Source organism: Micromonospora sp. SD19, from assembly GCF_054462275.1.
Genome location: NZ_JBTLMN010000002.1, coordinates 401,232 through 458,069, shown reverse-complemented (window position 1 = coordinate 458,069; position 56,838 = coordinate 401,232). Strand labels below are relative to the sequence as shown.

General features: G+C 73.7%; 52 protein-coding genes and 1 riboswitch (2 of these 53 running past the window's edge). Of the genes, 29 read left to right on the top strand and 23 right to left on the bottom strand.

Annotation, left to right across the window (positions count from 1 at the left end; all coding sequences use genetic code 11):
• Positions 1–174 carry the 3' portion of an FtsX-like permease family protein gene (locus ACX27O_RS09260; protein WP_357635012.1) on the top strand. 1,983 nt of this gene lie to the left of the window's left edge, so only the last 174 of its 2,157 coding nucleotides appear in the window; its start codon lies off the left edge, out of view; it ends in the stop codon at positions 172–174.
• A gap of 3 nt (positions 175–177) precedes the next feature.
• Here the strand turns inward: ACX27O_RS09260 and cobA are convergent, their stop codons facing one another.
• The 13 genes from cobA to ACX27O_RS09195 form a co-directional block, all read right to left on the bottom strand.
• Positions 178–1,860: a uroporphyrinogen-III C-methyltransferase gene (gene cobA / locus ACX27O_RS09255; RefSeq protein ID WP_458939263.1), complete on the bottom strand. Its 1,683-nt coding sequence runs from the start codon at positions 1,858–1,860 to the stop codon at positions 178–180.
• A complete protein-coding gene (locus tag ACX27O_RS09250; protein ID WP_458939262.1) occupies positions 1,857–2,453 on the bottom strand; it encodes a precorrin-8X methylmutase in 597 nt (198 codons plus the stop codon). Before ACX27O_RS09250 ends, cobA begins: the two co-directional genes overlap by 4 nt.
• On the bottom strand, positions 2,450–2,641 hold the full coding sequence (locus ACX27O_RS09245; protein ID WP_036410455.1) for a DUF362 domain-containing protein: 192 nt from the start codon (positions 2,639–2,641) through the stop codon (positions 2,450–2,452). The genes ACX27O_RS09250 and ACX27O_RS09245 overlap by 4 nt, the downstream gene beginning before the upstream one ends.
• A complete protein-coding gene (gene cobJ / locus ACX27O_RS09240) occupies positions 2,629–4,356 on the bottom strand; it encodes a precorrin-3B C(17)-methyltransferase (RefSeq protein ID WP_458939261.1) in 1,728 nt (575 codons plus the stop codon). The genes ACX27O_RS09245 and cobJ overlap by 13 nt, the downstream gene beginning before the upstream one ends.
• Positions 4,353–5,621 (bottom strand): precorrin-6y C5,15-methyltransferase (decarboxylating) subunit CbiE, encoded by a 1,269-nt coding sequence (gene cbiE, locus ACX27O_RS09235; RefSeq protein WP_458939464.1) that lies wholly within the window; start codon positions 5,619–5,621, stop codon positions 4,353–4,355. The genes cobJ and cbiE overlap by 4 nt, the downstream gene beginning before the upstream one ends.
• 32 nt (positions 5,622–5,653) lie before the next feature.
• The gene (locus tag ACX27O_RS09230) at positions 5,654–6,805 is read right to left on the bottom strand and encodes a cobalt-precorrin-5B (C(1))-methyltransferase (protein WP_458939260.1); all 1,152 of its coding nucleotides are present in this window, start codon (positions 6,803–6,805) and stop codon (positions 5,654–5,656) included.
• Entirely contained in the window at positions 6,802–7,635 is an 834-nt protein-coding gene (cobM, locus tag ACX27O_RS09225) for a precorrin-4 C(11)-methyltransferase (RefSeq protein ID WP_458939259.1), read from the bottom strand. The genes ACX27O_RS09230 and cobM overlap by 4 nt, the downstream gene beginning before the upstream one ends.
• On the bottom strand, positions 7,632–8,405 hold the full coding sequence (gene cobI, locus ACX27O_RS09220) for a precorrin-2 C(20)-methyltransferase (protein WP_458939258.1): 774 nt from the start codon (positions 8,403–8,405) through the stop codon (positions 7,632–7,634). Before cobI ends, cobM begins: the two co-directional genes overlap by 4 nt.
• The gene (locus ACX27O_RS09215) at positions 8,402–9,757 is read right to left on the bottom strand and encodes a cobyrinate a,c-diamide synthase (protein WP_210866092.1); all 1,356 of its coding nucleotides are present in this window, start codon (positions 9,755–9,757) and stop codon (positions 8,402–8,404) included. Before ACX27O_RS09215 ends, cobI begins: the two co-directional genes overlap by 4 nt.
• Positions 9,751–10,362 carry a cob(I)yrinic acid a,c-diamide adenosyltransferase gene (gene cobO / locus ACX27O_RS09210; RefSeq protein ID WP_030327536.1) on the bottom strand — a complete coding sequence of 204 codons (612 nt, stop codon included), beginning with the start codon at positions 10,360–10,362 and terminating at the stop codon, positions 9,751–9,753. Before cobO ends, ACX27O_RS09215 begins: the two co-directional genes overlap by 7 nt.
• 75 nt (positions 10,363–10,437) lie before the next feature.
• Entirely contained in the window at positions 10,438–12,723 is a 2,286-nt protein-coding gene (locus ACX27O_RS09205; protein WP_458939257.1) for a VWA domain-containing protein, read from the bottom strand.
• Positions 12,720–16,388: a cobaltochelatase subunit CobN gene (gene cobN, locus ACX27O_RS09200; protein ID WP_458939256.1), complete on the bottom strand. Its 3,669-nt coding sequence runs from the start codon at positions 16,386–16,388 to the stop codon at positions 12,720–12,722. Before cobN ends, ACX27O_RS09205 begins: the two co-directional genes overlap by 4 nt.
• Before the next feature lie 290 nt (positions 16,389–16,678).
• A riboswitch (cobalamin riboswitch) is annotated at positions 16,679–16,855 on the bottom strand.
• 352 nt (positions 16,856–17,207) lie between these two features.
• Entirely contained in the window at positions 17,208–17,543 is a 336-nt protein-coding gene (locus ACX27O_RS09195; RefSeq protein WP_358126091.1) for a hypothetical protein, read from the bottom strand.
• A gap of 135 nt (positions 17,544–17,678) precedes the next feature.
• Between ACX27O_RS09195 and ACX27O_RS09190 the strand changes: the two genes are divergently transcribed.
• The 5 genes from ACX27O_RS09190 to ileS all read left to right on the top strand — a co-directional run bounded on the left by ACX27O_RS09190 (position 17,679) and on the right by ileS (position 23,734).
• Positions 17,679–18,251, top strand: a complete 573-nt coding sequence (locus ACX27O_RS09190; protein ID WP_458939255.1) for an RNA polymerase sigma factor — start codon at positions 17,679–17,681, stop codon at positions 18,249–18,251.
• Positions 18,244–18,963, top strand: a complete 720-nt coding sequence (locus ACX27O_RS09185; RefSeq protein ID WP_458939254.1) for a hypothetical protein — start codon at positions 18,244–18,246, stop codon at positions 18,961–18,963. Before ACX27O_RS09190 ends, ACX27O_RS09185 begins: the two co-directional genes overlap by 8 nt.
• Before the next feature lie 129 nt (positions 18,964–19,092).
• Positions 19,093–19,614 carry a hypothetical protein gene (locus ACX27O_RS09180; protein ID WP_458939253.1) on the top strand — a complete coding sequence of 174 codons (522 nt, stop codon included), beginning with the start codon at positions 19,093–19,095 and terminating at the stop codon, positions 19,612–19,614.
• A gap of 29 nt (positions 19,615–19,643) precedes the next feature.
• Positions 19,644–20,309, top strand: coding sequence for a hypothetical protein (locus ACX27O_RS09175; protein ID WP_210862319.1), 666 nt, complete (start codon positions 19,644–19,646; stop codon positions 20,307–20,309).
• 254 nt (positions 20,310–20,563) lie between these two features.
• On the top strand, positions 20,564–23,734 hold the full coding sequence (gene ileS / locus ACX27O_RS09170) for an isoleucine--tRNA ligase (RefSeq protein WP_458939252.1): 3,171 nt from the start codon (positions 20,564–20,566) through the stop codon (positions 23,732–23,734).
• Between the two features lie 19 nt (positions 23,735–23,753).
• On the opposite strand, the gene ACX27O_RS09165 is transcribed toward ileS, so the two are convergent.
• Both ACX27O_RS09165 and ACX27O_RS09160 read right to left on the bottom strand, forming a co-directional pair.
• A complete protein-coding gene (locus tag ACX27O_RS09165) occupies positions 23,754–24,650 on the bottom strand; it encodes an aldo/keto reductase (protein ID WP_458939251.1) in 897 nt (298 codons plus the stop codon).
• Between the two features lie 73 nt (positions 24,651–24,723).
• Complete coding sequence (locus tag ACX27O_RS09160) at positions 24,724–25,986, bottom strand: MFS transporter (protein ID WP_081883632.1); 1,263 nt, start codon at positions 25,984–25,986, stop codon at positions 24,724–24,726.
• A gap of 160 nt (positions 25,987–26,146) precedes the next feature.
• Here ACX27O_RS09160 and ACX27O_RS09155 point away from each other — a divergent pair, with 160 nt between their 5' ends.
• Complete coding sequence (locus ACX27O_RS09155; protein WP_030327521.1) at positions 26,147–27,136, top strand: LacI family DNA-binding transcriptional regulator; 990 nt, start codon at positions 26,147–26,149, stop codon at positions 27,134–27,136.
• Positions 27,137–27,214: 78 nt separating this feature from the next.
• Entirely contained in the window at positions 27,215–27,943 is a 729-nt protein-coding gene (locus ACX27O_RS09150) for an alpha/beta hydrolase (RefSeq protein ID WP_036410452.1), read from the top strand.
• Positions 27,944–27,956: 13 nt separating this feature from the next.
• Here ACX27O_RS09150 and ACX27O_RS09145 read toward each other — a convergent pair whose 3' ends face one another.
• Positions 27,957–29,081, bottom strand: a complete 1,125-nt coding sequence (locus ACX27O_RS09145; protein ID WP_357634972.1) for an FUSC family protein — start codon at positions 29,079–29,081, stop codon at positions 27,957–27,959.
• Positions 29,082–29,856: 775 nt separating this feature from the next.
• Positions 29,857–30,486 (bottom strand): TetR/AcrR family transcriptional regulator, encoded by a 630-nt coding sequence (locus ACX27O_RS09140; RefSeq protein WP_030327517.1) that lies wholly within the window; start codon positions 30,484–30,486, stop codon positions 29,857–29,859.
• A gap of 67 nt (positions 30,487–30,553) precedes the next feature.
• Here ACX27O_RS09140 and ACX27O_RS09135 point away from each other — a divergent pair, with 67 nt between their 5' ends.
• The 17 genes from ACX27O_RS09135 to ACX27O_RS09055 all read left to right on the top strand — a co-directional run bounded on the left by ACX27O_RS09135 (position 30,554) and on the right by ACX27O_RS09055 (position 46,416).
• A complete protein-coding gene (locus tag ACX27O_RS09135) occupies positions 30,554–31,717 on the top strand; it encodes an FAD-dependent oxidoreductase (RefSeq protein WP_458939250.1) in 1,164 nt (387 codons plus the stop codon).
• Positions 31,718–31,932: 215 nt separating this feature from the next.
• Positions 31,933–32,715, top strand: a complete 783-nt coding sequence (locus ACX27O_RS09130; protein ID WP_458939249.1) for an LppM family (lipo)protein — start codon at positions 31,933–31,935, stop codon at positions 32,713–32,715.
• Between the two features lie 148 nt (positions 32,716–32,863).
• Positions 32,864–33,199 (top strand): hypothetical protein, encoded by a 336-nt coding sequence (locus tag ACX27O_RS09125; RefSeq protein WP_030327513.1) that lies wholly within the window; start codon positions 32,864–32,866, stop codon positions 33,197–33,199.
• Between the two features lie 13 nt (positions 33,200–33,212).
• Positions 33,213–33,821 carry a glycine zipper family protein gene (locus tag ACX27O_RS09120; RefSeq protein ID WP_210866078.1) on the top strand — a complete coding sequence of 203 codons (609 nt, stop codon included), beginning with the start codon at positions 33,213–33,215 and terminating at the stop codon, positions 33,819–33,821.
• The gene (locus ACX27O_RS09115) at positions 33,818–34,516 is read left to right on the top strand and encodes a carboxypeptidase-like regulatory domain-containing protein (protein ID WP_210860834.1); all 699 of its coding nucleotides are present in this window, start codon (positions 33,818–33,820) and stop codon (positions 34,514–34,516) included. Before ACX27O_RS09120 ends, ACX27O_RS09115 begins: the two co-directional genes overlap by 4 nt.
• Before the next feature lie 23 nt (positions 34,517–34,539).
• Positions 34,540–35,790: a phage tail sheath family protein gene (locus ACX27O_RS09110; RefSeq protein ID WP_358126061.1), complete on the top strand. Its 1,251-nt coding sequence runs from the start codon at positions 34,540–34,542 to the stop codon at positions 35,788–35,790.
• Between the two features lies 1 nt (position 35,791).
• Positions 35,792–36,274, top strand: coding sequence for a phage tail protein (locus ACX27O_RS09105; protein WP_030327509.1), 483 nt, complete (start codon positions 35,792–35,794; stop codon positions 36,272–36,274).
• Positions 36,249–37,793 (top strand): hypothetical protein, encoded by a 1,545-nt coding sequence (locus ACX27O_RS09100; protein WP_458939248.1) that lies wholly within the window; start codon positions 36,249–36,251, stop codon positions 37,791–37,793. The genes ACX27O_RS09105 and ACX27O_RS09100 overlap by 26 nt, the downstream gene beginning before the upstream one ends.
• Positions 37,793–38,698: a CIS tube protein gene (locus tag ACX27O_RS09095; RefSeq protein ID WP_458939247.1), complete on the top strand. Its 906-nt coding sequence runs from the start codon at positions 37,793–37,795 to the stop codon at positions 38,696–38,698. Before ACX27O_RS09100 ends, ACX27O_RS09095 begins: the two co-directional genes overlap by 1 nt.
• The gene (locus tag ACX27O_RS09090) at positions 38,695–40,287 is read left to right on the top strand and encodes a contractile injection system protein, VgrG/Pvc8 family (protein WP_458939246.1); all 1,593 of its coding nucleotides are present in this window, start codon (positions 38,695–38,697) and stop codon (positions 40,285–40,287) included. The genes ACX27O_RS09095 and ACX27O_RS09090 overlap by 4 nt, the downstream gene beginning before the upstream one ends.
• Positions 40,284–40,625 carry a hypothetical protein gene (locus tag ACX27O_RS09085; protein ID WP_247676495.1) on the top strand — a complete coding sequence of 114 codons (342 nt, stop codon included), beginning with the start codon at positions 40,284–40,286 and terminating at the stop codon, positions 40,623–40,625. The genes ACX27O_RS09090 and ACX27O_RS09085 overlap by 4 nt, the downstream gene beginning before the upstream one ends.
• Complete coding sequence (locus ACX27O_RS09080) at positions 40,622–41,056, top strand: GPW/gp25 family protein (protein ID WP_210863368.1); 435 nt, start codon at positions 40,622–40,624, stop codon at positions 41,054–41,056. The genes ACX27O_RS09085 and ACX27O_RS09080 overlap by 4 nt, the downstream gene beginning before the upstream one ends.
• Entirely contained in the window at positions 41,053–43,749 is a 2,697-nt protein-coding gene (locus tag ACX27O_RS09075; RefSeq protein WP_458939245.1) for a putative baseplate assembly protein, read from the top strand. The genes ACX27O_RS09080 and ACX27O_RS09075 overlap by 4 nt, the downstream gene beginning before the upstream one ends.
• Positions 43,730–44,245: a phage tail protein gene (locus ACX27O_RS09070; RefSeq protein ID WP_210862560.1), complete on the top strand. Its 516-nt coding sequence runs from the start codon at positions 43,730–43,732 to the stop codon at positions 44,243–44,245. The genes ACX27O_RS09075 and ACX27O_RS09070 overlap by 20 nt, the downstream gene beginning before the upstream one ends.
• Entirely contained in the window at positions 44,242–45,171 is a 930-nt protein-coding gene (locus tag ACX27O_RS09065; RefSeq protein WP_210862562.1) for a hypothetical protein, read from the top strand. The genes ACX27O_RS09070 and ACX27O_RS09065 overlap by 4 nt, the downstream gene beginning before the upstream one ends.
• Positions 45,168–45,629 (top strand): hypothetical protein, encoded by a 462-nt coding sequence (locus ACX27O_RS09060; protein ID WP_210862564.1) that lies wholly within the window; start codon positions 45,168–45,170, stop codon positions 45,627–45,629. Before ACX27O_RS09065 ends, ACX27O_RS09060 begins: the two co-directional genes overlap by 4 nt.
• Before the next feature lie 25 nt (positions 45,630–45,654).
• Positions 45,655–46,416 (top strand): hypothetical protein, encoded by a 762-nt coding sequence (locus tag ACX27O_RS09055; protein ID WP_030327496.1) that lies wholly within the window; start codon positions 45,655–45,657, stop codon positions 46,414–46,416.
• Here ACX27O_RS09055 and ACX27O_RS09050 read toward each other — a convergent pair.
• The 6 genes from ACX27O_RS09050 to ACX27O_RS09025 are packed head-to-tail and all read right to left on the bottom strand — an operon-like array spanning position 46,408 to position 52,338.
• Entirely contained in the window at positions 46,408–47,256 is an 849-nt protein-coding gene (locus ACX27O_RS09050; protein ID WP_458939244.1) for a DUF6807 domain-containing protein, read from the bottom strand. The genes ACX27O_RS09055 and ACX27O_RS09050 overlap by 9 nt on opposite strands.
• Positions 47,253–47,957 (bottom strand): hypothetical protein, encoded by a 705-nt coding sequence (locus tag ACX27O_RS09045; protein ID WP_357634940.1) that lies wholly within the window; start codon positions 47,955–47,957, stop codon positions 47,253–47,255. Before ACX27O_RS09045 ends, ACX27O_RS09050 begins: the two co-directional genes overlap by 4 nt.
• Positions 47,941–48,828: a carbohydrate ABC transporter permease gene (locus ACX27O_RS09040; protein ID WP_210866132.1), complete on the bottom strand. Its 888-nt coding sequence runs from the start codon at positions 48,826–48,828 to the stop codon at positions 47,941–47,943. Before ACX27O_RS09040 ends, ACX27O_RS09045 begins: the two co-directional genes overlap by 17 nt.
• Positions 48,828–49,811, bottom strand: a complete 984-nt coding sequence (locus tag ACX27O_RS09035; RefSeq protein WP_030327490.1) for a carbohydrate ABC transporter permease — start codon at positions 49,809–49,811, stop codon at positions 48,828–48,830. Before ACX27O_RS09035 ends, ACX27O_RS09040 begins: the two co-directional genes overlap by 1 nt.
• A gap of 30 nt (positions 49,812–49,841) precedes the next feature.
• The gene (locus ACX27O_RS09030) at positions 49,842–51,188 is read right to left on the bottom strand and encodes an ABC transporter substrate-binding protein (RefSeq protein ID WP_458939243.1); all 1,347 of its coding nucleotides are present in this window, start codon (positions 51,186–51,188) and stop codon (positions 49,842–49,844) included.
• A 19-nt stretch (positions 51,189–51,207) separates the two neighbouring features.
• Positions 51,208–52,338, bottom strand: coding sequence for a LacI family DNA-binding transcriptional regulator (locus ACX27O_RS09025; RefSeq protein ID WP_036410513.1), 1,131 nt, complete (start codon positions 52,336–52,338; stop codon positions 51,208–51,210).
• Between the two features lie 235 nt (positions 52,339–52,573).
• Here ACX27O_RS09025 and ACX27O_RS09020 point away from each other — a divergent pair, with 235 nt between their 5' ends.
• The 4 genes in view from ACX27O_RS09020 to ACX27O_RS09005 are tightly spaced (at most 25 nt apart) and all read left to right on the top strand, a layout consistent with a single transcriptional unit that may run on beyond the window.
• Positions 52,574–53,902, top strand: coding sequence for a Gfo/Idh/MocA family protein (locus tag ACX27O_RS09020; protein WP_030327485.1), 1,329 nt, complete (start codon positions 52,574–52,576; stop codon positions 53,900–53,902).
• Positions 53,903–53,927: 25 nt separating this feature from the next.
• A complete protein-coding gene (uxaC, locus tag ACX27O_RS09015) occupies positions 53,928–55,361 on the top strand; it encodes a glucuronate isomerase (RefSeq protein ID WP_458939242.1) in 1,434 nt (477 codons plus the stop codon).
• Complete coding sequence (locus ACX27O_RS09010) at positions 55,358–56,662, top strand: enolase C-terminal domain-like protein (RefSeq protein ID WP_458939241.1); 1,305 nt, start codon at positions 55,358–55,360, stop codon at positions 56,660–56,662. The genes uxaC and ACX27O_RS09010 overlap by 4 nt, the downstream gene beginning before the upstream one ends.
• Positions 56,653–56,838: the 5' portion of a mannitol dehydrogenase family protein gene (locus ACX27O_RS09005; RefSeq protein ID WP_458939240.1), read on the top strand. The gene runs 1,308 nt beyond the window's last position; only the first 186 of its 1,494 coding nucleotides appear in the window; its start codon is at positions 56,653–56,655; its stop codon lies off the right edge, out of view. The genes ACX27O_RS09010 and ACX27O_RS09005 overlap by 10 nt, the downstream gene beginning before the upstream one ends.

Below are 56,838 nucleotides of genomic sequence, written 5' to 3'. Positions count from 1 at the left end.
CTGCTCGCCGCCCACCTGTTCCTGCGGGCGCAGATGGGTTACACGCTCGTCGCGCCGCAGCCGGGCTTCTACGTGATCGTCGTCGTCGGGTTGGCGGCCTGCCTCGCCGTCATCGCCTCCACCCTGCCGCTGCTGGAACGGATCACCGGTCCGGAGACCGCCCGCAGCGAGTGACCGTCAGACCGTGGGCCCGGTGGTCGACAGCGCGACCACCGGGCCGACGACGAAGACGGCGGGCGGACGGATGCCCTCCCGGGCGGCCGACGCACCGATCTCGTCCAGCCGGGCGGACACCGACCGCTGCTCGGGCAGCCCGGCGTCCTGCACCGCGAGCACCGGCGTCTGCGGGGCGCGACCGTGCTCGATCAGCGCCGACGCGATCTTGGCGATGGTGTCGACTGCCATCAGCAACACGACGGTGCCCCGGGTACGGGCCAGCGCCGCCCAGTCGACCAGCGAGTCGGGGTGCCCGGGCGGCAGGTGTCCGGACACGACGGTGACGTCGTGCGCCACGCCCCGGTGGGTGACCGGCACGCCAGCCAGGGCCGGTGCGGCGAGCGCGCTGCTCACTCCGGGGACCACCGTCACCGGCACACCGGCGGCCGTGCAGGCCTGCACCTCCTCGTGGCCGCGCCCGAAGACGTACGGGTCACCACCCTTGAGCCGGACCACCCGGCGGCCAGCCCGGGCGTGCGACACCAGGGCCTCGTTGATCGCCTCCTGGGCCATCGACGGGCCGCGCGGCACCTTGGCGGCGTCGACCACCAGCACGTCGGGGCGCAGCCCGGCGAGCAGTCCCTGCGGGGCCAACCGGTCGACCACCACCACGTCCGCGGCGTCGAGCAGGGCTTGTCCGCGTACCGTGATCAGGTCGTCGGGTCCGGGCCCGCCGCCGACCACCGCCACCGACCCGTGGTCGTGGTGGTGGTCGTACCCATGGTGGTCGTGACCGTGGTGATGGTGGTGGCCGACCGGGTCGTCGGGGTGGTCGTGCGGGCGTTGCGGGCGGCCAACCTTGTCGGCGAAGCCGGGCATCAGCACCCGGTACGCGCAGGTGTCGCAGTTCATCCGGATGTCGCCGCCCAGCGCCTCGGCGTAGCGTTCCCGCACCAGGTCGGCGAGCGCGTCGCAGTCGCCGATCACGTCGGCGACCCGCACGTCCAGGTCGGGGTGGGCGGCGGCGAACTCCGCCGACTGGGCGACGATCCGGTCCGGTAGCACCCCGGCGAACAGGAAGTACGGCGCGACGACGATCCGCCGCGCGCCGAGACGGCGCAGCCGCTCCAGCACGGCCGGCACCGACGGCTGGGCGAGGGAGATGAACCCGGGCTCCACGCCCGCGTAGCCGCGCCCCTCCCAGAGCAGCCGGGCGACCTTGGCGACCTCGGCGTTGGCGTCCGGGTCGGTCGACCCCCGCCCGATCAACGCGACCCACGTGCCGGCCCGGTCGGCACCGGCCTCCGTGCCGGCCCGATCGGCACCGGCCGAGGAGACAGCCGTCAGTGCCGCGTCGATGCGCTGTTCGAGGGCGTCGTGCAGCAGCGGGTGGGGGCCGAGCGGACGGCCGTAGCGGTAGCTGAGCCCCGGGTGACGCTGCTGTTCCCGGGCCATCGCGGCGGGGATGTCGCCCTTGCCGTGGCCGGCGCCGGTGAGCACCAGCGGCAGCGCCACGAGCGCCCGGTGCCCGCGCGCGACCAGCGCGCCGACCGCGTCGGTCAGCGGTGGGCGGGACAGCTCGATGAAGCCGCCCTCGACGTCGCCGAGGTCACCGCGACGACGGACCCGCTCGACGAGAGCGGCGAACTGGTCGACCCCGGCCGCGCTGCGCGTACCGTGCCCGACGATGACCAATCCGGTCATGACTTCTCCTCGACGTAGAGCAGGGCGTTGAGGGCGGCGGCGGCGACCGCCGAGCCGCCCTTCTCGCCCACGTTGGACACGGCGGGCAGGCCGCTGGCCCGCAGCGCCGCCTTCGATTCGGCGGCGCCCACGAAGCCGACCGGCAGGCCGACGACCAGCGCCGGTTCGGCGTGCAGTGTGAGCAGTTCGACGAGCGCGGTGGGCGCGCAGCCGACCACCCAGACCGCGCCGGGCCCGACCCGGTCCAGGGCGATCCGCACGGCCGCCGCCGATCGGGTGATGCCGGCCGAGCGGCCCAGGTCGGCCGCGGCCGGCTCGGCGACCGGGCAGACCAGTTCCAGGCCGGTGCGGGTGATGCCGGCGGCGACCATCGCCACGTCCGTCACCACGGGTACGCCCGCGCGCAGCGCGGCCAGCCCGGACCGCAGGGCGGTCTCGTCGCAGACGAGGTCGTCGACGTAGGCGAGGTCGGCGCTGGCGTGCACCACCCGTTCGGTCACCGCGCGGCTCAGCGGCGGCAGGTGCGACAGGTCGACGCGCTCACGCAGGATGCGGTACGACTCGACCTCGATGGGGTGCACCACCCGGCTCATCGGGCTCCTTCCGACGGCTCGACGACGCGGATCGCGTCGACGGGGCAGATCTCCAGGCACTCCAGGCAGCCGGTGCACCGGTCGGCGCGGACGGTGAGGCCACCGGCGATTGGTGTGATGGCGTGCGTGGGGCAGGTGCGCAGGCAGGCGCCGCAGCCCTGGCAGGCGTCGATGCTCACGAGCGCCACCGGTACCCCCGGGGGGTGACCATCCGGCCGGCGACCAGCCGTGTGTCGCTGTTGCCGACGACCACCACGCTGTACATGTCGACGATCGCCGGGTCGAGCGTGGCCACCGTGGCGAGGTGGACCTGTTCGCCGGGGCGGCTGGCGTTGCGCACCACCCCCACCGGGGTGTCCGGTGGCCGGTGCCCGGCGAGGATGCCGAGCGCCTTGCCGAGCTGCCAGTCGCGGGCCCGGCTGCGCGGGTTGTAGAAGATGGTCACGAAGTCACCCTCGGCGGCGGCGGTCACCCGTCGTTCGATGACGTCCCACGGGGTGTGCAGGTCGGACAGGCTCAGGTAGGCGTGGTCGTGCCCGAGCGGCGCGCCGAGCAGCGTCCCGGCCGCGAGGGCGGCGGTGACGCCGGGCACGCCCACCACGTCGATGCGCTCGTCGGCGTACTCCAGGGCGGGGCTGGCCATCGCGTACACCCCGGCGTCGCCGGAGCCGATCAGCGCGACCGCCCGGCCGGCGGCGGCCTCGGCGACGGCGGCGCGGGCCCGCGCCTCCTCCGCGCCCAGCCCGCTGGCGAGCACCCGGGTGCCGGGGCGCAGCACGTCGCGGACCTGGTCGAGATACTGGTCGAGGCCGACCACCACGGCGGCGCGACGCAGTTCGGTGACCGCGCGGGGGGTGCGCAGGTCGGCGGCGCCGGGCCCGAGGCCGACGACGGCGAGCCGGCCGCGTGGCGCGTGCCGGGCCACCGCCACGGTGGCCATCGCCGTCGCGGTCTTGCTCACCAGCAGCGTCGCGTCGCCGGCCCGGCCATCCGAGCCGAGCAGGGCCGCGGCCTCCGCCACGCTCGGCGTGCCGACCGCGGCCCGGACCACCTCGCTGGGGTGCGGCACGTCGACCGCCGCGAGGCGCGTCGCCGGCCAGGTCACCAGGGGTACGCCGAGCGTGTCGGCGGTGCTGCGGATGCCCGCCTCGTCGGCCTTGATGTCGGCGCTGGCCAGGCAGCGCAGGCTCGCCGGGTCGAGGCCGGCCTCGGCCAGCACCCGGTGCAGCAGCTCCGCCACCTCGGCGGCCGGTACGCCCCGACTCGCGCCCACCCCGGCGACCAGCGACGGCGGCCGCAGCACGGCGGTCCGCCCGTCGGTCGGCACCACCCGGTCGGTGACCAGCAGCCGGTACCCGTCGTCCGGTGTGTCCTCATCGCTGGCGCGCACGTTCGGGGGCAGGGCGGGCAGCGGCCAGTCGGCGTCGGCGACCAGTCGGACCGGTTCACGGTCCAGGATGGCCCGGGACACCGCGGCCACCGCGCCGTGGACCGGCCAGCCGAGGGTGTCCAGCCCGGGCAACCCGACCGCGTCGGTGGCGGTGGTGATCACCGCTCGGGCGTCCAGCAGGGCGGCGACCTGCTCGGCGAGGGCGTTGCCGCCACCGGCGTGCCCGCCCAGCAGTGCCACCGCGTGTCGCGCCGCCTCGTCGACGACCACCACCGCCGGGTCGGTGCGCTTGTCGTCGAGCAGCGGCGCGACGATCCGTACGACCGCCCCGGTGGCCAGGAACGCGACGACCCCGTCACAACCGGCCCAGGCGGCGCGCAGCGCCTCGGCCACGGTGTCCCGCTCGACCAGCCGGGCGTGCGGCCACGCGGCGGCCAGGGTGTCGGCGTGCCGGCGGCCGGCGGCGGTGGCCGCCACCAGGCCGATCCGGGCGGGCGGGTTCTGGTCGGTCACTGGCGCTCCCCGGTGAGGACGACCACCGGGTTGGTGGCCGCGAGACGGATCGACCCGCCGGGCAGGTCGGCGAGGCGGGCGGCGGAGAGCTGGCTGCCCTCGACCGCGTAGCCGGCGGCGCGCAGCAGACCGACTGCCGGCGCGACGCGGTCCAACGCGGCCAGGGTGAGCACGATTCGTGCGGGTCGGCGGGCCAGCACGGCGGTCAGGACGTCGACGCCGCCGCCACCGACGAAGACCGCATCCGGTTCGGGTAGCCCGTCCAGCGCCGCCGGGGCGCGCCCCACGACGATCCGGACGTCGACGGCGTGCATGGCCGCGTTGTCCCGGATCGTCGCGGCGGACGTCGGATCCTGCTCGACGGCGAGCACTGCCGCGCCGAGCAGCGCGCACTCGATGCCGACCGAGCCGCTGCCCGCGCCGACGTCCCAGACGAGGCGGCCCAGTCGGGGGCGCAGCCGGGCGACGACGAGGGCCCGCACCTCCGACTTGGTGATCATGGAGTCGCGGTGGGCGTACCGGCTTTCCGGCAGCGCCCACCCGCCGGCCGGCGCGGCGGCTGGCTGGTTGTCGGAGCGCATCCCAGCGGACGCGACCCGATCCGGGTCGGCGAGGCTGAGTAGGACGTGCGGGTCGGCCCAGGTCTCGGCGGTGGCCTGCTCGGGGGTCACCGCGCGGATCCGTTCGGCGGCGGTGCCCAGGTGCTCGGCGACCAGCAGGCGACGGGACCAGCCGATCAGGCCGGCACCCAGCTCGGTCGCCCCGGCGCCGGGCGCGGTGAGCACCGCGACCAGTGGCAGCGCCCGGCAGGCGTTCACTGCGGTTCGGGGGTCACGCCCGTGCGCGGTGACCACTGCCGCGCCGTCCCAGGGCAGCCCGGCGCGGGCGAACGCGGCGGCCACACTGGACACCGCTGGTACCACCCGCAGCGGCAGGCCGGCCGCGCGCAGCCGCCGGACGATGCCGAACAGGCCGGGGTCGCCGCTGGCCAGCACCACGGCCGGCACCCCGGCGTCGACGGCCACGGCGAGGCGGCGCAGGGCGGGGGCGAGCGGCCCGAGGGTGGCGGTGTCCGCGTCGGCCGGTACGGGCACGGCAGCCAGGTGCCGGGCGGCCCCGACCACCAGCCCGGCAGCGGCCAGCACCGGCGCGAGAGCGGGGTGCGGCGGTGCGCCGGCCGCGTCCAGGCCGACCACGGTCACCGGGGCCACCGGGCCCACCTGGGTCGTCGGGATCACCGGCTTCGCCCGGGTCGTCGGTGGCATCGGTTCCGCCCGGGTCACCGGCTCAGCCCGCGTCATCCGGACCACCGGCCGGACGAGGCGACGACGTGCGCTCCGGCAAAGTCGACCATCGCCACGTCCACTGTGACCGTCGGCCCGGCGAAGCGCCGCAACACCGCCTGGACCCGCTGGCAGAGCAGGTCGCCGGCCGGGGCGAGCAGCCCGGCGGCCTCCCACAGCTCGTACGCGTGCCGCCCGGTGTTCGCCTCGGTCACGGCGGCGACCAGCGACGGGTCACCGCCGGCCTCGGCGGTCACCGCGCCGAGCAGGGAAAGGTCCACCTTGGATCGGGTGTAGTGGGTCATCAGGATGCCGGCGGCCAGTTTGGCGAGCTTGCCGGCCATGCCGACGAAGACCACCCCGGTCATCGCGTCCTCGACGGCGGCGGTGACCGCCGCGCCGGTGAAGTCGCCCACCTCGACGAAGCACACCTCGGGCAGGTCCGGCAGCAGCGCGCGGGCGGCCCGCTCGGTACGCCCACCGGTGCAGAGCACCACTGTGCGCTCGCCCTGGGCGGCCATCACGTGCACTGCCTGCACCACGCTGGCCCGCCACGACGCGGTGGAGAAGGGACGGACGATCCCGGTGGTGCCGAGAATCGAGATCCCGCCGAGGATGCCGAGCCGACGGTTGGTGGTCTTGCGGGCCATGATCTCGCCGCGAGGCACGCTGATCACCACCCGGACGCCGACCTCGCTGAGGTCGACCACCTCGGCCACCGCCTCGCCGATCATCCGGCGGGGGGTGTCGTTGATCGCCGGGCCGCCGACCGCGAGCCCGAGGCCGGGCTTGGTCACCGTGCCGACGCCGGCGCCGGCGGCCAGCCGCAGGCCGGGTACGTCGGTCCAGTTCACTGTGGCGGTCAGCTCGGCGCCGTGGGTGACGTCCGGGTCGTCCCCGGCGTCCTTGACCACCACCGCCTCGGCGCGCACCGGTGGGGTGCCGCTCACCTCGCAGCGTTCGACAGGAAAGCGCACCCGGCGCCCGGCGGGCAGCCCGATCTCCACCTCCTGTTGGGTCTCGCCGGTGACCAGCGCGGTGACCGCCGCCTTGGCCGCCGCCGTCGCGCACGCCCCGGTGGTCCAGCCGGTGCGCAGCGCGGTGGGCCGGACCTTCGCGGTACGCGGCAGGTCCGGCTCGCGCAGCGGCGGCTCGGCGTACGTCATGGTGTGGCTGTCCCCCCGGTGCGGGCGCTGGCCTGACGGCGCAGCTCGGCGCGGGCGGCCGGCTCGGCCCGGCGGAAGGTGTGGAAGTGCCCGGGGTGATAGAGGTGCGAGCGGGTGCCCTCGGCGGCGAGCGCCGGCCCGACCAGGAACAGGGTGTGCTTCCACAGCTTGTGCTGCTTGACGGTCGCCTCCAGGGTGCCGACAGTGCAGCGGACCACCAGCTCGTCGGGCCAGGTCGCCTGGTACGCCACGACGGCCGGGGTGTCCGGCGGGTAGCCGCCGGCCAGCAGCTCGGCCTGCACCTGCCCGGAGCGGGCGGCGGAGAGGAACAGGGCCATGGTGGTGCCGTGCCGGGCGAAGTCGCGGACCCGCTCGCCGGGCGGCATCGGGGTCTTGCCGCCTTCGAGGCGGGTGAGGATCACCGACTGGGCCACCTCGGGCACTGTCAGTTCCCGTCCGACGATCGCCGCGACGGCGGTGAACGAGGACACCCCGGGCACGATCTCGACGGCCAGGCCGAGCGCCCGGCACAGGTCCAGCTGCTCCTGCACGGCGCCCCACAGCGCCGGGTCTCCGGAGTGGATCCGGGCCACCGTCATCCCCTGTTCGGCGGCGCGCCGGTAGAGCGGCAGCACACCCTCGATGGGCAACTGCGACGAGTCGACGATCTCCGCGTCGGGGCGGGCGTGCGCCAGCACGTCGGCGTGCACCAGGCTGGCCGCCCAGATCACGATGTCCGCCTCGGCGATCACCCGGGCGGCCCGCACTGTCAGCAGGTCCGCAGCACCGGGGCCGGCACCGACGAACCACACCTTCGCGTCGCTGGTCACAGCTTTCCTCCTCGGTGCTCACGGCGGGCCGGAACCAGCAGCGTCGACAGGTACGGCAGGTCGTCCCCGGTGTCGTCGACCGGCCCGACGCGTTCACCGGGCAGCCCCAGGCTGCGGCCGAGCACCGCGTCGGCGAGGCGGCCCTGCCGGCGCAGTTCGGCGAGCAGCTCCGGGTGCCGCCGCCAGCCCTTGTAGGCGACCACGGTGCCCGGCCCGGCGAGGGCGTCGGCGAAGAGCGCCAGGCCCGCGGTGGCCGGCAGCAGGGTGAGCGGTTCGCGTCCCTCGCAGAGCGGGGTGCCGCTGCGCGCGGCCAGCTCCTGCATGGCGGTGACACCGGGCACTGTCGCCACCCGCACCGCCGGGCGCAGCGCGCGGACGCTCTGGGCCAGGTACCCGAAGGTGGAGTAGACGTTGGGGTCGCCGATGGTGGCGAACGCCAGCGACCGTGCGCCCGCGTCGATCGCCTCGACGACCACCCGGGCCGCCTCGTCCCACGCCTGCGCCCGGCGCGCGGTCACCCCACCCCGGTCGTCCAGCGCGAACGGCAGCCGACGCAACCGGTCCGCGGCGACGTGCTGCCGCACTGTCGCCTCGGCCCGCCCGGCCTGCGCGCCCGGCGGCGTCGGAGCGGCGGTCGCGCCGGGTTCGGCCCGGTCCGCCATCACGGGTACGAAGACCAGGTCGGCCTCGCCCAGCAGCCGCACCGCCTTGACGGTGAGCAGCTCCGGGTCGCCGGGGCCGACACCGACCCCGGTGAGCGTGGCGGTCATCGGGCCGCCTCGACCAGTCGGCGGGCCGCGCCGGGGTGACCGGCCCAGTGGGTGTGCAGGTAGGACGCGTGCACCCGGCCGGAGACGAAACCGTGCTCGGCGTCGTTCCACCGCCACGCCGGTGCGTCGCCGTGCCCCGGGTCGGTGGTGGTGCGGTGGAACTCGTGGCCGCGTACCTGCGCACCGGCGCGGGCCACCGGGGAGTCGGTGCTCGCCACTGCCTCCCGGTAGCCGAGGGTGAGCCGGTCGGTCATCCGGGCGGTCAGGTCCAGCCGACCGCACATCGGTACGCCGTCCAGGGACCGCCCGAGGTAGAGCAGCCCGGCGCACTCGGCCACGATCGGCCCGTCGAAGTCGGCCAGCTCGGCGCGCAGCGCGGTGTTGTCGGCAAGCGCCTGGGCGTACGCCTCGGGGAAGCCGCCGCCGATCACCACCGCGCGGGTGCCGGTGGGCAGCGCCGGGTCGCGCAACGGGTCGACGGTGACGACGTCCGCGCCGGCCGCGGTGAGCAGTTCGGCGGTCTCCGCGTACGAGAAGGTGAAGGCCGGACCACCGGCGAGCGCGACGCGTGGTCGCTCGACGCCGGCCGCCCCGCCGACGGCGGCGACCGGGTTCCACGCCGGGGTCGTCAACGGTGCGGCGGTGCGGGCCAGGTCGAGCACGGCGTCGACGTCCACCGTGGCCTCGACCAGTTCGGCAAGGGCGGTGACGATGGCGAGCGACTCGGGTGCCCGCTCGGCGACCGGCACCAACCCGAGGTGCCGGGCCGGCGCGGCCACCTCGGCGGCGCGGGTGACCGCCCCGAGCACCGGTACGCCCACCTCGGCGAGGGCGTCGCGCAGCAGTGTCTCGTGCCGGGGTGAGCCGACCCGGTTGAGGATCACCCCGCCGATCCGAACCGCCGGGTCGAACGCGGCCATGCCGAGGGTGAGCGCGGCGGCCGAACGGCCCTGCGCGGTGGTGTCCAGCACCAGCAGCACCGGTGCCTCGATCAGCCGGGCGACGTGCGCGGTGGAGGCGAAGTCACGCCGGCCCACCGCGCCGTCGTGCAGGCCCATGACGCCCTCGACCACGGCGACGTCGGCGGGCGTGGGGACGCTCGCGCCGTGTCGCAGCAGGGGGGTGATCAGGTCGGGCCCGACCAGGAACGGGTCGAGGTTGCGGCCGGCTCGTCCGGCGGCGAGGGCGTGGTAGCCGGGGTCGATGTAGTCGGGGCCGACCTTGTGCGGGCTGACGGCGAGTCCCCGTCGGCGGAGCGCGGCGAGCAGCCCGGTGGCGACCGTCGTCTTGCCGTGGCCACTGGCCGGGGCGGCGACCACCACCCGGGGCAGCGCCCACTGCCCGCTCACCATTCGATGCCCTTCTGGCCCTTCTGGCCGGCGTCCATCGGGTGCTTGACCTTGGTCAGCTCGGCGACCAGGTCGGCGGCGGCCACCAGGCGCGGGTCGGCGTCCCGACCGGTGATCACGACGTGCTGGAAGCCGGGCCGGTCGGCCAGCGTGGCGACCACCTCGTCGACGTCCACCCAGCCCCACGTCATCGGATAGGTGAACTCGTCCAGCACGTACAGCCCGTACCGTTCGGCGGCCAGGTCACGCTGGATCTGCCGCCAGCCCTCCAGGGCGTCGGCGGCGTGGTCGGCGTCGCCGCCGCGCTGGATCCAGGACCAGCCCTCGCCCATCTTGTGCCAGGCCACCGGCGCGCCCTGGCCGGTGCGCTCGTGCACCTCGCCGAGGGTCCGGAAGGCGCTCTCCTCCCCCACCCGCCACTTGGCGCTCTTGACGAACTGGAACACCCCGACCGGCAGGCCGGCCGTCCAGGCCCGCAACGCCAGCCCGAAGGCCGCCGTCGACTTCCCCTTCATCTGCCCGGTGTGGACCATCAACAGCGGCCGGTGCCGCCGCTGCCGGGTCGTCAACCCGTCAGCGGGCACCACGCTCGGTTGTCCCTGCGGCATCAGGCCGTCCCCCATCCCTCGTCCAGGTGTCCCGCGATCTTGCGGTTTCTGTTGCTCATATGCGTGCTTGGTCCGTTATGCCGCGACAGAAAGTGCACGATCGCGGGGGTGGGGGTGGGTCAGGGATTCCAGGGGGGTTCTTGGGGCATTCAGCTGGGTGGCCAGGCGGGTGGCCAGGTGGAGGCGGACCGGGCCGGACTCGCAGTCGACGACCACGCAGGCAGCGTTGGTGGCGGCCAGGACCTGCGCCGCCGCTGCCGCCCGGTCCAGTGGGCGGGTGCCGGCGGTGGCCCGACCATCGGTGACGATGAGGACCAGCGGGCGGCGCTTCGGATCGCGCAGGCGCTCCACCCGCAGCAGGTCGACGGCGGCGAGCAACCCCTCGGCCAGCGGTGTCCGCCCACCGGTGGGCAACTCGGCCAGCCGGGTCGAGGCGGCCAACACCGACGAGGTCGCCGGCAGCAGGGTCCGGGCACCGGCACCCCGGAACGCGATCACCGCGACCTTGTCCCTGCGCTGGTACGCGTCGGTGAGCAGGGCGAGCACCGCGTCCTTCACAGTGGTCATCCGCTGCCGGGCCCCCATCGATCCGCTCGCGTCCACCACGAAGAGCACCAGGTTGCCCTCACGCCCTTCGCGAACCGCCTCCCGCAGGTCGTCGCGGCGCAGTCGCAGCGGACCGGTGAGCCGGCCCCGGGCCGCCTGGTGCGGCGCGGCGGCGCGGATCGTGGCCGGCAGGTGCAGCGCGCCGACCCGGCCCGCCGGCACCCGCGCGCCGGTGGTGCGGCCCCGCCCGGTCCGGGCCCGCGACCGCCGGCCCGGCACCCCGTCACCCAGGCCGGGCGCGGTCAGCGTCCGCGCCCGCAGCCCACCCCGGGGTACGGCCACCGGCTGCGACTCCCCGCCCCGGGTCGGGTCCTCGGCACCGGCCGACGCTCCCCGGCCACCGGGCGTCCCCGCGTTCCGACCGTCGCCGTTCGGGTGCTGCGGCCAGCGGTCGTCGCCCCGGTCACCCGGCTGACGCTGCGGCCAGCCGTCGGTACCGTCCGGGCCGTCGGTGCGCCCGTCCGGGCCCGCGCCGTCACGTGCCGTCGAGTACCCGGCCGACCCGGGTTCGCCCTGCTCGACCCCGTCATCGCCGGCGTCGCCGCCCTGGGCTCCGCCGACAGCCGGGCTACTCCCGTTCGGGCCGCCGTCACCGGCCGGGCCACCGCCGTTGGGGCCACCGCCGTTGGGGCCACCGTCGTCGGGGCTGTCGGGGCCGTCGTCGTCCGGGTCGTCGGGGTGGGCGTCCTGGGCGCGCTGCAACGCCTCGTCGAGGCGCTTCTCGTCCAGGCCGGGGGTGTCGAACGGGTCGCGGCGGCGGCGGTGCGGCAGGGCCAGCCGGGCGGCCACCCGGACGTCGTCGATGGTGACCCGGTCCCGGCCGTGCCAGGCGGCGTGGGCGAGGGCGGTGCGGGCGGTCACGATGTCGGCGCGCATCCCGTCCACGTCGAACGCCGCGCACACCTCGGCGATCTGCCGCAACGCGGCGTCCGGCAGTCGTACCCCGGGAAGTCGGCGGCGGGCGGCGGCCACCTGGGCGGCGACCTGGGCGTCCGCGTCCGCCCACCCGGCGGCGAAGTCGACTGGGTCGGCGTCGGCGGCCAGCCGGCGGCGGACCACCTCGACCCGGATCTCCGGGTCCCGGCTGGCGTTCACCTCCACGGTGAGCCCGAACCGGTCGAGCAACTGCGGGCGCAGCTCGCCCTCCTCCGGGTTCATCGTGCCGACCAGCAGGAACCGGGCCGCGTGGCTGACCGAGACGCCCTCCCGCTCCACGTGGCTGCGGCCCATCGCCGCCGCGTCGAGCAGCAGGTCGACCAGGTGGTCGTGCAGCAGATTGACCTCGTCGACGTAGAGCACCCCCCGGTGCGCGGCGGCGAGCAGACCCGGCTCGAACGCGCGGACCCCCTCGCCGATCGCCTTCTCCAGGTCCAGCGCGCCGACCACCCGGTCCTCGGCGGCGCCCACCGGCAGCTCGACCAGGCGGGCCGGGCGGGTCTCGGCGGCGGCGTCGGCCGGATGCGGGCCGTCCGGGCAGGCCGGGTCGGGCCCGGCCGGGTCACAACCGAACCGGCAACCGGCCACCTGGCGCACCGGGGGCAGCAGCGCGGCGAGGGCCCGCACGGCGGTGGACTTCGCGGTGCCCTTCTCGCCCCGGACCAGGACCCCGCCGATCGCCGGGGAGACCGCGTTGAGCAGCAGGGCCAACCGCATGTCGGCCATACCGAGCACCGCGCTGAAGGGATAAGTCGCCACGGCGCCTCCTTTCGTTCGCGACTGCGAGGCTCGCAAAACCGGCTCACTCCTCGCGCTCACGCCCGGTCCTCCAGGTCGCCCTCGCTGGCCAGGTACGTGTCGCGCAGCCGGTCGAGGGTGCTCGGCTCCGGTGCGGCCCACAGCCCCCGGTCGGCGGCCTCCAACAGCCGCTCGGTGATGCCGCGCAGCGCCCACGGGTTGGACCGCTCCAGGAACTCCCGGGTGGTGTCGTCGAAGAGGTACGCGGCGGCCAGGTGTTCGTACATCCAGTCGTCGACGACACCAGCGGTGGCGTCGTAGCCGAACAGGTAGTCCACTGTGGCCGCCAGCTCGAACGCGCCCTTGTAGCCGTGCCGGCGCATCGCGGCGATCCACTTCGGGTTGACCACCCGGGCCCGGAACACCCGCCGGGTCTCCTCACCCAGCGTGCGGGTGCGCACGTCGTGCGGCATCGCCGAGTCACCCACGTACGCCTGCGGTGACGTGCCGGTGAGGTGGCGGACCATCGCCACCATCCCGCCGTGGTACTGGAAGTAGTCGTCGGAGTCGACGATGTCGTGCTCGCGGGTGTCCTGGTTCTTCACCGCCACCGCGATCCGGGCGAACGAGCGTTCCATGTCGGCGCGCGCCTCCCGCCCGTCCAGGCCCCGGCCGTACGCGTAGCCGCCCCACACCGCGTACACCTCGGCCAGGTCGGCGTCGCTGCGCCACGTCCGGGCGTCGATCAGGGGCAGCAGCCCCGCCCCGTACGCGCCGGGCTTGGAGCCGAAGATCCGGGCGGTGGCCCGCCGCTCGTCGCCGTGCTCGGCGAGGTCGGCGGCGACGTGCGCGCGCAGGTAGTTCTCCTCGTCCGGCTCGTCCAGGGCGGCGACCCGCCGGACGGCGTCGTCGAGCAGCGCCACGACGTGCGGGAACGCGTCGCGGAAGAAACCGGAGATGCGCACCGTGACGTCGACGCGCGGCCGGCCCAGCTCGGCGGTCGGCACCACCTCGATGCCGGTGACCCGCCGGGACCTGTCGTCCCAGACCGGCCGGCAGCCCAGCAACGCGAGCACCTCGGCGATGTCGTCACCCTGGGTCCGCATGGCGCTGGTGCCCCACACTGTCAACCCCACCGACCGGGGGTACCCGCCGGTGTCGGCGAGGTGCCGGGCCAGCAGCGAGTCGGCGAGGGCCACCCCGACGTCCCAGGCGTTGCGGCTGGGGATGGCCTTCGGGTCGACGGAGTAGAAGTTGCGGCCGGTGGGCAGCACGTTGACCAGGCCCCGGGTGGGTGAACCGGACGGGCCGGGCGGCACGAACCTCCCGTCGAGCGCGCCGAGGGTGTGGGTCAGCTCGTCGGTGGTCCGGTCCAGGCGGGGCACCAGCTCGGTGGCGGCGAAGCGCAGCACCGCGGCGGCGTCCGGGATCGGTTGCCCGGTCACCTCCGCCACCACGGCGTCGACGGCGTCCACTGCCCAGCCCTGGGTCTCCATGCCGACGACCAGCCGCCGCGCGAGCGCTTCGATGAGGTCGATCGCGTCGGCGGCGGTGCCGGCCGGCCCGTCCACCACATCGGTGAGCGCCGTGGGCAGCGCCAGTCGCTGTCCCGGCGTCGCGAGCAGTTCCTGCTCGTCGAGCAAGTACGCGACGGCGAGGGCCTGCCGCAGACCGGGCAGTGCGCGGGCGCCGCCCCAGATCTGCGGGGCGCGCAGCACCGCCAGGACCAGGTTGACCCGTGCCTCGCCGGTGGGCGCGTCGGCGAGGATGTGCAGCCCGTCGCGGATCTGCACGTCCTTGACCTCGCAGAGGTACCCGTCGAGGTGCAGCACGAAGTCGTCGAAGTCGTCCGGGTCGGGCATCGCCTCGGCGTGCAGGTCGTGGTGCAGCTCGGCGGCGCGCACCAGGTTCCAGATCTGGGCCCGCACGGTGGGCACCTTGGCCGGGTCGAGGGCCTGCACGGTGGCGTACTCGTCGAGCAGTTGCTCCAGTTTGGCCAGGTCGCCGTAGGTCTCGGCGCGGGCCATCGGAGGGACCAGGTGGTCGACGACCACGGCGTGCGCCCGCCGCTTGGCCTGGGTGCCCTCACCGGGATCGTTGACGATGAACGGGTACACCAGCGGCAGATCGCCGAGGACCGCGTCGGGCGCGCAGTCGGCGGCCAGGCCGAGGCCCTTGCCGGGCAGCCACTCCAGGGTGCCGTGCTTGCCCAGGTGCACCACGGCGTCCGCGCCGAAGCCGCCGTCCGCGACCGGCGCGGTCAACCAGCGGTACGCGGCCAGGTAGTGGTGACTCGGCGGCAGGTCCGGGTCGTGGTAGATGGCGATCGGGTTCTCCCCGAAGCCGCGCGGCGGCTGGATCAGCAGCACCACGTTGCCGAAGCGCAGCCCGGCGAGCACGATGTCGCCGCCCTCGGTGTACAGCTCGCCGGGCGGCTCACCCCAGTGTTCCCTGATCCGCTCCCGCAGCTCGGCCGGGACCTGGTCGAACCAACGCCGGTACGTCGGCCCCGGTATCCGGGCCTCGGCGCCGGCCAACTGCTCCGGGGTGAGCCACTCCACGTCGTGGCCACCGGCGGCGATCAGCGCGTGGATCAGCGCGTCGCCGTCGGCGGGCACCGGGCGCTCGCCCAGGTCGTAGCCAGCGTCCGCGAGCGCGGCGAACAGCCGCACCGCCGACGCCGGGGTGTCCAGGCCCACCGCGTTGCCGACCCGGGAGTGCTTCGTCGGGTACGAGCTGAGCACCACGGCGACGCGCTTGTCGGCGGCCGGCACGTACCGCAGCCGGGCGTGGCGCACCGCGATCCCGGCGACCCGGGCGGCCCGCTCGGGGTCGGCGGCGTAGACCGAGAGCCCGTCGGCGTCGATCTGCTTGAACGAGAACGGCACGGTGACGATCCGGCCGTCGAACTCGGGGATGGCCACCTGCATGGCGGCGTCCAACGGGGACAGCCCGGCGTCGCTGTCGGCCCACTGCGCCCGGGTGCTGGTGAGACAGAGCGCCTGGATGACCGGCACGTCCAGGGCGGCCAGGACGCCGACGTCCCAGGCGTCCTCGTCGCCGCCGCCGGAGGCGTCGGCGGCGACCGCACCGCCAGCCGCGAGCACGGTGACCAGCAGCGCGTCACAGCGGGCGAAGAGCCCGAGCGGGCCGGCGTCGGCGGTCAGCCCGCGCAGGGAGCCGCAGAAGATCGGCAGCGGGTTGCCGCCGGCCGCCCGGACCGCCTCGACCAGCACGTCGATGAAGCCGGTGTTGCCGGCCAACGCGTGTGCCCGGTAGAAGACGATCCCCACTGTGGGCCGGTACGGGTCGGCCAGGTGCGCGCCGTGCACCCCGTACGCCGGGGTGCGCGCGGGCGGGGCGAACCCCTCACCGGTGAGCAGCACCGTGTCGGAGAGGAACCGCGCCAACTGCCCCAGGTTGTCCGGGCCGCCCTCGACCAGGTACGCCAGCGCCTGGGTCGCGACACCGGACGGCACGGTGGAGCTGGCCATCAGCTCCGCGTCGGGTGTCGCCTCGCCGCCGAGCACCACCGTCGGCACGCCGGTCGCGAGCACCGCGGCGAGGCCGTCCGGCCACGCCTGCCGACCGCCGAGCAGGCGTACGACGACGAGGGCGACCCCGTCGAGCAGGGCGGGCACCTCCTCGACGGTGACCCGCGCGGGGTTGGCCAACCGGTAGTCGGCGCCGCTGGCGCGGGCGGCCAGCAGGTCGGTGTCGGCGGTGGAGAGCAGCAGGATGCGCACGGCAGGCTCCGGAGAGTGACGTCGACGCGCTCGCCGATGCGAGCTGGCGACGTGGGATGGGCGCGGGGTTCAGCAGGCACCGCGACCCGGGCGGCTCACCGGCGCGGGGCCGACGGCGGCGGGTGGCGCGGTGGGGAACTCAGCGGTGAACGGCGCGGGAGCGTGCGGATGCCGGCGCGTCAGTGCGGCCGGGGCGGGGCGCGGCGGGGCGTCCGCCGCTCGGTTCGCGACGGTGATCGTCGGTCACAGAGACGCCATGCGTCATCGGGTCCTCCTCGGGTGTCCACGCCCTGGGGTACGTCCCGACGGCCGAAGTATCCTGGCTTCCGGATCGACGCTCTCCCCCGGCCTTCCAACCGCAGACACACGGCCGTGACTCACGAGGGGGGATCGCTCCCCGGTGACAGTGGCGGGACCGCGTCGGATTCGCACCGACTTCCTTCACTGCCGTCAGGCTGCGAATGCTGCCACACCCCCGCGCCGCCGGTCAACGCGGACCCCACCCCCACCCGACCACGCTCACCACATTGACCTGCGAAAATATCGGCGCGCGCGGGTTGCCTCTCACCACGCTGGCGGGCTGGGCGACTGGTTGATCGGCCTCGCGGACTGCCCCGTGGCAGGGGGCGGAGTGTTCACGCGGCCCCTTTGGAGCTGATGTCGTAGACGATTCAGCCGCCTCGACTTCCGGCCCGCGCCTCGGCTTCAGGTCCGGACCTACGGCGATGTCGCCAACGATTCAGCTCCAAAGGCGCCGAACGACACATGCCCGGGACCGACCACGCCACGCGCGACGACCGACACCGGTCGACGCCCCGATCAGCGGGCGTGGCGTTCCGGGTGGGCCCGACTCCAGGTCCGCATCCGCTCCGGGTAGCCGGTGCGCGCCGCCTCGTACAACGGCACCGCGTGCTTGCGGGCGATGGCCCCGGCCGCGCGGGGCGTTCCGGTACGGCGGCGGATCCACTCGCCGTCGTGGGCGATCGCCACGACCGTGGTGTCCGTCGCGGTCGTCTCCGGCTCCAGGTAGAACTCCACCCCGCGCCGGGTGGCGACGAACGCCTCCAGCGCCGCGAGGTCGTCGCGGGTCGCCTCCCGGTCCAGCTTCGTCGGGGTCGTCTCGGCACCCCGTGACCGGCGACTGAACCAGCTCATGCCCCGCCCCTCTCCTCGACGCCCTCCAGTGCAGCACCGATTCCTGGCAATAGGCTGCACGCCCGGTGGGAGAGAGCTGATCCGGGTCGGAAATCCCTGTGGAACCCGCGGCGGGTGGGCGGTGTCATGTGGGTGATGCGAACGGAGGCTGCCCTGGACGACGAGGCGCTCGTCACCCGTGCTCGGACAGGTGACCTGGAGGCGTACGACCTCCTGGTCGCCCGGCACACCGCGTCCGCGTACCGGACGGCGGTGCTGCTCGGTGCCGGCTCGGACTCCGAGGACGTCATCCAGGAGGCGTTCGTGAAGGCGTACCGGAAGCTGTCCCGTTACCGGGGCGAGGCGTCCTTCCGGTCGTGGCTGCTGGCGATCGTCGCCAACGAGACCCGCAACCTGCACCGCTCCCGGGGCCGGCGCGACGGGCTCGTGCTGCGGGCGGCGGCAGCGGACCCCACGTCCGAGGTCGCCGAGGACGACGCGGTCGGCGCGGTCCTCGCCGGGGAGCGCCGGGCGTCGCTGGTGCGGGCCCTACGGCAACTGCCGGTACGCGACCGCGAGGTGATCGTCTGCCGGTTCTTCCTCGATCTCAGCGAGGAGGAGACGGTGGCGACGCTGGGCTGGCCCCGGGGCACTGTGAAGTCGCGCACCTCCAGGGCGCTGGCGAAGCTTCGCACCCTGCTCGACCGGGAGGAGGTCCGACATGGGTGACCTCGAACGGGAACTGCGGGACCTGTCCACCTGGCTGGACACACCCGATCCGCCCGACGTGAGCGCCCGCGTCCGCGTCCGACTCAGCACGCCCGCGCCCCGGCGGCGTCGGTGGCGTTCGCTCGCCGCGGTGGCGCTCGTCACCCTGCTGGTGGCGGTGTTGCCGCCGACCCGGGCCGCCATCGCCGACGTCGTCACCGGGCTGCTGCGCTTCGCCGGTGTCAGCATCGCCACCGCGCCCGCCGCGACGCCGCCCGGTGCCACCGCGTCGCCGTTACCCGGGCAGCGGGTCGTCGCCCTGGACGAGGCGCAGCGGGCGGTACGGTTTCCGATCCGCCTGCCGGCGAAGCTGGGCCCACCCGAGCGGGTGCTGGTCGCCGACCCGGACGCCACCGGCAGGTACCGGGTGGCGACGCTGCTCTACGACGGGGGCGCGCTGCGCGTCGACGCGTTCGACGGGCACCTCGACCTGGCCTTCCACAAGGAGGTCACGCCGCCGGGCGCGAACTGGGTCCAGGTCAACGGCGACTTCGCCGTGTGGGTCGATGGCCCACACGTGCTGTCCTACGTGGACCGGGCGGGTGGGATCCGCCGGGAGACCGCCCGGCTGGCCGCCTCGACCCTGATCTGGCAGGACAACGAGGTGAGCTACCGGCTGGAGGGCCACCTCACCAGGGCCGAGGCGATCGAGATCGCCCGCTCGCTGCGCTGAGGGAACCGGGCCGGCCCGGGCGGTGTCCTGAAGACACGACGATTCGCCGTCGCCCGGTCTGTTCCAGCCCGAGGTGGCGGCCGGTGTACCGGAGGAGCACGGATGGGTTCACGGGGCAGGTTGACGCTGGTGTCATCGGTGGTCCTGTTGGCGGGATGCACGGCCACGACCAGCGGCGGGTCGGCCGCACCGGCTGCCACGACCGCCGCCACGGCGAGCGCCACCACGGCCACCACCGCCGCCACCACGGCGAGCGCCGCGACGGGCTGCGGCTCGCGGGTCGAGACCGGGCCGCTGCCGGACTGGGCGGACGCCGGATTCAGCGGGGACGCGCGGGTTCCGCACGTCTTCGGCGCGAAGGGGGACATCGTGGCGGTGCTGTTCGCCCATCCGCTGCGGCAGGTCCGCGACGACGGGTCGAACAACAAGATCCTCTGGGTGGCCCGCGCCGCCACGACCTCGCCCGACCCGGTCGCACCGGCAACCCTGGTGATCACCGCGAGGTTGGACGGCACCGACACGCAGGTGATCCGGGAGGTCCCCGGCGGCCCCGGTCCGTCGATCATCGACCTGCCGCGGGCCGGTTGCTGGCGCCTCGACCTGAGCTGGTCCGGGCACACCGACACGATGGACCTGACCTACGCGCGGTGAGCGGCACCCGGGCCGCCTAAGCTGCTGGCGTGCGGGACGACGAGCGGGTGGCGGCGGCCCGCAACAACGCCGAGTGGTGCGACATCGTCTGCGGCAGCCACGGGCTGCCCGGCCGTACCGACGCCGACGCCTGGTCGGTCCCGCGCCGGTCGCCACAGTGGTACCCGGACGCGGTCACCCTGCGACCGGGCGTCGACGCCGAGGCCCTGCTGGCGCGGTTGGACGCGGGGCCCGGCGCGACGGTGAAGGACAGCTTCGCCGATCTCGACCTGTCCGGGTACGGCTTCCGGGTGCTCTTCGACGCGCAGTGGATCCAGCGGCAACCGGCCGCCCCGCCGGCCGACGCGCCCCTCGACCGGGTCAGCACCCCCGACGACCTGGCGTCCTGGGCGGAGGCACACGGCGGTGGGGCCCTGTTCCGCCCCGCGCTCCTGGCCGACCCGCGGGTGCTGGTGCTCGCCCGCCACGACGATCGGGGCGAGCTCACCGGTGGAGCGGTGCTCAGCGGGGACGGCCCGTACGGCGTCTCCAACCTGTTCACCCGCACCGGCACCGCCCACGACGTCTGGCGCGCGGTGTGCGCCACAGTGCCCGACGCGCCGCTGGTCGGCTACGAAACCACCCAGGACCTGTCACCGGCGCTTCGCGCGGGCTTCACCACCACCGGCCCGCTGCGCGTCTGGTCGCACGGCTAGCACTCCGGCCACGAGCCCCGCGCACGGACAGCTATGCTGGCGGCATCGGCACCGATCCGGCCATCACCGGGGAGCCTCCGGAAGAACGGGCAGCCTGGCCGCCTCAGTAGAACCGGACGCAGCGGCACGTCACGTCGCAGAATTGAGCGGCGCCCGCACCATCGGGGCGCAAGCGGGGTGGTACCGCGGAGTCCTGGCCATACGCCCGGCGCTTCGTCCCCGCGTGGGCAGTGAGCTGATGCCCGCGTGAGCGGATGTGGAGTGTAGGGAGAGCGTCGGTGCCGGACGGTCCATCGAAGTCGCCATTCGTGCCACTACCCACCAAGATCGACTTCGCGGTGCTGGACCGTACGGTCATCGAGTGGTGGCAGGCCAACTCGGTGTTCACCCGGAGTCTGGAGCAGACGGCCGACGGCACCCCGTGGGTGTTCTACGAGGGACCGCCGACCGCCAACGGCACGCCGGGCACCCACCACATCGAGGCGCGGGTCTTCAAGGACCTCTTTCCCCGGTACCGGACGATGCGCGGCTTCTCGGTGCCGCGCCGCGCCGGCTGGGACTGTCACGGCCTACCGGTCGAGCTGGCGGTCGAGAAGGAACTGGGGCTCGGCGGCAAGCCCGACATCGAGAAGATGGGCATCGCGGAGTTCAACGCCCGCTGCCGCACCTCGGTGCTTCGTCACGTCGACGAGTTCGTCCAGCTCAGTGAGCGGATGGGTTACTGGATCGACCTGGAGCACCCGTACCAGACGATGTCACCGGAGTACGTGGACAGCGTCTGGTGGTCACTGAAGCAGATCCACGACGGTGGGCGCCTGGTGGAGGATTTCCGGGTCGCCCCGTACTGCACCCGCGACGGCACGACGCTCTCCGACCACGAGGTGGCGCAGGGGTACGAGACAGTCGTCGACCCTTCCGTGTACGTGCGGTTCCCGGTGCGCGGGGAGCTGGCCGGGCACAACGGCGTCGACCTGCTGATCTGGACCACCACCCCGTGGACCCTGGTGTCCAACACCGCCGTCGCCGTCCATCCCGGCGTGACGTACGCGGTGGCCCGCACCGGGCAGGGCACCTTCGTCGTCGCCGAACCGCTGGCCCAGCGGGTCCTCGGCGACGAGGCGGAGATCCTGGCGACCGTCGCGGGGTCGGCCCTGGAGGGGTTGCGGTACGAGCGGCCGTTCGACCTGGTGGACATCCCGGACGCGCACCGGGTGGTCCTCGCGGAGTACGTCACGACCGAGGACGGCACCGGCCTGGTGCACCAGGCGCCGGCCTTCGGCGCCGACGACCTCGCCGTCTGCCGCGCGTACGGGTTGCCGCTGGTCAACCCGGTCGCGCCGAACGGGCGGTTCAACGACGACATCGAGCTGGTCGGTGGCGTGTTCTTCAAGGACGCCGACGCGTTGCTCATCGGCCGGCTCCGCACCTCGGGTCGGCTGTTCCGGCACGAGCCGTTCGAGCACCCGTACCCGCACTGCTGGCGGTGCCACACCCCGCTGATGTACTACGCGCAGCCGTCCTGGTACATCCGGACCACCGAGGTACGCGACGAGCTGACCCGGGAGAACGAGAAGACCAACTGGTTCCCGGAGCACATCAAACACGGCCGGTACGGCGACTGGCTGAAGAACAACATCGACTGGGCGGTGTCCCGCTCCCGGTACTGGGGCACCCCGCTGCCGCTGTGGCGCTGCCCCGACAACCACGTGACAGCTGTCGGTTCCCGTGCGGAGCTCGGCGAGCTGGCCGGCGCCGACCTGTCCGAGCTGGACCCGCACCGCCCGTACGTCGACGAGATCACCATCGCGTGCCCGGACTGCGGCCGGACCGCCACCCGCGTCCCCGAGGTGATCGACGCCTGGTACGACTCCGGCGCGATGCCGTTCGCGTCGTTGGGCTACCCGCACGTGCCCGGCAGCAAGGAGCTCTTCGAACGCAGCTACCCGGCCCAGTACATCTGTGAGGCGATCGACCAGACGCGGGGCTGGTTCTACACGCTGATGGCGGTGGGCACGCTGGTCTTCGACCGGTCCCCGTACGAGAACGTCGTCTGCCTCGGGCACATCCTGGCCGAGGACGGCCGCAAGATGAGCAAACACCTGGGCAACATCCTGCTGCCGATCCCGTTGATGGACACCCACGGTGCGGACGCGGTGCGCTGGTTCATGGCCTGCTCCGGCTCACCGTGGTCGCCGCGCCGGGTCGGGCCCGGCCCGCTCGACGAGATCGTCCGCAAGGTGTTGATGACCTACTGGAACACCGCGGCGTTCTTCTCCCTCTACGCGGCGAACTCGACGTGGGCGCCGCACCTGGCGCAGCCGGTCGCCCAGCGGCCGGTGCTGGACCGGTGGATCGTCGGCGAGGTCCACGCCCTCGCGGCCTCCGTGGACGAACGACTGCAGAACTACGACACGGCGCGCGCCGGCCGACTGCTCGCCGACTTCATCGACGACCTGTCCAACTGGTACGTGCGACGGTCGCGACAGCGCTTCTGGGAGGGCGACCCCGACGCGCTCACCACCCTGTACGAGTGCCTCGACATCCTCACCCGGCTCCTCGCGCCGTTCATTCCGTTCGTCACGGAGGAGGTGTGGCAGCAGGTCGTCCGGCGGGGGTCGGCGTCAGCCCCGGAGTCGGTGCACCTGGCGACCTGGCCCACCCCCGACCCCACACTGATCAGCACGGAGTTGTCGGCCCAGGTGGCCACGGCACGGGCGTTGGCGGAGGCGGGCCGCTCCGCGCGTAAGGCGAGCGGTCTGCGGATCCGGCAGCCGTTGAGCCGGGCGCTGGTGGGGCTGCCGGCCGGCACGGTTCTCCCGCAGGCGTTGCTGGACGACATCGGCGACGAGTTGAACGTCAAGGTCCTCGAACCGCTCGATCCGCAGAGCGGTGTCATCGACGTGCAGGTCAAGGCGAACTTCCGGACCCTGGGACGCCGGTTCGGCAACCGCACCCAGCACGTCGCGAAGGCCATCGCCGGGGTGCCACCCCGGGAGTTGGTCGACGGCGTCCGGGCGAACGGGACGTACCCGCTGTCGGTCGACGGCGCACCGGTCGAGGTGGGCCCGGACGACATCCTGATCACGGAGGTGCCGCGCACCGGTTGGGTGGTGGAGACCCAGCGCGGCGCGACCATCGCGCTGGACACCGAGATCACCCCCGAACTGGCGGCCGAGGGCGTCGCCCGCGACGTCGTCCGCATCGTCCAGCAGGCCCGCCGCGACGCCGACTTCGCGGTGTCCGACCGGGTCACGGTGGCGATCGCCGCGCCCCCGGAGGTGGCGGCGGCGATCTCCACGCATCAGGTGCTCATCGCGCACGAGACCCTCGCGCTCAGGCTGACAGTGGCGGACGCCTTGTCGGAGGGTTTCTCCGGCACCGTGGGCAACGGCTACGAGATCGTCGTCCACGTCGTGCGGGCCTGAGCGGTGGCCGGGTGGCCGGTCAACCGAGCCGGGTCAGGTCCTCCGGGGTCAGGTGCAGGGCACCGGCCGCCACGTTCTGCGCCAGGTGCTCCGGGTTCGCGGTGCCGGGGATGGCCAGCACGTGGGGGCCCTGGTGCAGGGTCCAGGCGAGGCGTACCTGCTGCGGGGTGACGCCGTGGGCGCGGGCGACCGCCTCGACGGCCTCGCCCTGCGCGGCGCTCGCGCCCGCCTCCCGCCCGGTGCCGGCCAGCGCGAAGAACGGCACGTAGGCGATACCCCGCTCACCGCAGAGCCGGACGAACGGGTCCTGCTCCCGGTAGGCGTCCACACCGTAGTTGTTCTGCACACAGACCACCGGCGCGATGCCCGCCACCTCGTCCAGCTGCTCCGGCCGGACGTTGGAGAGCCCGAGGTGCCGGATCAGCCCGGCGGCCCGCAGCTCGGCGAGCGCGCCGAACCGATCGGCCAGCGGCACCGGGCCCGGCCCCCGGCCGAGGCGCAGGTTCACCACGTCCAGCTGGTCGCGGCCGAGGCGGCGAAGGTTCTCCTCGACCTGATCGCGCAACTGCGCCGGGGTGAACGCCTCGGTGAAGCCCGCCTCCGGGTCGTACCCGAAACCGACCTTGGTGGCGATCACCAGCTCGTCCGGGTACGGGGCGAGCGCCGCGCGGATCAGCTCGGTGGCGTAGCGGGCCAGGCCGGTGCCGACCCGCAGGGTGCCGCCGGGTGAGACGTAGAACGCGGCCGTGTCGATGTGGTTGACGCCCAACTCCACGGCCCGGCGCAGCAGGGCGACGGCCCGGTCCGGGTCGGGGTTCGCGGTGATCCGCATGGAGCCGAAGCCCATCCGGTTCACGGTGCGGTCGCCCAGGATCCAGCTGCCCGCCGCGGCGGCGGTGATCTTGTCGGTTGGCATCGGGCGACGATAACCAGCACGGGTGCGCGGCGCAGTCGGCCACGCACCCGATACCGCCAGGCGGCGCGGTGGGTTAGTTTTTATCTACCGACGGAGCCGTTCCAGCCGGGTGCGGCGGGCGCAGCACCGGCACCAGCAGCAGGGTCGGCAGCAGCAGCAGAGGCACCACCAGCAGCGCGCGCAGGGTGCCGACCTGGTCGCCGACCAGCCCCAGCAACGGCGGGCCGCCGAGGAACGCGGTGTAGCCGATCACCGCGACCACGCTCACCCGCACCGCCGCGTGCGACTCGTCGTCGGCCGCCGCGCTCATCCCGACCGGGAAGCCCAGCGACGCACCGAGACCCCACAGCGCGACGCCGACGACGGCCACCGGCCCGGAACCCGCCAGCACGGCCAGGCCCGCGCCGAGCACGGCGAGGCCGATGGTGCCGCTGATCACCGGTACCCGACCCCAGCGGTCCAGGGCGATGGTGCCGGCGGTACGCCCGATGGTCATGCCCACCACGAAGACCGCGAAGACGGCCGCGCCGGCGGCCTCGCTCAGGTCCCGTCCGTCGATGAACGCCACCGCCAACCAGTCGTTGGCGGCACCCTCGGTGAACGCGGCCACCAGCACGAACAGCCCGATCAGCAGGGTGCGCGGCTCCCGCCAGGCGGCGAGTTGCGCCCGGCGGCGGGCCGCCGGGGTGGCGTCCGCCGGGTCGCCGGTGTGGTCGCTGCCCACCGGCAGGTACGTCCGGGCGGCGAGCGCGGTGCCGGCCAGCACGACCACCGCCACCGCGACGAGGTGCGCGCCGACTGACACGTCGAAGCGGGCCGCCCCGGCACCGAGCGCCGCGCCGGCAACCGAACCGAGGCTCCACCCGGCGTGGAAACGGGGCATGATCGTCCGGCCGAGCCGCCGCTCCACCGCCGCGCCCTCGATGTTCATCGCCACGTCGCAGGCGCCGGAGCCGTAACCGAGGGCAACCAACCCCAGTGCGACGAGGGCGAACGACCCGGTCATCGTGGCGCCCAGCCCCGCCACGCTCAGGCCGACGGCGACCATGACGGTGGCCATCGTCACGGTGCGGGCCGCGCCGAAGCGCTGGGCGAGCAGGCCGGAGGTGGGCATGGCGAGCAGCGCGCCGACGCTCATCGCCAGCAGCAGCAGCCCGAGTCGGCCGGCGGAGAGGTCCAACGCCTCACGGACGGCCGGAACGCGGGAGAACCAGCTGCCCACGGCCAGTCCGTTGAGGGTGAAGGTGACAGCGACACCGTTGCGGGCGAGCCGCACCGTCCGCAGGTTCGGCGAGGCGGTGTCCGGGGCCAGGGGTCGACTGGTGGGGGCGCTCACGAGGGTGGGTCCTCTTTCTCGGGGTGATCTCCTGGCACGATCGCACACCTGAGAGCGCTACCACCACAACCCGGGACCGCCCCTTACCGCAGCTGGTGGGGCCGGGGCATGATGGGCGCAGGCGCTGGTCCGACCGGACGGGCCGCCGCGGGAGGCGACGATGACGACAGCGGCACAGCGACCGGCCACTCTTGAGGACGTGGCCCGGGTCGCCGGGGTGTCCCGGTCCACGGCCTCGCGGGTGATCGCCGGCACGGGGTTCGCGTCACCGGCCGCCCGGGAACAGGTCACCGCGGCCGTCGACCAGCTCGGTTACGTGCCCAACCCGGCCGCCCGGGCGTTGGTCCGCGGCGGCGGCGTCCGCCTGGTGGTGGCCGTTCTGGGGACCAGCGCCGCGGTGCTGGACGACCCGTACGTGCACCAGGTGGTCGGCTCGGCCGCCCGGGTGTGCACGCCCGCCGGTGTCGGGGTGGCGCTGCACTGGCTGCCGTTCGGCGACCCCCGCACCCTCGACCAGATCGGCCGGGATCGCAGCGTGTGCGGGGTGATCCTGGTCAACACCACCGAGGATCTGCTGGCGGCGGTTCCCCAGTCGCTACGCGGTCGGGTGGTCTCGATCGGCATCGGCTCGGCCACCGTGCCGTCGTTCGACGTCGACAACGCCGCCGGCTCCGAAGCGGTGCTGCGCCACCTGTACGCCGCGGGTCGCCGCCGTATCGCCATGGTGACCGGCCCCCGATGGCTGCCCTGCGCGCAACGCCCGGTGCAGACGTACCGCCGGCTGATGGCCGAGGCGGGCCTGCCGGAGCGGATCCTGCCCGGGGACTTCCGGGCGGCGCGCGGCCGGACGGCGGCCGGCGAGGCGTTGCACCGCTGGCCGGACATCGACGCGGTCTACGCGATCAGCGACGACACCGCGCTCGGGGTGATCGCGGGCCTGCGGGACGCCGGTGTGCGGGTGCCGGGCGACGTCGCGGTGGCCGGCTTCGACGACATTCCGTTGGCGGGGATGACCGCCCCGGCGCTGACCACAGCGAGTCACCCGGTGGGGCGGATCGCCGTCGCCGCGGCCACCGCTGTGCTGGACGGACGCCCGGCGGCCCCGGTGACCCTCTTCCCGTCGGCCCTGGTGGCGCGGGCCAGCGCCTGAGTCGACGCCCGGCGGTTAACCCCGCACGGGCCGGGTAACCGGGGCGGACCTTACGTCCACCCCGAGGAGCGCCGACCCGTGTCCGACTCCGCGCCGTCGCACTGGGACCCGGCGCCGAGCCCGCGCGACGGCCGGTTGACCGCCCGCCACCACCCACCGGCGGCACCGGGGCGCACCGGGCTGGTGCCGATGACCGGCCGCGACGGGGACCGGCTGGCTGTGGGGTACGTCCCGGAGCCGGCGGGCGACGGTTCGGCGTACCGGTTGGTGCTGCTCCTGCACGGTGCCGGCGGCTCGGCGCGACAGGGCCTGGACCTGCTGTTGCCGGTCGCGGACGCGCAGCACCTGCTGCTGGTCGCCCCGGACTCGTCGGCGGCCAGTTGGGACCTGATCGCCGGCGGATTCGGGGCGGACGTGCGGCGCATCGACGCGCTGTTGGCGACCGTCTTCGACGGCTACCCGATCGCCGACGTGACAGTCGGCGGCTTCTCCGACGGCGCCTCGTACGCGCTGTCGTTGGGCCTGGCGAACGGGGATCTGATCGACGCGGTGGTGGCGTTCTCCCCCGGTTTCGCCGCGCCGCCGGTCACGCACGGCCGGCCACGGGTCTTCATCTCGCACGGCGTCGACGACCGGGTGCTGCCCATCGACGTGTGCAGCCGCCGCCTCGTCCCCCACCTGCGCGACCTCGGTTACGACGTGACCTACGAGGAGTTCCCCGGCGGCCACGACATCCCCGTGCCGGTCCGCGACTCGGCCATCAGCTGGCTCACCGGCCATCCCCCACGGGTCGTGGCCCGGCCCTGACCGGGGGCGGGCGTCAGACCGGGGGAAGGCCGAGGGCGTCGTCGACGCGGGCGAGGACGGCGGCGTCGTCGCGCGGGTTGACGCCGCGCAGCAGGTCGATGGCCGTGGCCCGGACCTGACCGATGATCATCGCCAGGGGAAGGGTCTGGGTGGAGCCGAAGAGCTGCCCTGCGGTGTGCACCGCGGCCAACGCCGACTCGTCGGCCCGGGTGGCGTGCCGGTCGGCGGTCTCTTCCTGCCCGTCCAGGTCGGCGGCGAGGGCGGCACCGGCCTGCCGGACCGCTTCGGCCAGGGATCGCAGGGCGGCGCCCAGCTCGGCCGGGGCCGCCGTCTGCATCCGGCTGAGGGTCACCCCCGCACGGGCCAGCACCCGGACGTTGCGGACCGCGTAGTCGATCTGCCGGATGGACTCGTCCACCGAGCGCAGCCGACCGAGGTGCTGACGTCGGCGGACGTTGAGCCGCAGCGCCTCACCGGCGGCCAGCACTCCGTCGCGCAGCCCGTCCACCCGGGCGTCCATCCCCCGCGCCTGCCGCAGCGCGGCGACCGCCGCCGGCTCGTCGCGGTCGTCCAGCGCGTCGGCGATCCCGTCCAGCAACCCGGCCAGCTCGTCGAAGGTCCGCCGCACCTCGGCGACCAGCGGGGCGAGCGGGTGCCGGGCGTCGACCAGCAGGCTGGCCGCGAGCGCGACGACGCCGCCGACCAGCGCGTCGACGAAACGGAACGGCACCAACGACCCGTCCGGCGGCGCGACCACCACCAGGTAGAGCGCGGAGACCGCCGCCTGCACCAGGGTCACGCCGGTAGCACCGAAGGCCACCGCGAGCAGGACGGTGAGCAGGATGACGGTGAACACCGTCCAGGTGCTACCCGGGCCGAGCGCCTGCACCACCAGGTCGGCGACGAGCACCCCGGCGGCGACCCCGAGGACGACCTCGACGGCGCGGTGGATGCGCTGCCCCCGGGCCTGACCGAGAACGATCAGCGCGGCGGCCGGCGCGAAGAAGGGCTGCGGGTGCCCGAGCAACCGGGTGGCCAGCAGCCAGGCCACTGTCGCCGCGACCGTCGCCTCCAGCACCGGCCGCCAGCCACGCCGCAGCCGCCCAGCAGCCGTCCGCAGCCCGCTGATCCGCACCATCGCCCACCTCTCCTGCCCGCGCCAGTCGGTCTGCCGCGCCCCGCCCCCGCCCCGCCAACCAGGTCACCACACCACCGACCAGGTCACCGCACCGCCAGCCCATCTGAGTGCGCCACGACACCGCCGGCCCACCCGCATACGTCGTTCGCAGCCCCTTTGGAGCTGATGCCGTCAACGAATCAGGCGCCCTCCCGTGCACGGTTCACGCTGGCGGCCCTGACCGTGTCGAGTCCGAGGCCGTAGACGAATCAACCGCGATGTCGCGAACGGATCAAACTCGCGGCAGTAGTCGGATCGAGCCGGATATCGCAAACGGGCCCGACTCGATGTCGAAACCGGCCTGGCCCGATGCCGCAACCCGGTCTACCTCGGTGGTGCAAGCTGAGCTGGCCCGATGTCGCAAACCGGCCTGGCTCGATGGTGCAAGCTGAGCCGGCCCGATGTCGGAAGCTGACCTGGTCCGAGTCGCAAGACGATCCGGATCGATATCGCGAGCGGATCTGGCTCGATGTCGTCAACGATTCAGCTCCAAAGGGGCCCACCCACGGCACCACGTCGACGGCCCACGGTATTCCGAGATGACCGTCTCCCATCACCCGTCGGGCCTGCCACCGGGACTGCCGCCGCGCCCCGCCCGGTGCCAGCGCGCCCACGTTCTCGACGGACCCGCCAGGCCCACCCACCAGGCAGGCCCACCCACCAGGCAGGTCCGCGCACCAGGCAGGCCCACCCACCAGGCCCGCTTCGGGGCTCGACTGCCGGCAGGCCGGTCGGGTCAGGTCCCGGTGAGGGCGCGCAGCAGTGTCCGGACGGCGGCGCTCAGGTCGGCGCGGCTGGCCGCGCTACCCGGCGGCGGGGCGGTGAGCGCGCCCGCGCCGGCCAGCCGGTCGAAGAGCAGCCCGTCCACGAACGCCACGAACTGGTCGCCCTGCCGGTCGGGGTCGGTCGCCCCGGCCCGGGTCAGCAGGTCCCGGGCCTGCACCCGCAGGCCGGTGCCGTGCTGCAGGATGCTGCGCAGCTCAGGCCGGTGCACCGCCTCCAGCAGGCAGGCGTAGCGGGCCAGGCTTCGGCTGCGCCCGGTGCTCAACCAGCGGTCGAGCACCTCGGCGACTCCGGCGGCGAGCGCGTCGAGGTCGCCACTGTCGAGCCGGGGAGCCGGTGTCGGGGGCGGCGGGTCGGTCGGCAGGTCGTACGCGGCCAGGTCGGCCCGGTCCCGTTCGGCGAGCCGTCCCACCACGGCCTCGATCAGCGCCTGGCGGGTCCGCAGGTACGCGGAGGTGGTGCCCGGCGGCACGCCGGCGCGGCCGTCGACCGCCCGGTGGGTGAGGGCTCGCATGCCGCCGTCGGCGATCAGTTCGATGGCGGCGTCGGTCAGCGTCGCGACCCGGTTCGCCCGCGCCGTCATGGCGGTCCCCCTCTCCCGTGTTCCGCAGGTAGTATCCTCCTTCTACAGATGTAGAAGGAGGATCGGCATGAGCGACGCGCACGCGGTGGTGGTGGGTGGCGGCATCGGCGGGTTGAGCGCGGCGCTCGCCCTGCACCGGCAGGGATGGCGGGTCACCGTGCTGGAGCGCGCCCCCGAGCTGCGCGAGGTCGGCGCCGGCCTGAGCCTGATGGCCAACGCGGTGCGCGCGCTGGACGCCCTCGGCCTCGGCCCGACAGTGCGCCGAGGTGGGCACGGCGAGGCACCCGGCGGCATCCGCAACCGGCACGGCCGGTGGCTGTCCCGGGTGGACGCCACGGAGATGGTCCGGCAGCTGGGCACCACCGCGCTCGGCGTGCACCGGGCCACGCTGCACCGCACCCTGCGCGAGGCGCTGCCCGCCTCGTCCCTGCACACCTCGGCCACCGTGGAGCACGTCGGGTCCAACCCGGAACGGGCGTCGGTGCGTTACCGGACCCCGAACGGCCCGCGCACCCTCACCGCCGATCTGGTGGTCGGCGCCGACGGCCTGCGCAGCCGGGTCCGCGCCCAGCTCTGGCCGCAACACCCCGGCCCGGTGTACGCCGGATCGACGGCGTGGCGGGCGGCCATCGCGTTTGCGGACCCGGTCCCGGCCGCCATCACCTGGGGGCCGGGGGCCGAGTTCGGCATGGTGCCGATCGGCGACGGTCAGCTCTACTGGTACGCCGCACTGAACGCCCCGCCGGGCGGCCACGCCCCCGACGAACTCGCGGCCGTGCGGGAGCGCTTCGGCGACTGGCACGACCCCATTCCGGCGCTGCTCGCGGCCACCCCGCCCGGCGTCGTGCTGCGCAACGACATCCACCACCTGGCCGCGCCGCTGCCGTCGTACGTGCGGGGGCGGGTGGCGCTGCTCGGCGACGCCGCCCACGCGATGACACCCAACCTCGGCCAGGGGGCCGGACAGGCCATCGAGGACGCGGTGGTGCTCGGCGCGGTCTGCGCCAACGGCGCCGAGGGGCTGCCGGCCGCCCTGGGCGCGTACGACGAGCAGCGCCGACCGCGCAGTCAGGCCGTCGCCCGAGCCTCCGTCACCGCCGGCCGGTTCGGACAGCAACTATGCCATCCGATCGCCGTCGCGGTGCGCGACACCGCGTTGCGGCTCACCCCGGGGCGGGTCGCGCTGCACAGCATGGCCCGGTACGCGGACTGGCGACCGCCGGCTGGCTGAGCCGGCCGCAGGATCCACCGGCCAGACGCCCGCGACAATTCCCATCCGATCAGCGCACAGCCGACGATGGACCGTCGTCGCCCCAAAACTCCAGAATAGTCATTCGGGTCGTCGTCCGGGCTAATCAAAGACGACAGCGCGTCGGTACAATCGGCGACTTCGTTGTGACCGATCGCTGACTGCTGATGATGAAAGCGATCACACACACTGAGCCCATGAACAGGAGAGTCAACCGCGGCAGAGCACTCCGCGTCGCGGTGTGCCTCTTCCTTCTCGCCGCGCTGAGCGGCTGCATGCAACTCAACATGGGGTTGACGGTCAACGCCGACGACACTGTCGACGGCCAGCTCCTGCTGACGGCCCAGAAGTCCCTGCTGAGCGGGCGCAACAAGAACCTCCCGGTCGCCTTCGCGGAGTTGCGGCAGAACATCCCCGCCCTGCCCGCCGGCGAGGAGACCCTTTACCAGGACGACACTTTTTACGGATCCCAGATCAGTTACCGCAAGGCGCCGCTCGCCGGTTTCGACACCGAGAGCGTGAAACTGGTCAGGGACGGCGATCTGTACCGCTTCACGCTGCCGCTCGACCCGAAGAAATATGGCGGAAAGGTCGCGGAGCAGAATCCGCAGAACCAACAGGCGTTCCTCAAGCTCATGTCGTTCGAGATCTCGGTGACATTTCCCGGCCGGGTGATCGACAGCAATGGCACCGTCAACGGCCGGTCGGTCAGTTGGAAGGTCGACCCCAACCAGGAGAAGCCGACCGAACTGCGGGCCGTGGCCGAGGCCCCGCCCCGCCCGTCCACGTCACCGGCCGCCGCCGGCGGTGACGACGACGGCGGATTCCCCTGGCTGCTGGTCGTCGGCGGTGTCCTCCTCCTGCTGATGATCACCGCGGTGGGCGTACTCCTGGTGCGCCGCCGCCTACCCGCGACGCCGGCCGCGCCCGGTCCGACCCCGCCGCCGGGCCCGCACGCCGGCGCCCCGGGGCCCGGCTGATCCATCTGGTGGCCGGCCCCGGCCGGCCACGCCCGGCCCCGGCCGCCCCCGAACCGACGGCGACCGGCCCCGGTGCTCCCGCTGCGGGCGCACCGAACCTCACCACCACCACATCCCGGTCGCACCATCGCAGAAAAGGGGGATCGTCATGAACGATCTCTTCACCTGGGCAGCTCTGGGGACGATCGCCGGCGCGAGCGCCGCCACCCTGCTGGCCACCAACGTCATCGGCGGGCTGATCGGCCCGAGCGGCGACAAGCTCCGCAAGTGGATCGCCATCGCCATCGCGCTGCTGCTGTCCTACGTGACGGCGGCGTTCGCCGACGACGCCGGCGGCGAGAAGTGGGTCATCGCCTTCTTCAACGCGCTGGTCATCTTCTCCGCCGCGCTCGGCGTCAACCAGTTCCCACCCGGCAACCGGCAGGCAACGCCGACGCAGGTCGCCAGCGGTCGCGAGCCCCGAGTCTTCCGTTCCTGGGTCTGAGAGGGGTGTCGTCATGGTCTTCGGAATCCTCAGCGCCGTCATCCAGGTCGGCTTCGGGGCCCTGCTCGGCTTCCTCGCCGGTGGCCCGATCGGGCTGCTGATCGGCGCCGTCGTGGGCCTGGTCGTCGGCGCGGTCTTCGGCTGGTCGGTGGCCTCCGCCGGGGTGTACGCCTCGGACGCCCGCGGCATCTTCCTCTTCGTCGTCGACCACACCTGGAGTCTGCTCAACACTGTCGTCGGCGCCATCTACCTGACCGTGCACCTGATCTTCGGGCACTCCCTGGACCGGCCCACCTCGCTGGGCAGTGGACGGGTCAGCGTGGTGGAGGGGGTCTCACCCCGCTACGCCACCACCATCGGCACGGTCTGCGCCGGCTCCAGCTCCGGCATCCAGCGGCACGAGGACGTGCACATCTTCCAGGGCCGCCTGCTCGGGCCGCTCTACATCCCCCTGGTGCTGGCCAACTACGTCCTGTTCACCATCGCGCCGGTGTGGCTGCTCTACCACGATCACACCAACGCGCCGATCAACCGCTTCACCCGGTACTTCGAGATCGGCGTCTACCCGCACGTCTGGAACGAGGCCATCGCGTACCGGATCCAGGGGACGCCACCGCGATGAGCACCCACGGGCGCGGACCGATCGAGACCGCCACCGCCGAGCTGGTCGCCTGGGTGACCAGCGCGGCGGGGGAACCCGTCCCGGTCGGCCCGCCCCGCGCGTGCGACGACGCCGACGGGCTCACCCTCTGGCCCCTCGACCTGCGCCCGGCCCGGCAGACCCGCTCCAGCGGCGCGGTCCGCGAACCGTACCGGTTCACGGTCCGCCACCTGCTCTGCGTGACCGGGCCCGCCGGGTTGCCCCGGCTGGATCGGGTGCTCACCGCCGCGACCAGCGACGGCAGGTACCCGGTGGTGCTGGAGGCCGGCGACGCACCACTGTGGACGGCGTTCGGTGCGGCGCCCCGACCGGCGCTGCTGATCGACGTGGCGGCGCAGGTGGACCACCCGACCCCGGCCGCGCCGCCGGTGCGGCAACCGCTGCGGTTGCGGCAACTCGACGTGCGCAGCCTCCGTGGGCGGGTCGTCGGCCCGGAGCACCAGCCACTGGCCGCGATGCGGGTCGAGCTGCCCGGCACCGGGTCCGTCACCCGCACCGACCCACAGGGCCGGTTCCTGATCGCCGGTGTGCCGCACGACCCCGAGCACCCGGGCCCGGTCCGGCTGCGGCTGACCGGACGCGGGCTCGTCCTCACCGCCGACGTCGACGCGGGCGAGGACGACATCGTCATCGTCTGCGCGCCACCGACCCACTGACACCCACCCGCTAAGGAGGGCCGATGCCCAGTTACTTCTCCCCCGGCATCTATGTCGAGGAGGTCCCCAGCGGCGCCCGACCGATCGGGCCGGTGAGCACCAGCATCGCCGCCTTCGTCGGCGTCGCCCCGGACCGCTCCGCCCACCTGGGCAGGGCGGTGCCGGTCAACAACTGGACGGAGTTCCTGCGGCTCTTCGCCGGCGGCGAGCGGGTGGAGAGCACTCCCCTGGCCCGGGCGGTCTTCGGGTTCCTGGACAACGGGGGCGCCCGCTGCTGGGTCGTCAACGTCGGCGAGGGCGGCGCGATCACCGGCACCGGGCAGCGGCGCGGCGGCCTGCAACTGTTGGAAGCCGTCGACGAGATCTCCATCATCGCCGCACCCGGCTTCCACGACGTGGTGTCCCACGAGGCGCTGCTCAGCATGGCCGAACGCACCCGCACCATGGTCGCGATCTGCGACCCGGCGCCGGACATCGACGACATCTCCGCGTTGACCCGGGTCGCCACGCCGTCCGCCGGCAAACCCGCCAAGCCCGCCGACGGTGCGGCCGCCGGCCCTGGCGGCGGCTCCGCCCAGCCGGGTGGCTCCGGCGGCCACGAGGGGGCCGCGTACCGGCCGCGACAGTCCGAGTTCGGCGCGTTCTACTACCCCTGGTTGCGGGTCCGCGACCCGATCAGCGGCGAGTTGGAACTCACCCCGCCGAGCGGGCACCTGGCCGGCATCTGGGCCCGCACCGACGCCCTGCGCGGTGTGCACAAGGCCCCCGCCAACGAACCCGTACGCGGCGCCGTCGACCTGGGCTACCTGGTCACCCGACCCGAGCACGACGTGCTCAACCCCAAGGGCGTCAACGTGATCCGGTACTTCGCCGGTGAGGGCATCCGCGTCTGGGGCGCCCGTACGCTCGCCGCCGAGGCCAGCGAGTGGCGCTACCTCAACGTCCGGCGACTCAGCATCGCCATCGAGCAGGCCATCGCCAACGGCACCCGGTGGATGGTGTTCGAGCCCAACGACTTCACCCTCTGGCGCTCGATCCGCCGCGACATCGGGGCGTTCCTCACCCGGGTGTGGCGTGACGGCGCGCTGCTCGGGCGCAGCCCCGAGGAGGCGTTCTTCGTCAAGTGCGACGAGGAGACCAACCCGCCGGACGTCCGTGACGCCGGCATGGTGATCGCCCACATCGGCATCGCCGTCGTCAAGCCCGCCGAATTCGTGGTGTTCAAGCTGAGCCAGTGGGCCGGCGGCACCGAGACCGAGACGATCGGAGGCTGACATGCCCACCACCGCGACCCCGCAACCCGGCGCGCCGGTCGACCCGTACCGGGCGTACAACTTCCGCCTGCTCATCAACGGTGTCACCAACGGTCACTTCACCGAGATGACCGGGTTGGAGGTGAACATTCCCGGGCAGCCGTACCGGGAGCACGGCCTGGGTCGGATGCGGATGGTGCCCGGTCAGGCCGAGTACGAGCCGGTGACGCTGCACTTCGGTCTCACCGCCTCCCGCGAGCTGTGGGACTGGGTGAACGCCACCGCCCAGGGCACCCTCAACCGGCGCAACGTCTCAGTGGTGCTGCTCGACTCGGTGGGCACCGCCGAGGTGCTGCGCTGGAACCTGATCGACGCGTGGCCGACCCGGTGGCGCGGCGCGCACCTCAACACCCTCAGCCACGAGATCGCCATCGCCTCGCTGACCCTGCGGTACGAGGGCCTGGAGCTGGAGACCGGCGGTGCCACCGCGCCGACGCCCGCGTAGCTGGCTGGCCGGCCGACTGCGTTCGGCGGCAGGGGCGGTGCAGCGCCTCGCCGGGCGGGTCGAGCCGGACGGGCACCTGCCGTCGCCGTCGCCGCTGTCGGAGCCGCCCGTGGCGACGCCGCGCCGTTTCGGGGAGCCACCGCGGCACTGGCTGGACCTGGTCGCCGCCCACGCGCCCGGCCTGCTGCACGACCTGGACCTCGACCCGTCCCCGGCCGACGCCGAGGTCGGGGATGGGCAGCCGGTCGGATCGACGGGCCGGGTCGACTCCGTCGCCCCGGGCCCCGGCACGTTCAGCCGGTTCCCCAGGCCCGGCCGGGCCGGTGGGTCCGGCAGTCGCGACGGCGAGGTCGAAGCGGGCGGACCCGCCAGCGCGGGCGGCGGGACGGGCCCGCGGGGTCGCGGTCCGCGCGGGGACACCGGGCCGACCAGGTCACCTGCCGAGCACCGCAACGGCAGGTCGGTCCGCCCGTCACCGGGCGGTGACCAGCCCGACGGTACTGGTGCCGGCGCCGCTGGTACGTCGGCCGACGCCGACGGTACGAGGGCCGGTGCCGCTGCTACGTGGGCCGGTGCCGCCGGCCGGTACGGGGGCGGGGCGTCGCCGTCCCGTTCGGACACGACATCGCCGCCGACCGGCGCGACCTGGCCCGACGTGTGGGCCGAACCGACCGGGTCGCACGCGTGGGCCGAACCGACCGGGCCGGACCGGTCGGCCGAACCGACCTGGCCGGTGGGGCCGGGCGCGGCGGTGCCCCCGGTACGACCGGCGAACCGGGACACCAGCACCGCCGTCGACGCCACGGCCCTCGACGCGAGCGGACTGCCCCGATCGGCCCCGCAGCCCGTCCGCTCCATGGTTTTCCGAGCGCAGAGTCCACCGGGCAGCCGCCCCCACCGACCGGAGCCCGAACCCACCCCCACCACCGCACGCCCGCCCCGGGGCGCACCCTGGCCCGGCGCGGTCGACCACGGTCCCGGGCGTTCCGCCGACTCGCCCGCCGCATCTCCCACCGCCACCCGGAGCACCGGTGGCCACGACGGGTCCCCCGGCGACTCGGACGGTCCGCCCCGGCCCGGAACGGACCAGCGCGGCCGGCGTACCGGCGCACCGAGCGCGGCCCGGTCGGCGCGCGCGGACTCAACGACGTGGTCCGGGCGTCCGGCCTGGCCGGACCTGGGCGGGGCCGACGCATCCGGGACCGGCCGCACCGCGACGGATGGCCGGGACACGCCCACCACCGGGCGCGGGGACGTGACGCGCGTCGGGGACGGTGACCGCTGGGTGGACCTGCCCGGCGAACAGGCTCGGTCCGGGCGACGGGCCGCCCTGCCCGACCCCGGGTGGGACACCGTCGGCGGCGGACGGGCGACGGGCATTGCGACGCCGGTCGGGTCGGCGAGGGGCGACGACCCGTGGCCGGCGCTGCCCGACGACAGCGCACTGTGGTCGGTCGCCGAGCCGGCGCTGGACACCGCCCAGCTGAGCCGACTGGACCGGGAACAGGCGGGTGACTGATGGAACGCGTCGCCTTTCTCATCGACTCCACGGGTGTCCGGGTGGACTGCCTGCTCAACCCGGAGACCGTGCAGGTGACCCGGCTCGCCGGGGTCCGCCAGCGGGGTGCCGGCGGCGGGCAGCTCACCGGGTCCGGCCTGGCCGACGACCCGCTGGTCTTCACCGGCGGGGGTCGCACCGAGCTGGTGCTCGATCTGCTCTTCGACGTCGACTTCGTGGAGGCGCAGCTGCGTCCGGCCGACGTGCGGGTGCTCACCCGTCCGTTGTGGATGCTGGCGGAGAACTCCACCGCCGACCACGGTTGGCTGCGGCCGCCGCTGGTCCGGTTGGTCTGGGGCAAGACCTGGAACGTGCCCGGTGTGATCATCGCGGTGGCGGAACGCTTCGACGCGTTCACCGGCACCGGGTCACCGCGACGGTCCTGGCTGCGGCTGAAGCTGGTCCGCGCCGCCGAGACGGCCGACCAGGCCGAGGCCGGCTTCGCCGAGGAGTTGGCCGCCGCGAGCACCCCGACCGCCGCGCCGGGCAGCGCGGTGATCGCCGCCGGTGACGGCGCGGCCGAGCCGGGTCGCTCCGGCGTACGGTTCGACCTGCTGGCCAACGACGCGCTCGGCTCGCCGCTGCGCTGGCGGCTGCTGGCCGAACACAACCGGATCACCGACCCCCTCGCCGTGCCGGCCGGCACCACCCTCGCCGTCCCACCAGCCGGCCCGCCGGGCGGTGGGCCGACACTGGCGGGTGCGGTGACCGGAGTCGCGCGGGCGGTGGCCGGCGCGGTCGGCGCCGGCGCGTCGTTCGTGGGCGCCTCCATCGCCACCGCGCCCGCCGCCTGGGGCCCGACGGCGGGATCGTCGACCGGGCCCACCCCGACCAGCGCACACCCGAGCCCCGGGGGTGCGTCGTGACCAGCGTCGCGCCCCGGGCGTTGATCGTCCTGCTCGAGGGCGTCGAGCTGGTCGGCGCCGCTCGTCAGCGGATCCGGTCACTGCGGGTGGCGGCCCGCCTCGACCAGCCCACCCAGGCCGAGCTGGTGCTCGCCACCACCGCCGGGGTCGGCGCGTTCGACCCGGCGGTACGCCCCGGCACGGCGCTCGACGTACGGCTCGCCGACCACGCGGACGCCCTGTTCACCGGTGAGGTCACCGGCGTGGAGGTGGAGTACGCGGCCGACGGGGCGGCGGTGCTGCGGTTGCGGGCGTACGACCCGCTGCACCGGTTGCGCAAACGGCAGGGGTTGCGGGTGTTCACCTCGGTGACCGCCGTCGAGCTGGCCCGGGAGCTGTGCGACGCGGTGGGGCTGACGGTGACCGCCGAGGATGACGGTCCCCGGTTGGAGCGGCTGCTCCAGCACCGGCACAGCGATCTGGAGTTGCTGCGCGAGGTGGCCGGCCGGGCCGGCCTGCACCTGGCCGCCGACGGTGACGGGGTCCGGCTGGTCACCCTCGCCGGTTACGGGGAACCGGTCGTGTTGACGCTCGGCGCGGGGGTGCACACCCTGCGACTGTCCACCAACACCGATCAGGCCAGTGGTGCCAGCGCCGCGCTGGGTTGGCATCCGCAGCGGGCCGAGGTGATCAGCCAGCAGGTCGACGAGGCCCGTTGCGGCAGGCCCGCCGACGACCGCCCGGATCCGGCCGACGTGGGTGCCGGCGGGGTTCGCACCGCAGTGGACCAGCCCGGCCGCAGCGACGACGAGTTGGCGGCGTTGGCCCAGGCCCGCCTGGACACCCGGGCGGCGACGCTGGTCACCGCCGAGGGGGTGGCCGAGGGCGATCCGGCGCTGCGTCCGGGCCGCCGCGTCGACCTGGGTGGGGTGCCGGACCCGGTCGCCGGGGCGTACGTGCTGACCGAGGTGGTGCACACGGTGGACGGCAACGGGCACCTGACCCGGTTCTCCACGGTGCCGCCGGCCATCCCGGCGGGCCCGACCGGCGGCGCGGTGGTCACCCTCGGCACGGTCACCGAGGTCGCCGACCCGGACGGGTTGGGCCGGGTCCGGTTAACCCTGCCGGCGTACGGGGACCTGGACGCCGGCTGGCTCGCCGTGCTCTGTCCCGGTGCCGGGCCGGGCAAGGGCCTCGTGGCGCTTCCCGACCCGGACGACACCGTGCTGGTGGTGCTGCCCGGCGGGGAGCCGGCCTCGGGCATCGTGCTCGGTTCGCTGTTCGGCGCGGTCGAGCCGTACGACGCGGGCATCGACGACGGGAAGGCCCGCCGTTGGACGATGCGCACCGCCGGCGGGCAGTCGATAGTCGTCGACGACGTGCGGCGCAGCCTGCGGCTGGCCACCGAGGGCGGCAGCTTCCTGGAGTTGACCCCCGACCTGGCCACCCTGCACGCGGCGTCCGACCTGGTGATCTCCGCACCCGGTCGGGCCATGGTGGTGCGCGCCCGCAGCGTGGACTTCCTGCACGCCGAGTCGACCGAGGACCCGAGCACCGCGGCGGAGCAGGCCCGAACGCTTGCCCATGCCCATCAGCAAGGAGGCGGATGATGCGGTGGCTCCACCGGGACTCCGTGATCACCTGCGATCACGACGGCCGGGTCGAGAACCGACCCTCGCGGCAGTGGGTGACAGTCACCGGCGTGCCCGTGCTCGTCGACGACGACCCGCAGGGACGCACCATCGTCGCCTGCCCGAACTACGGCCCGACCATCAAGCCGTGCACGCAGACGTTGACGGTCCGGGTCGGCTACAGCGTCTGGGTGCGCGTGGACGGGCACCGGGTGGTGCTGTCGCACCTGGAGGGTTTCACCAACGGCACACCGCCGGGGCTGGTCACGCACACCGTGCGCGACCCGGCTCAGGGGTTCCTGGGGGCGGACCGATGAGGGCGTTCCGCTTCGTCGGCGCCGGCTTCGACGCCGGCCGTACCGGCGGGTTGGCGCTGACCGCGGCCGGCGGCCTGGCGATGACCGACGGCGACGAGAGCGTACGGCAGGCGTTGTTCCTGCTCCTGTCGACCACACCGGGTGAGCGGCTGATGCGACCCGGGTACGGCTCCCGGCTGCACCGACTGGTCTTCGCGCCCAACGACGACACCACCGCCGGTCTGGCCATCCACTATGTCCGGCAGGCCATCGCCCGGTGGGAGCCCCGGGTCGAGGTGATCGACACCGACGCCGGGCCGGACCCGGACGACGCGTGGCGGTTGGTGATCCGGTTGGACTACCGGGTGCGGGCCAGCCTGACACCGGGGCAACTGGTCTTCTCCGTCGACCTGCTTCCGGCCGACGAGCCCACCCAGGAAGGAGCGTCATGACGCTGCCCGTGCCGCACCTGGACGATCGCGGCTTCCTCGACCTGGTCACCGAGGCCCGGGAACGGATCCGGCAGTCCTGCCCGGCGTGGACCGACCTGTCCGCGCACGACCCCGGCATGGCGCTGGTGGAGACCTTCGCGCACCTCACCGAAGTGATGATCTACCGGTTGAACCAGTTGCCGGAGAAGGCGTACGTCTCGTTCCTGAACCTGCTCGGGGTCACCCGGCACGCGCCGACCGCCGCCTGGGCGGACGTCCGGTTCACCCGCACCGGCACCGACCGCGCGGCGGTGCGGATCCCGGCCGGTCTGCGGGTCGCGGCGGCCCGCGGCGCGGACCCCCGGCCGGTCGTGTTCGTCACCACCGAGCCGACGCTGCTGCCGGCCGACGAGACGTCGGTGACGGTCCGGATGCACCACTGCGAACCGGTCGAGGCGGAACTGCTCGGCGTGGGCACCGGTCAGCCGGGGCAGGTGCTGCGCGCGTCGCACGCGCCGCTGACGCACACCGCCGAGGCGCTGGACCTGCTGCTCGGGGTGGAGGTGCCGGCCGGCACCGTCGAACTGGGCGCGGCGGCCCGCGAGCACGACGGTCGCACGTTCGAGATCTGGCAGCCGGTGGAGAGCTTCGCCGGGCTCGGCCCGCACGCCAAGGCGTACCTGGTCGACCGCTGCTCGGGCACCGTCACCTTCGCCCCGGCCCTCGACCTGCGACCCGCCGCCGGGGCGAGCACGGTGGCCGAGCCCGCGCCGACGTCGGTCACCGTCGCGGCCGTGCCGCCGGCCGGGCGGCAGGTCCGGCTCTGGTACCGCGCCGGTGGCGGGCCCACCGGCAACGTGGCGGCGGGCACGCTGAGCACCCTGCGCGACCCACTGCCCGGGGTACGCGTCGACAACCCCGCCCCGGCGGCTGGCGGCCGGGAGATGGAGGCGCTGGAATCGGTGCTGCTGCGCGGCCCGTACGAGTTCTTCGCCCAGCAGCGGGCGGTCACCGCCCGCGACTTCGAGGTCCTCGCGACCAGCTCCGGGGCGGTGGCGCGGGCACGGGCGTTCACCCGTGCGGCGGTGTACAGCTTCGCCCGGCCGGGCGAGGTCGAGGTGGTGCTGGTGCCGTACGTGCCGGCGGCGGCCCGTCCGGGTGGTCGGCTGCCGGTGGCGGTGCTGCGGGAGCACGAGGTGCCCGAGGCGCGCCACCGGGTCGAGGCGGACCTGGAGGAACGCCGGATGGTCGGCATCCGCTCCCGGGCCACCTGGGCGCGGTTCAAGGCGGTGTCGGTACGCGCCCGGGTGGTGGTCCGCCGCGAGGAGGACGTGGACGCGGTCCGTCGCCGCATCCACGACCGGCTGCACCAGACGTTGAGCCCGCTGCCGACCGCGCTCAACCCGACCGGCTGGCCGTTCGGTGAGCCGCTGCGGGCGTCCAACGTGTACCGGCTGCTGGAGCACGCCGAGCCGGGGGTGCGCTACGTCGAGTCGGTGCGGTTCGTTGTCGACGAGGCGCCCGACGCCGACGTGCGGGCCCTCGCCGTCGACCAGTACCAGCCGCGCACCTGGTACGCCGGGCGCGGGGCGGTGCTGTTCCGCTCCAGCAACGGCGGCGCGGGGTGGGAACCGGCCGGTCGTTTCGACGACGAGACGGTGCTGCGGGTGGCGCCCGCGCCCGCGCCGGTGCGGCCGGGCATCGTCGCCCGCCCCGGTTCGGTGGCAGTGGTGACGCTGCGGGCCTCGGGCGGCTCCCGGGTGCACCTGAGCGCCGACCTGGGCGAGACGTGGTCGCTGCTCACCGACCTGGACTCGCGGATCTCCGACGTGGCGTGGCTGGACCGCGACGGCGCGGGCGCGCTGCTGGTGGCGACCGACACCGGCCTGTACGAGGTGTCGCTGCTGCCCGGCGCGGTGCCGTTGCAGATCCTGGTCGACCCGTCCGACGCCGACCGGGGCTTCTACGCGGTCCGCACGTTCGTCTCCGAGCGGGGCGCGCCGGGTGTGGCGGTGGCCGCCCAGGCCGGCTTCGGGGTGTACCTGTCGACCAGCGGCGGCCGACCCGGCAGCTTCACCCACGTCGGACTGGCCAACGTGGACAACCGGGTGCTCGCCGTGCAGTACGACGGCCCGGCCACCCTGCTGTGGAGCGGCGCCGGCGAGCCGGACCCGAAGAAACCCGGCCAGGGTTGCCACCGCACCCGGCTGTTCGAGTCCGACGTGAAGTGGCAGTCGATGCAGGCCGGGTGGATCGGCGGCACCTGCCGGGACCTCGCGTTCGCCGGCCAGCAGGCGGTGGCGGCCACCCAGAGCGGCGGGGTGCTGCGGTTGGACACCCTGGCCGCCCAACCGCAGTGGCAGGCGGTGTCGGTCAACTCCGGGATGCCGTTGCGGGACCGGACCCGGTTCGTGCCGGTCGACGCCATCGCGATCAGCGGCCCGACATCCGGCAGCACGGGCGCGCCGGGCGTGCCGGGTGTGGCGGGTGTGGCGGGTGTGGCGGGTGCGGCGGCCGGCGGCACCGGCGCGGCGGAGCGGCTGATCCTGGCCGGCGGGGAACGCGGCGTGCACCGCAGCGCCGACGCCGTCACCTGGACGCCCAGCGCCAACCAGGCCACCGCCGACGTGGTGACTGTCCCGGATACCTGGCTGCTCTGCTCCGGCGAGCACGACATCGAGGTGGTGCGCCAGGATGCGACGCTCGGCGATTGAACGGTTGCTGCCCGCCGCCTACCAGCGGGCCTGCGTGCCGGGCAGCGTGCTCTGGGCGCTGCTGGACGTGATGGAGGGGTTGCACGCCCCGGACGAGGCGATCCTCGCCGAGGTGGACGCGCTGTTCGACCCGTACCGGGCGCCGGACGGGCTGGTCGTGCGGTTGACCCGCTGGGTGGCGATGGACCACGTGGTCGCCTCGCCCCGCCCGGACGCCCCGCTGCCGCTGCCGGTGGGGCGGCTGCGGGACCTGGTGGCCAACGCCGCCCTGCTGGCCCGCTGGCGCGGCACCCCGTACGGGCTGCGCCGGGCCTTGGAACTGGCCACCGGGACGTCGGGCTTCGTCATCGAGGAACCCGCCGAGCGGCCCTTTCACGTCGTGGTGCGGGTGCCGGTGGCCGCCGCCGGCCATCTCGCCGTGATCACCCGCATCGTCGAGACGGAGAAACCCGCCTCGGCCACCGTCGAGATCGTCCTGGAAGAGGAGTCGTCATGACCACCGAGTGGGCGGTCGTCGCCGCCGCCGAACAGTTCACAGTCGACCCGCGCAACTGCGGCGAGCTGACCTTCACCGTCTTCAACCCGGGCACCGCGCCGGACACGGTGGTGTTCGACGTGGCGCCCGGTGACGGCTCCCAGCGGTCGTGGTTCACCGTCGCCGAGCCGCAGCGGGTGGTACCCGGCCAGGGCTCGGTGTCGTTCCTGGTCAAGCTCGCCGTGCCGGCCGGCACCGCGCCCCGGCGCTACGACATGACCGGGTTCGCGTACTCGGCGAACACCGCGCCGGAGGAGAGTTCCCGCTCCAGCGGCCGGGTCACGTACGAGGTGCGGGCGGTCGCGCCGCCACGGCGTACCCCATGGTTGTGGATCGCCGCCGCGGCGGCGCTGGTGCTGGTGGTGGTCGCCGTGGGGGTGGTGTTGCTGACCCGCGACGGCGAGCCGCCCCCCGGCGAGCCGCGAGTGGTCACCGTCGAGGCGGAGAGCCTGGTCCCGGGCGCGGTGGTGGACTCCCCGGCGAAGAGCGGGGCGAAGGTGGAGGCGCAACCCAACTGCTGCGGGGTGACCTGGTCCGGTGACACGCAGTTGTTCTTCCAGGGGTTGGCCATCGGTGACCGGGTCACCGTGACGGTGCAGATCCCGGCCGACGGCACCTGGCGGTTCGCCGCGGTACGCACCACCTCCCTCGACTACGCCAACACCGTGTTCACGATCGACGGCACCCAGGTCGGCGGCACGTTCCTCGGCTTCTCGCCGACGGTGCGCAGGACGGAGCTGCTGGACGTCGGGACGGTGCGGCTCAGCAAAGGCCCGCACCAGGTCACGCTGCTGGTGGTGGGCAAGACGCAGGGCACGAACCGCTACTTCGCGGGGGTCGACGAGATCCGGTTCACCGAAATCGTGGCGCGGGCCGTGGCGCGATGAGCGGTCGGCAGAAGGCGCTGCTGGGGTTGCTCGCCATCCTGCTGGTGGCGCTGTTCGTGGTCGCGGTCGGGGCGGGTCGCGGCGACCGGGGTGATCCGGCGGCCCGACACGGGTTGGTCGACCGGTTGGCCGCGCTGGGCGGCGAGCGTGCGGCGGTGGACCCGGCGACGGTCGGCGCCGACTGCTTCGAGTTGCCCGGTCGGCTGGTCTTCTCCGGCACCTGCGTGCTGCGGGTCGCCGACCCGGGCGGGCTACGCACGCTGGTGATGCGCAGCGCGGCGCCGTTCACTGTCGTCGCACCGGCACCCGGGGACGCCGACCTCACCATCCGCGACGAGGTGGAACCGGCGGCGGACGGGACCGGCGCGGTGGCGAAGATCGCCGTCGACCAGGCCACCGAGGTGGGCCTGGTCTGCCCCGGCCTGGGCGGCTGCACTGTCGTCGTGGCCACATCCTGACCCGGGCTGAGAGGAAGGTGTCGCCGTGGGTGACCTGCGCAAGCCGTTCCTGCTGATGGCCATGCTCGCCATCGTCCTGGCGATCGGGGTGGAGGTGGGGGCGGGGCTGCTGCTCGGCGGTGCCGACGCCGGTGCGGCCCTCGCGGACAGCGCCGGGGCGCTGGACGTGGAGATCGACGACGTGTCCGGGGTCAGCGAGCCGTCCGGGCGGGGCACCGGTTACCTCGCGCTGATCGACGCGGTGGCGGTCTGGAGCACCGGGCTGTTCTGCCTGGGCCTGCTGCTGCCCGAACGGGTCCAGGGTCGGGTGCAGGGCGTCGCCAGCCTGATCTTCTCGATCATCCTGATCATCGTCGGGCTGGTCGCGCTGGTGATCGCGTTTGTGGAGCTGTCCATCATGGTGTCGCTCTTCCTGGCCGTCCCCTTCGGCACCCTGGCGTACCTGGCGCTGTGGGGGTTCTTCCCGGTCGGCGAGGCGGCGGTGCTGCTCGGGCTGGTGCTGCTGCTGAAGCTGGTGTGGGCCGGGATGCTGGTGCTGGCCCAGCCGCGCTTCCTGCAGAACAAGGGCCTCGTCCTGCTGATCCTCACCACAGTGCTGTGCACTGTCGTGTTGGAGTTCCTGCACAGCCTGGTGCCGGTGATCCTGGTCAGCATCGTCGACGACGTGGCGGCGCTGGTCTTCGCCATCGTCGCGATCATCTGGGGGCTGGTGCTGCTGATCGGCTCCATCCCCGCGATCGTCAAGGCCGTCCGGGTCACCGCCGCCCTCCCCACCCGATCAATGTGAGCGGACCAGGGCCGCCACCCCGTCGCGGTCGAGGGTTCCGTCGGCCACCCACACCTGGTACCGGCCGTGCCGGCTCCCGCCGGCCGGCACCACCGCCGGGCGGTCGAACGCGAACGCCACGCAGACCCCCGGATACATCGCGGTCCGCACGAACCACCTGTCGCCGTGGCCGAGGCCCGCGAAGACCAGTGTGTACGCCCCGTCGCCCGGCCCGGACCCGGTCAGCGCCAGCCACGGCGCCGCACTGCCGTTGACCGCCTGCTCCCCGGCCGCGTCGGCGGTGAACACCGCTGGTTCACCGTCGGCGACGGCCCGCCAGAAGAACCCGCCGTAGCCGGCCCCGCCGGGGCGACCGTTGGTGGCCGGGCTGCCCAGGCGCACCGCCCGGTCGTCCGGGGCGACGAGGACGGACTCCACATCGAGCCGCCAGGCGTGCGGCGCGACCACCGACGCGGTGAGCCACCTCCGTTCGGTCAGCAGCACCGCGCCGGCCCGGTCGCGCCACTGGAGGTCGTGCGCGTACCGGCCCGGGGAGTGCTCCACCTCGCCGGTGTGCGCGATGACGCCGTGGTCGTCCCGCCAGGTGTAGCCGACGTCGCGGACGTAGGTGCGCCCGCCCCAGAGGTTGCTGCCGTTGACGTCCTGCACCGCGAGGGACGCGCCGAGGTGCCACACGTGGTCGTCGGGGAGCGCGTCGGTGACCACCGTTCCGCCGAGGGTACGCACCGGGTGCAGGTACGGTCGGGGCCCGTGCCGGGGGTTCAGCGCCGGGTCGAGCACGTACTCGGCCACCTCGGTGGCTCCGACGGTCAGCCGCACCGACTCCCCCACCCCGGTCATCGCAGTCCCCCACGCCCGACGCCGGCGACCGGCACCGGCTCGGCGGGGCTCGGCTGACCGACGGCCGGGACCGGTCGGCGGGCGGCGACGGCGTGCAGGGCGGCCACCGTGTAGCCGGCGAGGATCGGCACCGCGACCGGGGTGACCAGGACGGCGAGCAGCCCGGCCAGCGCGACGACCCCGGTGAGCGCGGCCCAGCGGGTGGGCGCGTCGAGGCAGGCGCGGGCGGCGCGGCGGGCCGAGGCCCGCCACCGCCCGCCCCCGTTGCCGCCCACCTCGACGACGACCAGCCCGGCGTACCCGGCCAGGCCGGCCGCGATCAGCGCGGTCACCAGCAGCGCCGCCGCGCCGCCCGGCACCCGGCCGGTGGCCAGTGCCGCCAGGTCGGCGGCGAGCAGCGCGGCGCCGCCGAGCCCGAGCAGGCTGACCGGCACACCGGGTAGTACCGCGCGGCCGAACCGGCGCACCGTCGTACGCGCCGACGGCCAACTGCCGGTCCGCGTCCAGTCGTGCACCGCCGCGCTGGCCGTGCCCGCCGCCGATGCGGCGGTGAGCACTGGTGCCGCCGCGAGGGTGAGCAGGATGCCCAGCAGCGCGAGATCGGCGGCGTCGCGGGCGACGTCGCGCCAGTCCCGCCGCCCGGCGGTGTCGTCGGGTTCGGCGGGTTCGGCCCGCGATGTCGGTTCAGCCCTTGATGCCACTGGTGTTGATCCCCTCGACGAGCATCCGTTGGAACGCGACGAAGAACAGGAAGACCGGCAGCAGCGACAGCACCGACATGGCGAACATCGGACCGACAGCGCTCTGGCTTGTCGAGTCGATGAACAGGGTCAACGCGACCGGGACCGTGTAGTCCTCCAGTTGGGACAGGAAGACCAACTGGCGGAAGAAGTCGTTCCAGGTCCAGATGAACGAGAAGATCGCCGTGGTGACCAACGCGGGGCGGCTCAGCGGCAGGATGATGTGCCGGAAGATGCCGAACGGCCCGGCACCGTCGATGCGGGCCGCCTCGTCCAGTTCCCGGGGCACGCCACGCATGAACTGCACCATGAGGAAGACGAAGAACGCCTCGGTGGCCAGGAACTGCGGGATGAGCAGCGGCAGGTACGGCCAGTCGCCGCCGACCAGCCCGAGGGTGCGGAACAGGATGTACTGCGGCACGATCAGCACGTGCTGGGGCAGCAGCAGCGTGCCGATCATGACGGCGAACCACATGCCGCGCAGCCGGAACCGCAGCCGGGCGAAGGCGTACGCGGCCAGCAGGCAGGACAGCCCGTTGCCGACGACGGTGAGCAGGCTGACCATCGCGCTGTTGAGGAAGAACCGGCCGAAGCTGACGTCGAAGTTGGACCAGCCGGCGGTGTAGTTGCCCGGGCTGAACCGCTCGGGCAGCAGCCCGACGTTGTTGACGATCTCCTCCTGGGACTTCAGCGAGGTGCCCACCATCCAGATCAGCGGGTAGAGCACCACGGCGACGATCGCCAGCAGGATCAGCAGTCGCAGCACGGGGCGTCCGCCGGCTCGTCGGCGGGCGTTCGGCGCTGCTGCGGTCGTCGGGGTCACCGCCACCATCACCGGTCCTCCCCGTCGGAGTAGTGCACCCAGAACCGTCCGGTGCTGAAGAAGACCGCGGTGATGACCGCGATGGCGATCAGGAAGACCCAGGCCATCGCCGAGGCGTAGCCCATGTTGAGGTCGGTGAAGCCGGTGATGTACAGGTTCAGCGTGTACATCAGGGTGGAGTCGACCGGGCCGCCGGTGCCGTTGCTGAGCACGAACGCGGCGGTGAAGCCCTGGAAGCCGTTGATGGTCTCCAGCACCAGGTTGAAGAAGATGACCGGGGAGAGCATCGGCAGGGTGACGTCGCGGAACTGGCGGAGCCGGCCGGCCCCGTCGACCGAGGCGGCCTCGTACAGCTCGGTGGGCACCTGCTTGAGCCCGGCAAGGAAGATCACCATCGGTGCGCCGAACTGCCAGATGGCCAGCACCATCAGCGTTTCGAGGGCCCAGTCGGGGTCGTTGACCCACGGCTTGCCCGTGATGCCGAAGAGGCTCAACAGCGAGTTGAACGCGCCGTCGCGGTTGAACATGTTGACCCAGACGATGGCCAGCGCCACGCTGCCGCCGAGCAGGGACGGCAGGTAGAACAACCCCCGGAACAGCCCGACGCCGCGCCAGGCGCGGTTGAGCAGCAGCGCCACGCCGAGCGCCGCGGCCAGCTTCAGCGGTACGGCGATCAGCGCGAAGGTCAGCGTCACCCGCACCGCGTGCCAGTACGACGGGTCGGCGGTGAACATCCGCTCGTAGTTGGCCAGCCCCACCCACTCCACCTCGGAGAAGGGGGTGAGGATGTCGTAGTTGGTGAAGCTCAGGTAGAGCGACAGCAGCATGGGGATCGCCGTGACACCCATCAGACCGATGAGCCACGGCGACAGGAAGACGTACCCCGCCAGACCTTCGCTGTGCCGGAATCGCCCGGGCCCACGCCTCTGCGGGTGGGCCCGGGCGGATCCGGGGCCGCGTCGGGTCGGGTCGGGCGCCGTGGTCAACGCCACGAACGGCTCCTCTCCTCGCCTCGGGGGCGGTCAGGCGATGGCGGACTTGCACGCCTCGACGAACTGGGCGGCGGCTTCGGCGGGGGTGGCCCGGCCGTACTGCGCGTTCTCGGCGGCCTTGATCAACTCGGACTTCACCTTGCTGTGCCCCTTGATCGGCACCTGCGGCGACTTGCCGAACTTCTGGGTCAGCTCCGCCTCGACGGCGATCGACTGCTTCATGGCCGGATCGGTGGTGTCGTCGCTGACCACCCGGCGCAGGTCCAGGTTCGACGGCAGGCCACGGTCGGTGCCGAGCAGCTTGACCGCCGCCACGTCGTTGTTCAGGAAGTTGATCACATCGATCGCGACGTCCTTGTTCTTGCTGCCCTTGAACACCGACCAGTACATCGACGCCCGGGCCCACTGGGCGCTGGGGTCACCGGGGTAGGCGATCACGCCCAGCTCGTCCTTGGTGTTCTTCTTCAAATCCGGCATCTGGTTGGCCCAGACCCAGGAGGTCGCCGCCTTGCCGGTGACCACCAACTGCTTGGTGACGTCGCTGGCGTTGCCCTCGTGGATGACGTCGGCGGTCGGGGTGGCCTTGCGGTCCCGGGCGCCCTTCCACAGGTCGAACCACTTGGTCACGTCCTCGGCGGTGAAGCCCAGCTCTTTGCCCTTGTAGAGGTCCTTGCCCTGCTGGCGCAGCCAGACCCAGAACGCCTTGTAGTCGGCGCTCGGGTCCTGGGTGCCGGGCACCTTCGTCTTGGCGGTGACCTGCTCGGCCCAGGCGATGTGCTGCTCCCAGCTCATCCCGGTGGTCGGCTCGGGCAGGTTGTGCTTGGTCAGCAGCGTCTTGTTGTAGACCAGTCCCTGGGTGTTCTCCCCGGCGGCCAGGCCGGCGAGCTTGCCGTCGACCACGCCGTACTGCCAGAGGCTTTCGGGGAACTTGGAGGTGTCCAGCTTGCCGGACTCCTGGTACGGGGTCAGGTCGAGCGTGGTGTTGCGGGCCGCGTACTCGGCGAGGTAGTTGTCGTCGATCTGGAACAGGTCCGGTGGGTTGCCACCGGCGGTGAGCGTGGCCAGCTTGTCGAAGTAGCCCTGGTTGGCCTGCCAGGTCTTCTCGAAGGTCACGTTGGGGTGCTTCTGGGTGTAGAGGGCCAGCGCGTCCTCGGTCAGCTTGGCCCGGGCGTCGCCGCCCCACCAGAAGATGGACAGCTTGACCGGCGCGTTCGGGTCGGCGGCGCCGCCGTCGTCTCCGCAGGCGGCGGCGCCGAACATCAGCGGTGCGGCGACCGTCACGGCGAGCAGGCCACGCAGGAGTCGCCGCCGGGGCAGCGGGGTACGGTGGGCGCGCCCGACGGGCGCGCCAGTGGTGGGGGGCGTTGCGGGGTGCATGTGCGCTCACTCCTCGGCATTAGGAGGCGACGGCGTCACCGGTGGCCGTGGTCGGGGTGCCCGGGCCCGCAGGGCAATGCGGGTCCGGGCCACGCGGCGCGGCCAGGGGACGTGCCGGCCGGGCGTACGGGCCCGGGCCGGTCGAGTCGCGGATGACCAGGTCGGTCTGGAGCATTACCTGTGCGGTGGTACGACGGACGCCGAGCGCCGTGCCGGCACCGGACCCCCGCGCACCGCGCGGTGATTCGATGTCCTGTTGCAGCAGCATGTCGACGGCCGTCCGGCCGGCGGCCCCGGTGGGTGTGGCCACCGTCGTCAGCTTGGGTCGGGTGAGCCGGCTCAGGGTGATGTCGTCGACCCCGACGACGCTCACCTCCTGCGGCACCCGGACCCCGAGCGCGTCCAGCCCTTCGATCAGGCCGATCGCCATCAGGTCGTTGTAGGCGAGCACCGCCGACACGCCGCTGCGTCGCACCTGCTCGGCGATGGCCGAGCCGCCGACCTCGGTGGGCGCGTTGGGGCCGAGCACGGTCAGCTCGGCGCCACCGGCTCGGGCGGCCGCGCTGGCGGCACGGCGCATCTCCCGGTTGGTCCATGAGCTGCGCGGGCCACCGAGCAGCGCGATGCTGCGGTGCCCCAGGCCGACCAGGTGCTCGATCGCCGAGCGGGCACCCTGACCGACGTCCATCAGCACGCAGGGCAGGCCGGTCACCTGGCGGTTCACCACGACCAGTGGCACCTCGCGGCTGAGCTGTTCGATCAGGCTGTTGCTCATCCGGGGGCTGCACAGCAGCACCCCGTCGACCTGCTTGGCCAGCGCGTGGACCAGCTCTTCCTCGGCGGTCGGGTCCTCGTTGGTGTCGGCCACGAAGACGTGGTAGTCGCGGTGCCGGGCCTGACTCTCCGCCGCCTTGATCAGCGGTGGGAAGAACGGGTTCGCGATGTCCGCGATGATCAGCCCGATGTTGTGCGTCCGCCCGGTGATCAGTGCTCGGGCGGCCCGGTTCGGCCGGTAGCCCAGATCCTCCGCGCACGCCAGCACCCGGACCCGCGTCTCCGGGTTGACCAGGTGTGGCGCCGAGAAGGTGCGGGACACGGTGGAGATGTGCACACCCGACGCCCGGGCGACGTCCCGGATGGTGACTGGCACGGCGGCCCCTTCGTCCGATGTGGTGGCGGTCACGGGTGTGGCCCATTAATGCAAACGGTTGCGCCAGTGTCAACGGTCAATGATTACGGCTTTGTTGCACCCACGCTCCCCTTGGTGAGCTGCCGCCGCACAAAACCTGACATATAACGCCGATCCCGTCGCCGTCGTTGACGCCAACGGATCGATCGTGATTACTTCATTGCAAACCTTTGCAGCACCACGGGAGGCGCACCGCATGTCACCGAGAGCCGCCGGACGGGTCCGGTACGCCGTGGTGGGCACCGGCGCGCGGGCGGAGATGTTCGTCCGGGCGCTGGTGCTCGACCACGCCGACACCACCGAGCTGGTCGCCTTCGCCGACACCAACCAGGCCCGGATGGACGCGCACAACCGCTGGCTGACCGAGCTGGGCCACCGCCCGGTGCCCACGTACCCGGCCGCCGACTTCGCGGCGATGCTGGACAAGGAGCGCGTCGACGTCGTTCTGGTCACCAGCGTGGACGTCACCCACGACGAGTACGTGGTGGCCGCGCTGCGCGCCGGCCGGGACGTCGTCACCGAGAAGCCGATGACAGTGGACGCGGCACGCTGCCGGCGCATCCTGGACACGGTGAGCGAGACCGGCGGCCGGGTGACCGTCGCGTTCAACTACCGCTACAACCCGCTGCACGAACAGGTCCGCCGGCTGCTCGCCGAGGGCGCGGTCGGCGAGATCGGCTCGGTGCACTTCGAGTGGCTGCTGGACGTCCGCCACGGTGCCGACTACTTCCGCCGCTGGCACCGCGACAAGGCCACCTCCGGTGGGCTGATGGTGCACAAGGCCAGCCACCACTTCGACCTGGTCAACTGGTGGCTGGCCGCCACCCCCGTCGAGGTGTACGCGGCCGGCCGGCTCTTCTTCTACGGCGAGGAGGGCCGCCGGCACGGCTACGCCCGCGACTACGACCGGGCGCACGGCTCCCCCGCCGCCGCCGACGACCCGTTCGCGCTGCGCCTGGACGCGCACCCCCGGCTGCGCGAGCTGTACCTCGACGCCGAGGCCGAGGACGGCTACCAGCGCGACCGCAACGTCTTCGCGCCCGGGGTGAGCATCGAGGACGACATGGCGGTGCTGGCCCGCTACTCCACCGGCGCCACCATGACCTACCACCTCACCGCGTACGCGCCCTGGGAGGGCTACCGGGTGATGGTCAACGGCAGCCGGGGCCGGCTGGAGCTGGACGTGGCCGAGAACGACTTCGTCGACCGGGGCACCGCCGGCGCGGTCAAGGGCGCGGCCCTGCACGGTGCCGAGGCGCCGCCCGAGGGCGGGGGTGCGACGCTGACGGTGCGCCCGTTCTGGGCCCCGCCCCGGCAGATCCCGGTGGAGGGCCGCAGTCGGCACGGGCACGGTGGCGCGGACGCCCGGATGACCGGGGTGCTCCTCGGCGGTCAACCCGACCCGCTGGGCCGCGCCGCGACCGCCGACGACGGCGCGTTGGCCCTGCTGACCGGGCTGGCCGCGAACCGGTCCTTCGAGACCGGTCAACCCGTCCGGGTCGCCGACCTGCTCACCCCCCGCTGACACCGCAGACGAGGAGCCGCACCCCGTGCCCACGTTCGACCACACCGATCTGCTCCTGCCGCCCGAGCCGGGCCAACGGGCGCTGGCCCGGGAGCTGTACGCCCTGGCGGCGGAACAACCCATCATCTCGCCGCACGGGCACGTCGACCCGGCCCTGCTGGCCGAGGACCGCCCCTTCCCGGACCCGGCGCGACTGCTCATCGTGCCCGACCACTACCTGACCCGGATGCTGCTCAGTCAGGGCGTACCCCCGGCGGAGCTGGGGGTGCCCACCCGCGACGGCAGCCCGGTGGAGGCCGACGGCCGGGTCATCTGGCGACGCTTCGCCGCGCACTGGCACCTGTTCCGGGGCACCCCGTCGCGACTCTGGCTGGAGCAGACCTTCCGCACCGTGTTCGGGGTGCACACCGTGTTCGGCCCGGCCACCGCCGACGCCGTCTACGACGAGATCGCGGCCCGGCTCGCCGAGCCGGACTTCCGGCCCCGGGCGCTGTTCGAGCGGTTCGGCATCGAGGTCCTGGCCACCACCGAGTCGCCGCTGGACGACCTCGCCGCGCACGCCAAGCTCGCCGCCGACGGGTGGGGCGGGCCGGGCGGCCGGGTGGTCACCACGTTCCGCCCCGACGACGTGGTGGACATGGAGTTCGAGGGCTGGTCGACGAACGTGGACCGGCTCGGCGACCGGGCCGGCGAGGACACCGGCACGTACGCCGGCTACCTGGCCGCGCTGCGGGCCCGGCGCGCCGCGTTCATCGCCGCCGGCGCGACCTCCTCGGACCACGGCCACCCCACCGCGCGCACCCTGGACCTCACCCCGGCCGAGGCCGAGCGGCTCTACGACCGGGGTCGGCGCGGCAAGGCCGATGCCGCCGACGCGGAGGCGTTCCGGGCGCACATGCTCGTGGAGTTCGCCCGGATGTCACTCGACGACGGCCTGGTCATGCAGCTGCACCCCGGCGCGGTGCGCAACCACAACCGGTGGTTGCACGCCCGGCACGGGCGTGACGTCGGCGGCGACATCCCGCAGGCCACCGAGTACGTGCACGCGCTCGCCCCGCTGCTGCAGCGCTACGGCAACGACCCTCGGCTGCGGGTGGTCCTCTACACCCTCGACGAGGACACCTTCACCCGCGAGCTGGCGCCCCTCGCGGGCGGGTACGCCGCGCTGCTGCTCGGCGCGCCCTGGTGGTTCCTGGACTCCCCCGAGGTGCTGCGCCGGTTCCGGGAGACGGTCACCGAGACCGCCGGGTTCTACAACACCGCCGGCTTCGTCGACGACACCCGGGCGTTCTGCTCCATCCCGGTCCGCCACGACGTGGCCCGTCGGGTCGACGCCGGCTTCCTGGCCCGCCTCGTCGCCGAGCACCGGCTGCCGATGGACGAGGCCGCCGAGACCATCGTCGACCTGGCGTACCGGCTGCCCAGGCGGGTCTTCAACTTTGGAGGCGTTGACCAGTGACCACCACCATCACCTCCGTCGAGGTGCACGACGTGCGGTTCCCGACCGCCGCCCGGGGCGACGGCTCCGACGCGATCAACCGGGGTGACTACTCGGCGACGTACGTCGAGCTGGGCACCGACGCCGGCCCGACCGGTGCCGGGTTCACCTTCACCAACGGCCGGGGCAACGAGATCACCTGCGCGGCGGTGCGGGCCCTGGCCCACCACGTGCGGGGGCGCACCATCGAGGAGATCACCGCCGAGCCGGTGGCGTTCTGGCGCTCGCTCAGCGCCGACGTGCAGCTGCGCTGGCTGGGCCCGGAGAAGGGCGTCATCCACATGGCGACCGGTGCGCTGGTCAACGCGGTGTGGGACCTGCGGGCCACGCTGGCCGGCAAGCCGATGTGGCGTTTCCTCGCCGAGCTGCCCACCGACGAGCTCGTGGCCAGCGTCGACTTCAAGCACATCAGCGACGCGCTCACCCCCGACGACGCGGCCGCCATCCTGGACAAGGGACGCGACGGGCTGACCGACCGGTTGGCCACCCTTGAGCAGAGTGGTTTCCCTTCGTACACCACCTCGGTCGGGTGGCTCGGCTACCCCGACCACAAGGTGCGGGCGCTGACCCGGCAGGCGTACGCCGACGGCTGGCGGGCGATGAAGATGAAGGTGGGCGGCCCGCTCGCCGACGACCTGCGGCGGGCCGGGATCATCCGGGAGGAGATCGGCCCGGACGCGCTGTTGATGATGGACGCCAACCAGGTCTGGGACGTCGACGAGGCGATCACCGCGATGGCGGCGCTGGCCGAGGTCGACCCGTACTGGATCGAGGAGCCCACCCACGCCGACGACATCCTCGGGCACGCCCGGATCGCCCGCGCGGTGCACGAGCTGACCGGCGGACGCTGCCGGGTCGCCACCGGTGAGGTGGCCGCCAACCGGGTGATCTTCAAGCAGTTGCTCCAGGCCGAGGCGATCGGCGTGATGCAGGTCGACGCCTGCCGGGTCGGTGGCGTCAACGAGGTCCTGGCCGAGCTGCTCCTGGCGGCGAAGTTCGGCGTTCCGGTCTGCCCGCACGCCGGCGGGGTGGGCCTCTGCGAGTACGTCCAGCACCTGGCGATCTTCGACTACCTGCGGGTGGGCACGGGGCTGGACGGCCGGATGATCGAGTACGTCGACCACCTGCACGAACACTTCGTCGACCCGGTGCGGACCCGCGACGGGCGCTACCTGCTGCCCGAGCGGCCCGGTTACAGCGCCACCATGAAGCCCACGTCGATCGCCGAGTTCCGCTTCCCGGACGGTCCGGCATGGCGGTGACCGTCGGCGCCTCCCGGCTCGGCCTGGGTGCGCTGCGCCGACTGCCCGCCGAGGCCCGACCCCTGATCCGGCCGGGCACCGTGCCGACCGGTGTCGTGCACCTGGGGCTCGGCGCGTTCCACCGGGCGCACCAGGCCGTCTTCACCGAGGCGGCGGTCGGCGCGGCCGGCGGCGAC

Bases quoted from the DNA above. Each gene is read 5' to 3' on its own strand.
- cobA (WP_458939263.1), bottom strand. From the start codon at position 1,860: ATGACCGGATTGGTCATCGTCGGGCACGGTACGCGCAGCGCGGCCGGG.
- ACX27O_RS09250 (WP_458939262.1), bottom strand. From the start codon at position 2,453: ATGAGCCGGGTGGTGCACCCCATCGAGGTCGAGTCGTACCGCATCCTG.
- cbiE (WP_458939464.1), bottom strand. From the start codon at position 5,621: ATGCCACCGACGACCCGGGCGAAGCCGGTGATCCCGACGACCCAGGTG.
- ACX27O_RS09230 (WP_458939260.1), bottom strand. From the start codon at position 6,805: ATGACGTACGCCGAGCCGCCGCTGCGCGAGCCGGACCTGCCGCGTACC.
- cobI (WP_458939258.1), bottom strand. From the start codon at position 8,405: ATGACCGCCACGCTCACCGGGGTCGGTGTCGGCCCCGGCGACCCGGAG.
- ACX27O_RS09215 (WP_210866092.1), bottom strand. From the start codon at position 9,757: ATGGTGAGCGGGCAGTGGGCGCTGCCCCGGGTGGTGGTCGCCGCCCCG.
- cobO (WP_030327536.1), bottom strand. From the start codon at position 10,362: ATGCCGCAGGGACAACCGAGCGTGGTGCCCGCTGACGGGTTGACGACC.
- ACX27O_RS09195 (WP_358126091.1), bottom strand. From the start codon at position 17,543: ATGAGCTGGTTCAGTCGCCGGTCACGGGGTGCCGAGACGACCCCGACG.
- ACX27O_RS09190 (WP_458939255.1), top strand. From the start codon at position 17,679: ATGCGAACGGAGGCTGCCCTGGACGACGAGGCGCTCGTCACCCGTGCT.
- ACX27O_RS09185 (WP_458939254.1), top strand. From the start codon at position 18,244: ATGGGTGACCTCGAACGGGAACTGCGGGACCTGTCCACCTGGCTGGAC.
- ileS (WP_458939252.1), top strand. From the start codon at position 20,564: ATGTGGAGTGTAGGGAGAGCGTCGGTGCCGGACGGTCCATCGAAGTCG.
- ACX27O_RS09165 (WP_458939251.1), bottom strand. From the start codon at position 24,650: ATGCCAACCGACAAGATCACCGCCGCCGCGGCGGGCAGCTGGATCCTG.
- ACX27O_RS09155 (WP_030327521.1), top strand. From the start codon at position 26,147: ATGACGACAGCGGCACAGCGACCGGCCACTCTTGAGGACGTGGCCCGG.
- ACX27O_RS09145 (WP_357634972.1), bottom strand. From the start codon at position 29,081: ATGGTGCGGATCAGCGGGCTGCGGACGGCTGCTGGGCGGCTGCGGCGT.
- ACX27O_RS09140 (WP_030327517.1), bottom strand. From the start codon at position 30,486: ATGACGGCGCGGGCGAACCGGGTCGCGACGCTGACCGACGCCGCCATC.
- ACX27O_RS09135 (WP_458939250.1), top strand. From the start codon at position 30,554: ATGAGCGACGCGCACGCGGTGGTGGTGGGTGGCGGCATCGGCGGGTTG.
- ACX27O_RS09130 (WP_458939249.1), top strand. From the start codon at position 31,933: ATGAACAGGAGAGTCAACCGCGGCAGAGCACTCCGCGTCGCGGTGTGC.
- ACX27O_RS09125 (WP_030327513.1), top strand. From the start codon at position 32,864: ATGAACGATCTCTTCACCTGGGCAGCTCTGGGGACGATCGCCGGCGCG.
- ACX27O_RS09120 (WP_210866078.1), top strand. From the start codon at position 33,213: ATGGTCTTCGGAATCCTCAGCGCCGTCATCCAGGTCGGCTTCGGGGCC.
- ACX27O_RS09115 (WP_210860834.1), top strand. From the start codon at position 33,818: ATGAGCACCCACGGGCGCGGACCGATCGAGACCGCCACCGCCGAGCTG.
- ACX27O_RS09110 (WP_358126061.1), top strand. From the start codon at position 34,540: ATGCCCAGTTACTTCTCCCCCGGCATCTATGTCGAGGAGGTCCCCAGC.
- ACX27O_RS09105 (WP_030327509.1), top strand. From the start codon at position 35,792: ATGCCCACCACCGCGACCCCGCAACCCGGCGCGCCGGTCGACCCGTAC.
- ACX27O_RS09095 (WP_458939247.1), top strand. From the start codon at position 37,793: ATGGAACGCGTCGCCTTTCTCATCGACTCCACGGGTGTCCGGGTGGAC.
- ACX27O_RS09085 (WP_247676495.1), top strand. From the start codon at position 40,284: ATGATGCGGTGGCTCCACCGGGACTCCGTGATCACCTGCGATCACGAC.
- ACX27O_RS09080 (WP_210863368.1), top strand. From the start codon at position 40,622: ATGAGGGCGTTCCGCTTCGTCGGCGCCGGCTTCGACGCCGGCCGTACC.
- ACX27O_RS09075 (WP_458939245.1), top strand. From the start codon at position 41,053: ATGACGCTGCCCGTGCCGCACCTGGACGATCGCGGCTTCCTCGACCTG.
- ACX27O_RS09070 (WP_210862560.1), top strand. From the start codon at position 43,730: ATGCGACGCTCGGCGATTGAACGGTTGCTGCCCGCCGCCTACCAGCGG.
- ACX27O_RS09065 (WP_210862562.1), top strand. From the start codon at position 44,242: ATGACCACCGAGTGGGCGGTCGTCGCCGCCGCCGAACAGTTCACAGTC.
- ACX27O_RS09060 (WP_210862564.1), top strand. From the start codon at position 45,168: ATGAGCGGTCGGCAGAAGGCGCTGCTGGGGTTGCTCGCCATCCTGCTG.
- ACX27O_RS09050 (WP_458939244.1), bottom strand. From the start codon at position 47,256: ATGACCGGGGTGGGGGAGTCGGTGCGGCTGACCGTCGGAGCCACCGAG.
- ACX27O_RS09040 (WP_210866132.1), bottom strand. From the start codon at position 48,828: ATGGTGGCGGTGACCCCGACGACCGCAGCAGCGCCGAACGCCCGCCGA.
- ACX27O_RS09030 (WP_458939243.1), bottom strand. From the start codon at position 51,188: ATGCACCCCGCAACGCCCCCCACCACTGGCGCGCCCGTCGGGCGCGCC.
- ACX27O_RS09020 (WP_030327485.1), top strand. From the start codon at position 52,574: ATGTCACCGAGAGCCGCCGGACGGGTCCGGTACGCCGTGGTGGGCACC.